This is a genomic window from Nonomuraea sp. NPDC050451 (assembly GCF_044458585.1).
In genome coordinates, this window is record NZ_JBITHZ010000001.1 from 1236537 (window position 1) to 1290098 (window position 53562).

Below are 53562 nucleotides of genomic sequence, written 5' to 3' on the forward strand. Positions count from 1 at the left end.
CCGGGGCCGTGCCCGGCGGCCGAGACCGGGTGCTCGCGGTCGTCTCGGGGGAGCCCGCCCAGATGACGGAGACGATCGACGCCCTGGCCACCGTGGCGCGCGTGGTCGCCGGGCAGCAGGCCGCGCCCGTGATCGATGCCTTCGCGGTGCGGGCGTTCCCCACGTTCAGCCTGGTCGAAGCCGGTACGGTGCTCGCCAGCGACAACGACCTCGCCCGCCTCCCGGCGCCGTCCAGGGCATGAGCCCGCGCCACTCCGCGATGCCGTCCGGCCTCGCCCAGGTGGTGTCACTGGTATGGCGCTCGGCCCCCGGCCACCTGCTGGGCCATCTCGCGCTGACGGCGGCCGGCGTCGCGATCCCGATCGCGACCGTGTGGCTGACCAAGCTGATCGTGGACGAGCTGGCGTCCCGTCCGTCCTGGGACCTGCTGTGGCCGCCGGCGGCCGGCCTGGCCCTGGCCGGTCTGCTGGGCGCGGGCATCCCGCTGGCCGGCCGGTATCTCGTGGCCGAGGCCGACCGCAGGACGGCGCTCAATGCCCAGGACGAGCTGTTCGCCGCCCTCGGCCGGCTGACGGGGCTGGCCCGGTTCGAAGACCCGCCGTTCCTGGACCGGCTGCGGCTCGCCCAGCAGAGCGCCGCTTCCCCGGTGCGCATCGTGGAATCGGTCCTCGGCCTGGGGCGCAGCGTCCTGACGGGGCTGGGCCTGCTCGGCTCGGTGACCGTGATCAGTCCGCTCGTCACGGTCGTCGTGCTGGTGTCGGGCCTGCCCATGCTCCTCGTGGAGCTGCGCCTGGCCCGGCAGCGGGCATCGATGATGCGCGACATCAGCCCGGCCCAGCGGCGGGAGATGTTCTACGGGGAACTGCTCGGGAGCGGGAACGCGGCCAAGGAGGTACGGCTGCTCGGCCTCGGCGGGTTCCTGCGCGGGCGGATGCGTGCCGAGCTGGAGCTGTCCAACACCGCACAGCGGGCCATGGACCGGCGCGAGTTCGCCATGCAGAGCGCCCTGGTGTCGCTGTCGGCGCTGGTCTCCGGATTCGGCCTGATCTGGGTGATCGTCCTGGTGACGAGCGGCCGGGGAACGGCCGGAGACGTGGCCCTGCTCATCGGCGCGCTGGGCGGCGTCCAAGGGGCGCTCGCGGGCGCGGTGGCCGCCACGGCCGGCGCGCACCACCAGCTCCTGACGTTCGGCCACTACCTGGCGGTGATCCACGCCGGACCGGACCTGCCCGAGCCCGCCACCCCGCGGCGCCTGACCGGCCTGCGGCGCGGCATCGAGCTGCGCGACGTGTGGTTCCGCTACAGCGACGAGCACCCGTGGATCCTGCGGGGCGTGAACCTGTCGATCCCGCACGGCGGCTCCGTGGCCCTGGTCGGGCTCAACGGATCAGGCAAGAGCACCCTGGTCAAGCTGCTGTGCCGCTTCTACGACCCCGTACGGGGAACCATCCTGTGGGACGGTTCCGACATCCGTGACGTTCCGCCCGAGGAGCTCCGGGCCCGGATCGGCGCGGTGTTCCAGGACTTCGTGAACTACGACTTCAGCGCCGCCGACAACATCGCCGTCGGCGACCTCACGGCCCGCGGCGACCTGCCCCGGATCGAGTCCGCCGGGCGCCAGGCAGGCGTGCACGACGCGCTGCGGAGCCTTCCCCGCGGTTACGGCACCCTGCTGACCAGGATGTATTTCGGCCTGGCCGACCGCGACGACGACAGCACCGGCGTGGTGTTGTCGGGCGGGCAGTGGCAGCGGATCGCCCTGGCGCGGGCGTTCCTGCGGGCCGATCGCGACCTGATGATCCTGGACGAGCCGAGCGCGGGGCTGGACGCCGAGGCCGAGCACGACGTGCACGCCAGGTTGCGGGAGATCCGGGCCGGCCGGACGAGCCTGCTCATCTCCCACCGGCTCGGCGCCGTTCGGGACGCGGATCTCATCGCGGTCCTCTCCGATGGCATGATCGTCGAACGCGGGCGGCACGCCGACCTGATGGCGGCCGGCGGGACCTATCGCCGCCTGTTCACCCTCCAGGCGTCCGGCTACGCGGCGGCTCAGTACAGCCAGCGGTAGGAGCGCACCACGTCCGCCGCGTCGCGGTCGGCCGCCCAGGCGGCGTCGGAGACGCGTACCGCCCGGAAGGCGTCGGCCAGCTCCTCGCCCAGCGCGGACCGGATGCGCTCGTTGGTCAGCAGCGCGCCGAGCTGCTCCTCGACGGTGGTGGGCAGCCGGCGGATGCCGCGTTCGGCCCGCCGCCCGTCGGTCCAGGTGCCGGGGTCCTCCTGCACCGGGTCGGGGGGCGTGAGACCGTCCTCGATGCCGGCGACGCCCGCGGCGATCACGGTGGCGAGCGCGAGATAGGGGTTGGCCGCGGCGTCCGACGGCTTGAGCTCGACGTTGGCGTGCCCGGCGCCGAGCAGGGGAGTGGCCGGTACGAGCCGCAGCGCCGCCTCCCGGTTCTCCACGCCCCAGAACGTGTACGCACCCGACCAGTAACCGGGCCGCAGCCGTTGCAGCGAGGACAGGCTGGGCGCGGTGACGGCCACGACGGCGGGCAGGTCGCGCAGCAGGCCGGCCAGGTAGGCGCCGCCCTCGGCGGTCATGCCCGCGGGACCGTCCCCGCCGGACAGCAGGTTCGTCCCGGCGCGGTACAGCGAGGTGTGCAGATGCCAGCCGTTGCCCACCTGCCCGAGGGTGACCAACGGGGCGAAGCTCGCCCGCAAGCCCCGCCCCGGCGGCGGCTGATCGCCGTGGATCGGCGTGCCGTCACGGTTGGCGGCACGCCGGTCATTCGGCGATGATGATCGCCGCAGCCCGCTGAAGGAGGCATTCTGCGCCCTGACATGAACCAGGTAGACGGGGACCGCGCGGGCGAAAGGGACTTCCGGCGCCTGTGGGCGGGCACGACCGTGAGCCAGCTGGGCTCGGCGGTGAGCATGGTCGCCCTGCCCGTGGTCGCCATCACCGTGCTGAACGCCACGGCTTTCCAGGTCGCCTTGTTGTCGGTGATTCAGGCGGTCACAATTGTCGTCGTCGCATTTCCCGCGGGGCGGTATATCGAATTCCGGGCCAAACGCCCGGTCATGATCTGGTCAGATATCGCCAGATGTTTTTTGATGTTCAGCATTCCGATCGCGGCGTTCTCCGGGCTGCTGACATTCGCTCACCTCTGTGTCGCCGCTCTGGGCAACGCCGCCGGCCAGATCGCCTCGTCCGGGGCGGCGCAGGCGCATCTGAAGGCTCTCGTCCCCGCCGAGAGGCTCATGAGCGCCAACAGCCGCCTGGAGTCGACGCGCTGGCTGAGCGTGCTGGTCGGCCCGTCCCTGGCCGGTCCGCTCATCGGCTTCCTGTCGGCGGTCGGCGCGCTGATCGTCGACGCCGTGTCGTTCGTGGTGAGCGCCTGGTCGATCCGGTCGCTGCGCACGCCCGAGCCGCCGCCGCCCGCGCGCGAGCCGAGCCCCTCCCGGCGCGAGGAGCTGTTCGCCGGGTGGAGCTTCGTACGGACGCATCCGGTCCTGCGGTGGATGTTCGCGAGCTGGCTCGTCTTCGCCGGCGCGAGCGCGATGGCGACGCCGCTGAGCTCGCTGTTCTACCTGCGCGACCTCGGGTTCACCCCCTGGCAGTACGGCCTGCTCATGGGGCTCCCTTCGCTCGGCGGCTTCCTCGGCGCGCGGCTCGCGCCGAGGCTGAGCAGGCGATTCGGCCTGGTCCGCGGCCTGTGGTGGGTGAGCCTCTGGCGCGGCCCCTGGTACGCGCTCGTCCCGCTGGCGTCACCCGGCACCGCGGGCCTGATCCTTTGCGGGTTCGGCTTCGCGGGCGTGCTGTTCTTCTCCGGCCTGGCGAACTCCACCATGACGACCTACCGCCAGCTCGGCACCCCGGACCACCTGCTGGCCAGGGTGTCGACGCTCTGGATCTTCGCCACGAACGTCACGCAGCCGGTCTTCATCGCCTTCGGCGGCCTGGTCGCGAGCACGCTCGGCACGCGGGCGGGCCTGTTCCTGGTCGCGGCCTTCATGTGCGTGTCCGCGCTGTTCCTGCCCTGGCGCTCGGAAGATCACGCCTGAGACCCCAGCCGGGCGCGCAGCCCGAGCAGGACGTCGATCACCAGGAACGCCGCCAGCGAGATGCCCATCAGCGGCAGGAAGATCCCGACGGCCACGGTCAGCAGGGCGAGCGGCGCCAGCAGGGCCCAGTGCACGTTCCGCCAGCCGCCCCGAGGGTACGGCTTGCCGAAGCCGCGGGTGGGCCGGCGGCGCCACCACATGCGGTAGCCGAGCACGATCAGCGTGATCAGGCCGATGGCCAGGAGCGCCAGGAGGATCTGGTTGGCCAGGCCGAACAGCAGGCCCATGTGCCCGTCGATGCCCCACCGGGCGAGCTTGGCGGCCAGCGAGTAGTCGGCGAAGCGCAGCTCGGCCGTCACCTGGCCGGTGGTGGCGTCGACGGCGACCTGGTCCAGGCGGGTGGGCGCGGTCTTGTCGATCTCCTTCACCAGGTAGGGCCCGCCGGCCTTGGCGGGCCAGGTGATCTCCAGCGGGCCGGACAGCCCCTTGGCGGCGGCCGCCTGGGCGACGCGGTCCACCCCGACGTCGGCTCCGCCGGCGTGGTGCCCTGCGGTTGCGGTGTGCGCGGCGTGGTCGCCGCCCGAGACGTCGATCGACGGAGTCGTCCAGTCGAGCGCCGCGCGCAGCTCGTCGACGTTCTCCCCGGCGTACTTCGACCAGGTCAGGCCGGTGGCGGACAGGAACAGCAGGCCGAGCACCGCCCACAGGCCGACCGAGCCGTGCCAGGACAGCGTGCGGCGCAGGCCGCCGGCGGCGCGGTCGGGGACGATGAGGTGGCGCCGGTTGCGGCGACGCCGGGCGACCCAGAGGATCAGACCGCCGAGCGCGACCACCCACAGCCAGCTGGCGGCCAGCTCGCTGTAGATCCGCCCGGGCTCGCCCAGGTGGAGCTGGCGGTGGAGGGTGGAGATCCAGGCGCGTACGGGCAGCGCTCCGGAGCTGCCGTAGCTTTCCAGCGTGCCGTGCACCTGGCCGGTGTGGGGATCGACGAACACCGCCAGCTGGGTGCTCTCGGCCAGCCCCGGCTGGTTGATCAGCACGCGGGTGGTCTGGCCCGGTTCGGCACCCGGCCGTACCGCGGTGACGGTGCCCTGGGGGTGGGCCGCGCGGGCGGCCGTGATCTGGGCGCTGAGGGGGAGGCTGGTCCTGCCCGCGGGCGCGGTGAGCTCGTGCTGGTAGACGACCTGCTCGATCTGGTACGAGGCGGCGTACAGCAGGCCGGTGCACGCGGCGACGAGCAGGAAGGGGGCGATGAGGACGCCCGCGTAGAAGTGCAGCCGCAGCACCAGCGGGCGCAGCGCGGCCCAGGCGGTGCGCTCACGGGACGGCGGGGGGACGTGATCGACGGTATCGCTGACGTCGGCGGTCGAGGTCATCAGGCGTTTCTCCACTCACAGGGCGACGCGCACACGGGTACGCGCGCTCTCGACAAGGGTTCGAGGTCCGCCAGGCCGTTCACAGGGCGTGGCGGAACACGGGCCGGCGGCCCGAAAGGGATCAGATGAGGGAGAGACGCACCGGCGGGCCCCGCCGGAAGTTCGCCGCCGCGAACAGGCGCTGGCGGAAGGCGTCGTGGTCGTCCCACGCCGCGGGCCGGCCGCCGTGCGGGCTGGGCTCGACCAGCCCGCCCGTCAGGACCGACAGGACGTTCCACCAGCGGCCGACGGACGCGACGGCGAGATGGAGCAGCGTGGCGAGAGCGGACTCGCCCCGCGCCAGCCACCATGCCGAAATGACCGCCGTCATGGCGTGCACCAGGAACATGCCCACGCCCGGGGCGTGCTCATGAGGCGGCGACACGTCGGCGCGGCCCGCGCCGAACAGGAGATGCATGCCGTACTGGGCGGCGAAGCACGCCGCGAGCAGGACCTCCATGCCGCGCTGGCGGCCACCGAGCACGAACGCGCCCGTCCACGTCAGCGCGAGCGCGCCGAGCAACGTGCCCGTGCGCACCGGATCGCCGCCGGCCAGTCCATGCAGGGCGGCCGAAACCAGCACGCAGACCGCCGCGAACATCGCGGCGCGTATTGCGCGCAAGAAGGGCTGACCGACATGCACCCGGTCATAGTGCCATGTGATCGTGAATTCGTATACACGAAAATCGGATCTTAAAAATTCGCTTGTCGCTTGAACCCGATGGCGGGAACCCGCGTATCTCTCCTAAAGGCGAGCCATGAGCGCGCCTGGTGGTTTTACGGGAAAGGTTCGCGCCAATGACCCTGTCCGTCGCGGTTAACGGAATGAGCTGTGGCTGCAGTGCCTCGACGATCCGGGCACAGGTCCTGCCACTGCGGGGCGTCGAGCGGGTGGAGGTGGACGTGCTGGGGGGCCGCGTCACCGTGAGCGGAGGCCCGCTGCTCGAGGAGTCGCAGGTGCGGGCGGCGATCGTCGAGGCGGGATACAAGGTGGCCTCCTGATCGTCCGCGGTGAGAGACGCCTGATCTGAAGACGGCGGCGCCGGTGTGCGAAGATCTGTCCGCGATGGGTCCGTTGTCGGTGATGCGGTGGGTGCGCGCGGCGAGCTTCGCCGCCACGTGCGCCGCCCTGGCCATGCTCGGGCACCTGGCGGGTGGGGGCTACTTCGACGCGGTGTCGACACTGGGCGGCTTCCTGCTCCTGCTGCCGGCCGCGCTGGCCTTGACCGGGCGTGAGCGCAGCCTGGGCGCCATCCTGCCCGCGACGGCCTTGTCGCAGGTCATCCTGCACGTCCTGCTGAGTCAGGGCGCCGCCCACCACGCGATGGCCTCCTTCGGGGCCGTCCCGGGCGTGGCGCAACTCCACCACGGAGGCTCCCCGAGCTTCGGGATGCTGGTCATGCACGCGCTGGGCGTGCTGGTGACCTCCGCCTGGCTGCGGTGGGTCGAGTCGGGCCTGTGCGCCCTGGTCCGGCAGGTGGCCGGACGGGTGCTGCGCCCGCTGCTGGTCCTGGTTTTCACGGTGGCCGGGTGCACGGCCGCCGGGCCGAGGGCGATCGCGTACGCGGGTGAGGACGAAACCCCGCCGATTCGCGCCTTCCTCCGATACGCCCTGATAGGTCGGGCACCTCCTGGAGCGCACGGAGGGACCGCCTGATCCGGTGCCGGCCATTCGCGCCGGTTCCCGGGGTTGTTCCCTCATGCCTTTCCCGACACCGGGCGTGCCGTAGAGCCGTCCGGGCGTCGCGCGTTGCCGCGATGCGCCGGTCACCGCTGTGACCGGCGCCGGTCTCGCGTGCCTCCAGACTCGATCTCGAAGAGAGCATCATCGATGAACCCTTGTCATGTGCGCCGCCCGCTGGCCGCCGCGCTGTGCGCGCTGGTGGCCCTGACCGCGGCCGGCTGCGGTGACCCCGGCCGCCCCGCGAGCGGAGCCGCCGCCGTCCCCACCACGTCCGGCTACCCCCTGACCTTCGACAACTGCGGCCTGCGCGTCACCTTCCGGAAGCCGCCCCAGCGCGTGCTGATCCTCAACGGCACCAGCGTGGCCGAGGTGGAGAGCTTCATCATGCTCGGCCTGGACAAGAGTGTCCTGGCCAACGCCCAGAGCTACGGCGTCTCCGACGACCCCGCGATGATCGGCAGGATCAAGGCGCTGCCGACCGGCGGGCTGACGATGAACAAGAACTTCGACGTCCCCGCCGAGCAGGTGCTCAAGCTCAAGCCGGATCTGGTGGTGTCCACCTGGTCCGGCGGGTTCGACGCCAAGAGGGGCTTCGCCACCCGCGAGCAGCTCGCCGCCGCTGGGATCACCTCGCTGGTCAACCCCGTCAACTGCGCGATGGGCAAGCCCGAGGCCACGGAGGAGGAGAAGCGCGCCTACCGCAACCAGTCGATCAACTCCTCGCTGGAGTTCCTCGCGCTGCTGGGGCGCGTCTTCAACGTTCAGGACCGTGCCGCCGACCTGATCGGCAAGCTGCGCGCCCGCGTCGAGACCGTACGGGCGCGGGTCGCGGGCCGGCCCGCCAAGAAGGTCCTCATCGCCTATCCCGGCATGGCCATGATGAACGCCAACGGGCTGCCTGCCGTGATGACCGGCGGCATCTACGACGACGTGATCAAGGCCGCCGGCGGCGTCAACGCCTTCGCCGGGCAGAGCTCGGACACGACCCGTACCCTCAACACCGAGCAGCTCGCCACCGCCCAGGTGGACGTGCTCGTGGTCGGGCAGTTCACGCCGGACGAGAAGCCCGAGGCGGAGGCGGCCAAGCTGTTCGCCGCCTACCCGCACTGGGCCGCGTCCAAGTCCAGGACGTACGCGGTGGTCTCCGACGGGGTGTATCTCGGCCCGCTCAACGCCGCGGCCGTGGAGAAGCTCTCCAAGGTGGTCCACCCCGGTGACTGACACCCTCACACCCGCACCGGCCACCAGGGCCGCGCCGTCGCGGCGCCCGCACCTCGTCTCCGGGCCCGCCATCGGGCTGCTGCTGGCCGCCCTGGTTGTCGCGCTGGTCGCGGCCCTGGTGGTGGGCATCTCCGTCGGCTCGGTCAACCTTCCGCTCGGCCAGGTCTGGGGCGTGGTCTGGGCCCACCTGACCGGGCGCGGCGCGCAGGCCGACCCGCTGCTCAGCCAGGTCGTCTGGGACCTGCGCACCCCTCGGGCGCTGCTGGCCGCGCTCGCCGGGGCCGGCCTGTCGGTGGCCGGGGTCGCGCTGCAGTCCCTGGTGCGCAACCCGCTCGCCGACCCGTACGTGCTGGGCGTGTCCTCGGCCGCCTCGCTCGGGGCCGTGCTGGTCCCCGCGCTGGGCAGCGCCGTGCTCGCCGGGACGCTCGGCGTCACCGGGGCCGCCTTCGCCGCCGCCCTGCTGTCGGCGCTGCTGGTGTACGTGCTGGCGCAGCGGGCGGGCCGGCTGCTGGACTCCTGGCTGGTGCTGACCGGGGTGGCCGTGGGTTACCTCTGTTCGGCGGCCACCACGTTCGTGCAGCTCCAGCTCAACCCGACCGAGCTGCAGGGCATGATGTTCTGGCTGATGGGCAGCGTCGCGGGGGCGTCCTGGGCCGACCTGGGCGTGCCCGCCCTGATCGTCGTCTGCTGCCTGGCCTGGCTGTCCCTGCAGGCCCGCGCGCTGAACGCGCTGCTGGCCGGGGAGGAGGCCGCCATCGCCGTCGGCGTGCCGGTGGCGGTGCTGCGGATCGGGCTGCTCGTGGCCGGCTCGCTGCTGACGGCCACCGTCGTCAGCGTCGTCGGCGGCATCGGCTTCATCGGGCTGATGGTCCCGCACATGGCCAGGTTCGTCGTCGGAGCCGACCACCGCCGCGTGCTGCCCGTGTCGCTGCTGGCCGGGGCGCTGTTCCTGGTGCTGGTGGACCTGGCGGCCCGCATCGCCGACCGGCCCAACGAGCTGCCGGTGGGCATCTTCACCACCGGGCTCGGCGTGCCGTTCTTCCTGTGGCTGCTGCGCCGCCGATCGAGTGGAGGCACCGATGCGGCTTGACCTGGCCGGCGTCAGCGCCCAGATCGACGCCCGTCCCATCGTCAGCGACGTCCATCTGACCGCCGGGCCGGGCGAGTTCGTCGCGCTCATCGGCCCGAACGGCAGCGGCAAGTCCACCCTGCTGCGGACCGTCTACCGGTCGCTGCGCCCGTCCGGCGGCGTGGTCCGGCTCGACGGGCAGGACCTGTGGCGGATGCGGCCCCGCCAGGCCGCCCGCCACCGGGCCGTGCTGCCCCAGCACAGTCAGGTCGCCGACGGGCTGTCCGCCGCCGACGTCGTCGGCACCGGCCGCCACAGCCACCAGCGGCTGCTCGACCGGGAGAACGCCGCCGACCGCGCGGCGGTCGCCACCGCGCTGGAACGGGTGGGCATGGCCTGGGCGGCCGACCGGCTGATGACGACGCTGTCGGGCGGGGAGCGGCAACGCGTGCTGCTCGCCCGCGCGCTGGCCCAGCAGGCGCCGCTGCTGGTGCTCGACGAACCCACCAACCATCTGGACGTCGGCTCCCAGCTCCTGCTGCTGGATCTGATCCGCTCCCTCGGCCTGACCCTGCTGGCCGCCCTGCACGACCTCGACCAGGCCGCCGCCTACGCCGACCAGGTCGTCGTCCTGCGCGACGGCCGGGTCGCCGGGCACGGCCCGCCCCTGGAGGTGCTGACACCGGCGTTCATCGAGGAGGTCTTCGGCGTGCGCGCGCACATCAGCCCGCACCCGATAACCGGCCGCCCGCACATCGCCGTGGCGTCACCCGCACTGTGAGAACGCGCCGGCCGGTCCCTGGGCCGGCCGGCGCCCAGCTCAGTGGCCCGCGTGCTGATGTGGCTTGGCCGCGACCCACTCCCTGGCCGCCTCGGCGCGATCGCGCAGTGTGGCGAGCAGCTCGGCCAGGTTCTCGTGGTCCATGTACGACGTCTTGCCGATGTCGTCGATGTGAGTGGTCACCTGGCCGGACAGGCCGGTCACCTCGCTGAGTGATGCGATGATTTCGCGTGTCTCCGCAGCGTTCAGATCGCACATGGCCTCACCGTACGCATCGCGGGGCCGGTCGCACATAGGCGGGCGAGCGAGGATTCCCGAGCCAACAGGCAAGAAAGGTGCACTTTCCCACGCGGTGCTTTATCGATAAAGTAGCCGCCGCCGCTTACCGAGAAAAGGTGTGAACCATGAGTGACGCTGTCGTGTCCGCCGTGCTCAACGTTGACGTCAAAGGCCCCGTGATCAGCAGGCATGTGTACGGCCACTTCGCCGAGCACCTGGGCCGGTGCATCTACGGCGGCTTCTACGTGGGCGAGGACAGCGACATCCCGAACGCCGGGGGCATCCGGCTGGACGTCGTCGAAGCCCTGCGCGCCTTGAACATCCCGAACCTTCGCTGGCCCGGCGGCTGCTTCGCCGACGAGTACCACTGGATGGACGGCATCGGCCCGAAGGAGCAGCGCCCGGCGATGGTGAACACCCACTGGGGCAACGTCGAGGAGAACAACCACTTCGGCACCCACGAGTTCATGGCCCTGTGCGAGCTGCTCGGCGCCGAGCCGTACATCAACGGCAACGTGGGCTCCGGCACGGTCAAGGAGATGAGCGACTGGGTCGAGTACCTCACCCGCGACGGCGACTCCCCGATGGTCCGCCTGCGCAAGGCCAACGGCCGTGACGAGCCCTGGCGGGTCCGCTTCTGGGGCCTCGGCAACGAGGCCTGGGGCTGCGGGGGCAACATGACCGCGCAGCACTACGCCGACGAGGCGCGCCGGTACGCCACGTTCTGCCGCGACCACGGCGACAACCGGCTGTACCGCATCGCCGCCGGCGCGAACTCCGACGACTACACCTGGACGGAGACCCTCATGAAGGCGCTCGGCCACCTCGGCTGCGCGCGCCGGCCCGCCGGGTTCTTCCAGGCCCTGTCGCTGCACTACTACACGATCGCGGGCACCTGGCAGGACAAGGGCGCCGCCACGGTGTTCGACACCGACGAGTACTACCGGACCATGGTCAAGGCCGCCCACACCGACGAGCTGCTCACCGGCCACTCCAACGTGATGGACTGCTACGACCCGCACAAGACCGTCGGCCTGATCATGGACGAGTGGGGCACGTGGTGGAACGTCGAGCCGGGCACCAACCCCGGCTTCCTCTACCAGCAGAACACGCTCCGGGACGCGCTGGTCGCGAGCCTGCACTTCGACATCTTCCACCGCCACGCCGACCGGCTGGTGATGGCCAACATCGCCCAGACGGTGAACGTGCTCCAGGCGATGATCCTGACCGACCCCGACTCGGGAGCGCTCGTGCTCACCCCGACGTACCACGTGTTCGAGATGAACAAGGGACACCAGGACGCCGCGTCGCTGCGGGTCGATCTCCTGTCGGACGTGCCCACCCGCGAGGTCGGGCCGGACACGCTGGCGACCGTCTCGCTGTCGGCGAGCCGCAAGGACGACAAGGTGCTCATCTCGCTGTCCAACCTGGACGCGGCCGACGCGGCCGACGTCGAGCTGGACCTGCGCGGGGGCACCGTCGGCGGGGTCGCCTCGCGGATCCTCACCGCCGGGGCGCCGCAGACCCACAACACGCCCGACGCGCCCGCCGCCGTCGCCCCGCGCTCCCACGAGCAGGTCACGGTCACCGGTACGCGTCTGCGGGTCCACCTGCCCGCCCACTCCTTCGTCACCGTGGAGGTCGACGTCGCCTGAAGGCGGCGCCCTTGTGGGGCGCAGTAAGCTCGAACGAGCGGCGGCCACAGTCGGAAGCGGCCGGATCGGATCCGGCCGCAGGGGCAGGACCTGAGGAGCGGCATGGTCACCATGGGCGACGTCGCCAAGTTGTCCGGGGTGTCGAAGATGACGGTCTCCAACGTCATCAACGACCGCGCCGGAGTCAGCGACGAGGTCCGCCGCCGCGTGCTCGAAGCGATCCGCCAGTCGGGCTACCGCGTCAACGTCTCCGCCCGTACCCTCAGGTCCGGGCGGACCGGCGTCATCGGGCTGGCCGTTCCCGAGATCGACCGGCCCTACTTCGGCCAGCTCGCCGCCCACGTGATCGACGAGGCGCGGAGGCACGGCTTCGACGTCGCGATCGAGCAGACCGGGGCGGCCGCGGCCGGGGAGATCGACGCGATCTCCCATTCGTGCACCCTGCAGTTCGACGGGCTGATCCTCAGCGCGGTCGGGATCGACCCCCAGGACTCGCGGCTGACCGGCGGCGACTACCCGATCGTGATGCTCGGCGAGCAGGACTTCGCCGCCCGGTTCGACCACGTCGCCATGCCCAACGAGGAAGGCGCGAAAGCGGCGACCACGCATCTGATCGACCGCGGATGCCGCCGGATCGCGATGGTCACCGGCGATTCCCTCGACGGCGTCAACGTGGTGACGCGCCGCTACCAGGGCTATCTGGCCGGGCTGGCTGAGCGGGGAATCGACCCCGATCCGGCGCTGCTGTTCGCCTTCAGCGGGATGACGCTCGAATCGGGTCGCGAGGCGGCCTACCGGCTCGTCGATTCCGGCGTCGAGGTCGACGGCGTGGTCGCGGTGAGCGACACCGTCGCCCAGGGAGTCTTCCGGGGCCTCGCCGACCGCGGCGTCCGGGTGCCCGACGACATCCGCCTCGTCGGGTACGACGACATCCCCGAGGCGGCGTACATGGTGCCCTCGCTGTCCACCGTGGCCCCCGACCACCGGTGGATGGCCGCGAAGGCGGTCGAACTGGTGACCGCCCGCATCCGGGACCCGTCCCGCCCGGCCGGCGAGTACACCGCGCCCTTCGAGCTGATGGTCCGCGAGTCCACCCGCTGACGTCCCCGGCCCGCGGTGACCAGGTGACCTCCCGCAGCTGCGCCCCTAACATTTGGACATTCCTGACAGAGAGGAAGTCCCCATGACCGATTCCCCGATCCCGCGCTTCCATCTGGCCATGCCGGTCGACGACCTGGCCGCCGCGCGCCGCTTCTACGGCGAGATGCTGGGCCTTGAGCAGGGCCGCAGTTCCGACTCCTGGGTGGACTGGAGCCTGCACGGCCACCAGTTCGTGACGCACCTGGCGCCGGCCCGCGCGCAGCGGATCCACAACCCGGTCGACGGCCACGACGTCCCCGTGCCGCATTTCGGCCTGATCCTGACGATCCCCGAGTTCCACCGGCTCGCCGACCGGCTGCGGGCGGCGGACGTCGCGTTCGTCATCGAGCCTTATGTGCGTTTCGAGGGGCAGGCGGGGGAGCAGTGGACGATGTTCCTGCTCGACCCCGCCGGGAACGCGCTGGAGTTCAAGGCGTTCGCCGACGACTCCCAGATCTTCGCCGTCTGATCGGCCCGGCACCGCCGCCGCTCGCCGGTTGACCTCAATTCCGGTTGAGGTTGCACGCTATGGGGGTCATGTCGAAAACAGGCGGGAGTGAGCGGTAATGCGGGTGGTTCGGGTGATCGGGTTCGGCGGGCCTGAGGTGCTGGTGCCCGGGGAGGCGCCGGATCCGGTGGCCGGGCCGGGGCAGGTCGTGGTCGAGGTGGCGGTGGCGGGCATGACGTTCGTCGAGACGCAGATCCGGCGCGGCACCGACAAGTGGCATGCCCGGCCGGAGTTGCCGTACGTGCCGGGCGGGCTGGTGGCCGGCCGGGTGAGCTCGGCCGGGGAAGAGGTGGATCCGGCGTGGGTGGGCCGGCGGGTCATCGCCGGGACGGGCGAGACCGGCGGTTTCGCCGAGCGGGCCGTGGCCGCGGTCGAGGACCTGTTTCCGGTGCCGGACGGCCTGGGGTTGCCGGAGGCCGTCGCCCTGCACAGCGACGGCAGCACCGCGCAGGGACTGATCGAGGGGGCCAAGGTCCGTCCCGGCGAGTGGGTGCTGGTCGAGGCGGCGGCCGGCGGCGTCGGCAGCCTGCTGGTGCAGCTGGCCCGTACGGCGGGCGCGCGCGTCGTCGGGGCCGCCCGCGGATCGCGGAAGCTCGACCTGATCCGGGAGCTGGGCGCCGAAGCCGCGGTCGACTACTCCGAACCGGGCTGGACCGAGCGGGTCCTGGAGGCGACCGGCGGGGCGGGGCCGGATGTGGTCTTCGACGGCGTCGGCGGGGAGATCGGGCGGGCCGCGTTCGAGGTGACGGCCCGGGGCGGACGCTTCTCGGTGCACGGCGCCTCCAGCGGCGAGGTCACCGTCATCGACGCCGCGCAGGCGCTCCGCAAGGACGTGGACGTGATCGGCATCGAGCAGCTCTTCGACTTCGGGCCGCACGTGGTGCGGTGGGCGGAGCAGATGATGGCGCAGGCGGCCGCGGGGCTCGTCCGGCCGGTCATCGGGCAGACCTTCCCCTTGGAGCGCGCCGCCGACGCACACGCCGCGATCGAATATCGCACGGCCCTGGGGAAGACCCTCCTGCTGATCTGACAGCGCCGGCTACGGGCCGCGGGCGCGGAGGTGGGCGATATCCATGTCCGTGCCGGTTATGGGCGGCGGGTGCGCAGGTAGGCGATGCCCATGTCCAGGGCGGCCTCCAGGTGCGTGACCTCGCCGGTGGACATCTGGATCAGCACGCCGCCCTGGATGCCGGCGAGCAGGGCGGTCGCCGCGTGGTCGGGGTCCAGGTCCGGGTCGACCTCGCCGGCCTCCTGCATGTGCCGTACGCCGGTGGCGATCTCGGCCTGCCAGCGGCGCATCAGCTCGATGACCACGGCCTGGGCGGCGGGCGTACGGCTGCCCAGCTGCGAGGTGACCGAGTTGAGCGGGCACAGGCGGCCCTGGCGACGGTAGTGGTCGACGACCGTGTCACGCCACCGCTGCCAGGCGGGCCACGAGGTCAGCTCGCCGAGCGCCGGCTGCTGGTTCTCCAGCACGCGATCGGCCTCGAGCCGGGCCACCGCCAGCAGCAGCTCCTCCCGCCCGCCGGGGAAATAGTGGAAGAGCTGGCTCTTGCTCGTGGCGGTCGTGGCCAGCACGTCGTCGAGGGTCGTGGTGGCAACGCCGAACTCGCGGATGTGCGCGGCGGCGCCCTCGAGGATGCGCTGCCGCGTCGCGGCGCCCTTGCTGGTGAGCGTGCGCATGGAGACCTCCCAGATTGGACTTGCTAGTCCATTTTAGCGTCGGCATCCTGGACCGCGAATCCTCAATTTCGCAAGGGAGAATTCCCATGTCCGCACGTCTTCAGGGGCGCACCGCCCTGGTCACGGGCTCCACCGACGGCATCGGCACGGCCATCGCCCGCGCCCTGGCGGCGGAGGGCGCCCACGTCATCGTCAGCGGCCGGGACACCGCCAAGGGCGAGAAGGTCGTCGCCTCCATCGCCGAGGAGGGCGGGCAGGCCTCGTTCGTCCGCGCCGACCTCGCCGGAGGGCTGCCTGCCGTCCGAGAGCTCGCCGAGGCCGCGCACCGGCTGGCCGGCGGCCCGCTGGACATCCTGGTCAACAACGCGGCGCTGCTGATCAACCCCGCCCCCACGGCCGAGGTGGCGGAGGAGCTCATCGACCAGGCCCTGGCCGTCAACGTCAAGGCCACCTTCCTCCTCACCGGCCTGATCGCCCCCGCCATGGCGGCCCGCGGCAGCGGCGCGATCATCAACCTCGGGTCCATCTCCGGGCTGTTCGGGACGAGCGGCTCCGCCCTCTACAACACCACGAAGGCCGCCGTCCACTCGCTGACCAAGTCCTGGGCGGACGAGTACGGCCCCTCCGGCGTGCGGGTCAACACCGTGGCCCCGGGACCGACGTTCACCGAGAAGGTCGCCGCGATGGCGGAGTACCTGGCACCGATGATCGCCACCATCCCCTCGCGCAGGCCCAGCACTCCGGAGGAGGTGGCCAAGGCGGTGGTGTTCCTGGCCGGTGACGACGCCGCCAACATCCACGGAGCCACCCTCTCGGTGGACGGCGGGCGCGCCGCGGTCTGAAGCCGCGGTCAGCGCGGAACGTCCCCGGTGGCCGCGAACGTCTGCCGGTAGTGCTCGGCCGCCTGGGCCATGTCGGTGCTGATGAGCTCGAAGAACCGGCTCGCGGTCGCCAGCCGGACGCCCGCCGGAGTGTCGGCGCCGAGGACGTCGACACCCTCCCGGACCGTCTCGGTCCACAGCATCATCGACCGCGTGCCCACCAGCCACGCCCGGTACCAGACCTCGGCGTCGATGATGTAGCGCTCGCGCCGGTTGTCACGCTCGCGCCTGACGAGCCCCACCTGTTCGAGCCAGCCGACCCCCTTGGAGATCGACGCGGGGCTGACCCGCAGCCGCTCGGTCAGCTCGGCGACGGTCAGGTTGCCGGTGTCGCTGGTGAACAGGCAGGCCATCACCCTGGCCGCCATCGTCGGCACACCCCCGAACGCCGAGGTGAGTCTCTCCTCGAACTCCCGTACGGCTTGGGGGTCACGCCTGCCGGAGTCGCCAGCGGCCGCCGGCGCGGCGGGCCGGCGGCGGGCGCGCCATCCGGTCGCCTGCTGCGCCCGGCCCGCGTGATAGCCGTGCGGGCCGCCGTTGCGCGCGATCTCGCGGCCGATGGTCGACCTCGGCCGCCCCAGGCGCCGGGCGATCTCCGCGTAGGTGAGCCCTTCCGCCAGCCCTTCCGAGATCCTGCGGCGGTCGTCGTACGTCAGGTGGCCTCCTGGCATGCGCCCTCCCGGCACGTCATCGTCACGCGCAAGTATGGCGTCCGGGCACACCTGATTGCGACAGGGCAGCAGAGATTGTTGCATTTGCCGACACCGTCGTTGCGCCAGTTACTCCGCTCTGACCTGCGGTGACGACGTGTGCAACTTGCCGAATCCGTGAACGCATTCGTAGCTTTTCCCCGTGCGTGAACGATCGCCGTTCACGCGGAGGGAAACCGACATGACCCAGTCACATCCCGCGCTGCCGACCGAGCGCGACGCGGAGTGCCCCTTAGATCCTCCTCCAGGGCTCGCGCGGCTCCGCGAGGAGGGCCCGCTGAGCCGGCTGAGCTACCCGGACGGACACGTGGGATGGGTGGTGACCGGACACGCTCTCGCCCGCCTCGTGCTCGCCGACCATCGCTTCAGCGGGCGCATCGAGCTGCATCACGTGCCGAACGCCGCCGCCCCCAGGTCCGACCAGCCCGCCAAGCCGGGGCTGTTCCCCCTGATGGACCCGCCCGAGCACACCCGCTACCGCCGCCTGCTCATCGGCCAGTTCACGGTGCGCCGCATGCACGTGCTCGCCGAGCGGGTCGAGGCCATCACCGCCGATCACCTGGACGCCATGGAAGAGGCGGGCTCCCCGGTGGACCTGGTGAAGACGTGGGCGCAGCCGATCCCCGCCCAGGTGATCTGCGAGCTGCTCGGCGTGCCCTACGCCTCCCGGGTGCTCTTCCAAGGACACGCGCTGGCCTTGGGCAGGCTGGACGCCACGCCCCAGGAGATCGCGGCGGCGGCCGCCGCGGTGCGCGGCTTCATCGGCGAGCTGGTGGCCGAGAAGCGCGCCCACCCCGCCGACGACCTGCTCAGCGGCCTGACCGCCGGCGACCTCACCGACGAGGAGCTGACCAACATCGGCCTCACGTTGCTGGGAGCCGGGCTCGACACCACCGCCAACATGCTCGCCATGGGCACCCTCGCCCTGCTGCGGCACCCCGATCAGCTGGCCGCCCTGCGGGCCGATCCCGGGATCGCCGAGCGCGCCGTCGAAGAACTGCTGCGCTATCTGAGCATCGCCCCCTTCACCCTCCGAACGGCCCTGGAGGACGTGGAGCTGGAGGGCCGGCTGATCAGGGCGGGCGAAACGGTGACCGTCTCCCTCGCGGCGGCCAATCGCGACCCGCTGCACTTCGACGACCCCGACACGCTCGACCTGCTCCGCTCGGCCGGCGGACACGTCGCGTTCGGCCACGGCATCCACCAGTGCCTCGGCCAGCAACTGGCCCGCATCGAGCTGCAGGTCGCGCTCCCCGCCCTGGTCCGGCGATTTCCGACCCTCCGCCTGGCCGTCCCGCTGGAGGACCTGGCGCTGCGCACCGACATGAGCGTTTACGGCGTCCACCGGCTCCCGGTCGCCTGGGACGCCTGAACGACATCACCATCGAATCCAAGGGGGACCCTGGCATGGTTGCCAAAGTATGCCTCGTGACCGGCGCCTCGTCCGGCATCGGCCACGCCACCGCGCTCGAGCTCCTGCACTCCGGCCACTTCGTGTACGGCGCGGCACGGCGGGTGGGCAGGATGGCGGCGCTGCGCGACGCGGGAGGCCGCACGCTGCCGATGGACGTGACCAAGGAAGAAGACCTCAAGCGGGTCGTGGACACCGTCCTGGACGAACACGGACGGATCGACGTCCTGGTCAACAACGCGGGAGCCGCCGTCCACGGCGCCGTCGAGGACACGCCGCTCGCGCTGGCCCGAGACCTGTTCGAGGTCAACGTGTTCGCCGCGGCCCGGCTGGCCCAGCTGGTCCTGCCGGGGATGCGGCAGCGGGGATCGGGCACGATCGTCAACGTCTCCTCGATCGGCGGCGAGCTCGCCTTCCCGCTGGGCGCCTGGTACTACGCCTCCAAGCATGCCCTGGAAGCCCTCTCCGACTCGCTGCGCATGGAGACCGCGCAGTTCGGCATCGATGTCGTCGTCATCCAGCCCGGCATCATCAAGACCGACTTCGAGGCCGGGACCGCGCGGCAACTGCGGGAGATCTCCGGGAACGGGCCCTACCGGCAGCTGGCCGAGGCCATGGCACGCGCCGCCGAGGCGCCGACGGGCCACCAGAACGACCAGGCCACCGACCCCGCCGTCGTCGCGACGACGATCCGGGAGGCCGTCGAGTCGGACCGGCCGGAGACCCGCTACGTCGTGGGCTGGCAGGCCGAAGCCCTCCTGCAGCTCAACAGATCCCTCCCGGACCGCGAGTTCGACGCGCGCATCACCGGCTCCCTCAGATGACTCCGGCTCCACGAGATTCCGCAATTCGGAGAAACCCATGACCCCTGCCATCGCCATTTCCGGGCTCGTCAAGGCCTACGGGCCGGCGCGCGCCCTCGACGGGCTCGACCTCACCGTGAACCCCGGAGAGGTGCACGGCTATCTCGGCCCGAACGGAGCGGGCAAGAGCACCACCATCCGCATCCTGCTGGGCCTGATCCGGGCCACTTCCGGCAGCGCCAGGCTGCTGGGCGGCGACCCCTGGGCCGACGCCGTCGCGCTCCACCGGCGGCTGGCGTACGTACCGGGCGACGTCGAGCTGTGGCCCAACCTCACCGGAGGCGAGGCCATCGACGTGCTCGGCCGGCTGCGCGGCGGGCTCGACGACCGGCGCAAGAACGAGCTGATCGAGCGGTTCGAGCTCGACCCGAAGAAGAAGGCGCGGACCTACTCCAAGGGCAACCGCCAGAAGGTCGCCCTCGTCGCCGCCCTCTCCGCGGACGTGGAGCTGCTGATCCTCGACGAGCCCACGAGCGGGCTGGACCCGCTGATGGAGGCGGTGTTCCAGCAGGTCGTCGCCGAGGCCAAGGCCGCCGGCCGGACCATCCTGCTGTCCAGCCACATCCTCGCGCAGGTCGAGACCCTCGCCGACCGGATCACCATCATCCGGGACGGAAAGGTCGTGGAGTCGGGGACGCTGGCGCAGCTGCGGCACCTGACCCGGACGACGGTCGTGGCCGAGACCGCCACCTCGGTCACCGGCCTCGACCGGCTGCCCGGCGTCCACAACGCGAAGATCGACGGTGCGAGGGTGCAGTTCGGCGTGGACGCCCAACACCTCGACGCCGCCATCCGGCACCTCACCACGTTCGGCATCGACTCGCTGGTCAGCCATCCGCCGACGCTCGAGGAGCTCATGCTCCGGCACTACGCGCACAAGGAGGCGGCATGACCACCACGGTTACGCGGGCGCGCGGCCGTACCGGATCGAGAGCGGCGAGCAGCCACCTGACCGGCACCGGCGCGATGGTACGGCTGGCGCTGCGCCGCGACCGGATCAAGCTCACCCTCTGGCTGGTCGCGATCACGGCCCTCGTCCCGCGCTTCTACTACGCCGCCGTCAACGCGGTCGTCCCGACGCCCGAGGCCCTGGCCGAGGCCTCGCAGATGATCCGCGTCTCCTTCATGAGGGTGCTCGGGGGGCCGCTGTTCGGCGAGGTCACCACGCAGAGCTACTTCCTGGCCGCCTACTGGGTCGAGTTCCTGCTGGCCGCCGCGATCATGAACATGATGCTCGTGACCCGGCACACCCGGGCGGAGGAGCAGACGGGCCGGGCCGAGCTCATCCGGGCGGCCGTCGTGGGCCGGCACGCCCAGCTCACCGCGGCGCTGATCGTCGCCGTGATCAGCAATGCCGCGCTCGCGGTCCTCACCACCGCCGCGACGATCAGCATCGGGTTCCCGGCCGGCAGCGCCCTGCTGTTCGGCGCCTCCCTCGCCGCGACCGGGCTGCTGTTCGCCGGGGTCACCGCGGTCACCGCCCAGGTCACCGAGCACCCCCGAGGCGCGAACGGGCTGGCGGGCATCGTGCTCTTCACCGCATGGCTGCTGCGCGGCGCGGGGGCGCTGCAGAGCCAGGAGGGCGGCCCGCTGTTCTGGCTGTCGCCGATCGGCTGGTCACAGCAGACCCGGGTGCTGGGCGACGAGCGCTGGTGGCCGCTCGGCCTGTCGGTCGTTCTCGCCGGGCTGCTGGTCGCGGGCGCCTACTCGCTGGCGGGCCACAGGGATCTCGGCGCCTCCTTGGTGGCCCCGCGTCCCGGCCGGGCGTCGGCGCCATCCTGGCTGCGCTCGCCGTTCACGCTCGCGCTGCGGCTCCAGCAGGCGGCCATTGTCGCGTGGGGAGCCGCGTTCCTCGCCGTCGGCCTCGTCCTGGGCGCCATGACCGGGGGCATGGCGGGCACCGACCTCCCCATCTTCTCCGGCGCGGACTTCGGGCGGGCCTGGATCAGCCTCATGGTGTTCACCGGGTCCCTCTACACCGGCGTCTTCGCGGTCCTGTCGGTCATCCGGCTGCGGGCGGAGGAGGTGCGCGGCCGGATCGCTCCCGTGCTGGCCGGGCCGACCGGCCGATCGACGTGGTACTGGTCGTCCCTGCTGGTCACCGCGCTCGCCGTGGTCGTCCTGCCGGTGGTGTACGGCGCCGCGCTCGGCGTCGGCGCCGCCCTGTCGACCGGCGAGTCCGGCCTCGTGGGAGAGGTCACCTGGGCGAGCCTGATCCGCGCCCCCGAGGTGCTGGTGCTGCTCGCCGTCCCCGCCGCACTGCTCGGGCTCGCCCCGCGGGCCGTGAACGCGGCCTGGGCGGTGCTCGTCTACAGCGGGTTCATGCAGGTACTGGGGTCCTACATGAACCTGCCGGGGTGGCTGGTGAACACGTCGGTGCTGTCCCATCTCCCCTGGCACCCGCTGGGGTCCTTCGCCCCAGTGGCCACGGTGGTGCTCACCGTGCTCGCCGCGGCGCTGGCGATCCTCGGCCTGTACGGCCTGCGCCGCCGCGACCTCGCCGCAGGCTGACGGGGGACGGATCGGCCGGCATCATTACCTAATTGCGCAGGATGACCTTTCCGACGGTACGGCGGGCAGCCAGGTCCGCCAGTGCCTGCCCGGCCTGCGCGAGCTCGTACTCGCCGCCCGTCAGCGGGCGCAGCCGGCCGGCGGCGGTGAGCTCGATCAGCTCGGCCAGCTGCGCGGCGGCGGTGCTGCCCGGCCGGCGCAGGTGGGCGCCGAGCCAGTAGCCGCCCACCGAGATGTTGCGCTCGCTGAGCGAGCCGGGGTCGATCGGCTTCGGCGCCTCGCCGCTCGAGCTCCCGTACGTGATCAGACGTCCGAACGGGGCCAGTGCCAGGGGCGCCGCGTCGAACACCGGCCCGCCCACGGCATCCAGCACCACATCCACCGGGGCGCCGCCGTTGGCCTCGATCACCCGCTCGGCGTAGCCGTCCGCGGCGCCGTCGATCGCGGCGTCCGCGCCGAACCCCAGCACCAGCTCGCGCTTCTTACCGGTGGACGCCGTGCCGATCACCCGCCCGGCCCCGAACTCCTTGGCGAGCTGCACCGTCAGATGGCCCACCCCGCCGGCCGCCGAGTTGACCACGACGCTCTCGCCGGGTGTGATCCGCGCCGCCGTACGCAGGAGATGCCATGCGGTCAGCCCCTGCACCAGCAGCGCCAGCGCGGCGCCCGCGGGCAGCTCCTCGGGGATCTCCACCGGCGCCCCGGCCAGCGCCTTCGTCGCGAAGGCGCGTTCGGTGAGGGCGAGCACCCGGCGGCCGTCCGCGGTGCGGCCCACGACCTCGCTGCCCGGCACGAAAGGGAGCTCGGGCGGCAGGTAGGAACCGTCGAGCCGCTTGACGTCGGCGAAATTGAGCCCGGCGGCCTCGACGTCCACCAGGATCTCGCCGGGGCCGGGCACCGGGTCGGGCACCTCGGCCAGGGTCAGCACCTCGGGACCGCCACGCCGTTCAGCACGCATCACTTTCATGCGCCCGACGCTACGGGGGGCGCGTAAGGCCGGCCAGCGGGTGGTGTTTCTGGATCGCGTGGAATGTATGAAGGTCTTTCATACGTTGTGCCCGCCGTGAACGATCTGACCGCGGCCGAACTACGCGTGCTCGTCGCCGTGGACGGCGCGGGCAGCGTGTCGGCGGCGGGGGCGCGGCTCGGGCTGACCCAGTCGGCCGTCTCGCACGCCCTGCGCGCCGCCGAGCGGAAGATGGGGGCCGTGCTGTTCCACCGCGGGCGCGGCGGAGCCCAGGCCACCGCGGCGGGGGAGGCGGCGGTCGGCCACGCGCGGCAGATCCTGCGGCTCATGGAGGTCATGAAGACCGACACGCACACCGCCGCCCGCGGCGAGGCCGGCGGCACCATCCGGCTGGCCGCCTTCCGCAGCGCCGCCTTCCACCTGCTGCCGAGGGTGCTGGTGCGGTTCGGGCAGCGCCATCCCCGGGTCACCGTGGACGTGCGCATCGTGCCCGACCTGGGCCGGGGCATCGCCGGCGAGGTGGCCGACGGGCGCGCCGACGTGGGTGTCGTCTCGCTGCCGGTGTACGTGGAGGGCCTGGTCAGCAAGGAGCTGTACGCCGAGCCGTACGTGCTGGCCCATCCGGCCGGACACCCGGATCCGCGCTCGCTGCCCATGATCGACTGGCACGAGAACTGCTCGGGGGAGACCCGGCGCTGGCTGGCCAGGCAGGAGTGGATCCCGCCCGGCGACATCACGGTCGAGGATGACGGCGTGGTCATGTCGATGGTCGGCCACGGGCTCGGCGCGGCGATCGTGCCGCGGCTGTCGACCGTGGGAGCGCCGCCCAAGGTGGCCACGACCGAGCTCGGCGACGGCGCCCCGCTGCGCCGCGTGGGCTACGTGACCACCAGGGAGCTGGCCGGGTCGGCGCTGATCCGCGACCTGCTCGGCGAACTGCGCACCCTCCGGACGCCCGCGCCCGCCTGACCGCCCCCGGCAAAGCCCCGCGACCGCGTGATCCGCCGCAAAGCCCGCGACCGCGTGATCGCCGCCGCGCGGCCCTTGCCGCGTGGGCCTGCCACAGGCGCGGCCCCTGTGTAATTCTGTAAGCATGACCGAGCCCCCCATCGTCATCGAGCACCGCGAGCACGTGTGGTACCTGCTCGTCCAGGCCTCGCAGCTCGAGCACATGATCATGTGCCAGTACCTCTTCGCCGAGTTCAGCCTCAAGACCGAGGGCCTCACCGGCGAGCAGCAGGCCGCGGTCGATCGCTGGCGCCAGGAGCTCCACGGCATCGCCGTACAGGAGATGCTCCATCTCGCCCTGGTGGCCAACCTCATGTCGGCCATCGGCGCCGCGCCCACCTTCGGCAGGCCGAACTTCCCGCAGTCCTGCGGCGCGTTCCCGCCCACGATCCAGATGCGGCTGCTGCCCTTCGGCGAGGCCGCCCTGGCCCACTTCCTCTACCTCGAACGGCCCGAGGGCATGGAGCGGCACGACGCCGCCGAATTCATCTCTTGCGATCCGCCGCCCGAGCCCATCGCGTCCGGCGAGATCTTCCCCCGCGCGCAGGAGTTCGCCACGGTCGGCCACCTCTACCGCGGCATCAAGGACGGCCTGACCGCGCTGGTCGCCAAGTACGGCGAGGAACAGGTGTTCTGCGGCTCGCCCCGGGCCCAGGCCACGCCGGAGCTGTTCCGCTGGCCCGAGATGGTCGCGGTGACCGACCTCGCGTCGGCGTGCGCCGCCATCGAGGAGATCATCGAGCAGGGCGAAGGAGCGCAGGGCGCCTGGCAGGACGCCCACTACGGCCGCTTCCTGAAGATCTGGGAGGAGTACCACGCGCTGCGGGCCGCCGACCCGGCCTTCGAACCCGCCCACCCCGCGCTCGGCGCCTTCACCCGCCAGCCCTTCGACGTGCGTGAACCGCAGCCGCTGATCGGCGACCCGCGGACCTTGGCGCTGGCCGAGCTGTGCAACCTCGCCTACGAGGCGATCCTGTGGCTGCTCACCCGCTTCTTCACGCACACCGACGAGAGCGAGGAAGAGCTCGACGTGCTGATCGGCGCGGCGATCACGACGATGGCCGCCGTGCTGCGGCCGCTCGGCACCGAGCTGAGCCGTCGGCCCGCCGGCCCCGCCCATCCGGGACGCACGGCCGGGCCGGCCTTCGAGATGTACTACCTGATGGACAACGTGGTCCCCTGGCGCGAGGCCGCCTGGACGGTGCTGGTCGAACGGCTGCGCCAGATCGCCGAGCGCTGCACGTCCCACGCCGCCACCGACCCGGTGATCGCGGCCGCCACGGAGCAGATCACGGCGGTGGCCGACTCGCTCGACGCCGCCCGCGCCAAGGCGGCCCCCGGGATCACGACCCCCGGCGGGTCAGCGTGACCCGCAGCGCGCAGGCCGTCCCGACCACGAGCAGGGCGGCGACGGCGGCGACGACCCGCACGAGACCCTCGGCCGAGGAGGGGGCCGCGAAGTAGACGGTGCCGAGCCCGGCGACCGCCGTCACCCCGGTCAGCGTCGGGCCGGTGGAGTTGAGCGCCGAGATCGCCGAGGCGAGCCGCGGCTCCACCAGGTACGTGATCCGCGCGATCAGCGGGCTGTAGCCGGCGGCGTGCCCGACCCCCGCGAGCAGCAGCAGCGGCACGGTGCCGTACGGATGCCACTGGTCGCGATGGAGGAGCACCAGCAGGCCCGCCCCGGCCGCGAACGCGATCGGCCCGGCCACCGGCAGCGCGTTCCGCAGCCACCGCGGGTAGCGGTTCCAGGTCAGGCTGAGCGCGCCGAAGCCGACGGCGTACGGGACGAACGCGAGCCCCGCCTGGAGCGGCGAGAAGCGCAGCGCGGACTGCAGGTGCAGGGTCAGAGTGAGCAGGAAGACGGTGTAGCAGCCCATGACGATCCAGCAGGCCACCAGCCCCGGCTTCACCCCGTGCGGCCGCAGCGCCGCCAGGTCCAGGAGCGGGTGCCGCGCCCGGGTCTCATAGCGGACGAACGCCACCAGCAGGGCGGCTCCGCAGACGAGCGAGACCCACGCCCAGGCGGGCCAGCCCTGGTCCCGGCCGAAGATGAGCGGCATCGTGAAAGCGCTCATGGCGACGGTCAGGAGAGCGGTCCCGGCCGGGTCGAGGCGTACCCGCTCGTCCGGGCGGGAGCCCAGCAGGACGCGCGGGCCGACCGCCAGCAGCACCGCGCCGATCGGGACGTTGATCAGGAACACCGGGCGCCAGGAGAGGCCGAACAGGTCGGCGCCCGAGACCAGCCCCCCGATGACCTGCCCCAGCGCGACTCCCAGGGCGAGCACCAGGCTGTAGAGGCCGATCGCCCGGCGGCGGGCCGGTCCGTCCCAGTGCCGCTGGATGAGCGAGAAGACCTGCGGCATCAGCAGCGCCGCCCCCGCGGCCTGGGCGACGCGGGTCACCACCAGCAGGGGCGCGTTCGGGGCCAGCCCGCACAGCAGCGACGCCACGGTGAACCAGCCCAGCCCGACGAGGAACGCGCGCCGATGCCCGACGATGTCGCCGATCCGCGCGCAGGTGACCAGGAGCACCCCGGTGGTCAGCAGGTAGCCCGACACGACCAGCTGGATCGCGGTGCTGCCGGCGTGCAGCCCGTCACGGATGGTCTGCGCCGCCACCGACACGATCGATCCGTCCATGGACGCCATGGCCTGGCCGGTGAGCAGCACGGCCAGCATCGGGCCGCGGCGGGCGACGGCCACGGGAGGAGGAGCGAGGGCGATCATGCGGCCGAGTATCGGCCGAGCGCCTCCCGCCGGTCTTGAAGATATTTGCGGCCCAGACGCCGCGCGGTCCGATCAGCCGCGGGCCTCCGGGATCCAGACGCGCATGGCCGAAGGTCCGCGGCGGGCCCACGAGCGGTACGGGATCAGGGGCACGGCGCGGTCCTCGCCGGTCCGGTGGTGGCGGGCGGTGGCCACGACGGATCCGTGCTCCGCGGCGACGGTGTCCGGCAGCAGCGTCGCGTCCTCCAGCGCCCATGACGGCGGCAGGTCGACCGACTCCAGGGCGAGCACCTCCGGCCCCCGCCGGACGGCCACGCATCCGCGGACGGCGTCGACGCGGTGGTCCGGGCGGACGACCCGGGGCCGCAGGTCGAGGGTCAGCTCCAGCCGGTCGCCCACCTGCCAGGTCCTGGTCAGCGTCATGGGTGCGGGCTCGCCGTTGAGGCTGAGCCGGGTGGCCGCGGACCACTCCGGGTCGCGCAGGGTGACGGACGCCGGCCGGGCGGGCGCCTGCCGTACGGTGATCGTCACCGCGCCGTCGCGTGGGTAGTCCGTCGTGACGTCCAGCTCGAACGGCCCGCCGGCCACGACGGCGTCGATGGTGGACGACGCGTACTGGTGGATCTGGATGCCGTCAGAGGTGGTCGTGGCGAGATACCCGCCCAGACTGGCGAGGGTGCGGGCCAGGTTGGGCGGGCAGCAGGAGACCTCGTACCAGGCCTGGCGCCGGCCGGACCCGCCGCGGATGCACACGCCGTCGTCGTTGAGCGGGACGTCGTCGCTCGGGTGGCGCTGGTGCAGGGTGTTGGCGTAGAAGAACGAGCGGCCGTCCTCGCCGAGCGAGGTCGCGACGATGTTGTGGAGGGTGCGCTCGATCAGATCGGCGTAGCGCGGCTCGCCGGTGGCCAGCAGCAGCCGCCAGCTGAACATGATGGACGCGACGCCCGCGCAGGTCTCGCAGTAGGAGCGGTCCGGCGGCAGCACGTGGTCCTCGCCGAAGGCCTCGTCCATGTGGTGCGAGCCCATCCCGCCGGTGATGTACGTCCGGCGCGCGACGGTGTTGTCCCACTGGGTCCTCAACGCGTCCAGCAGCTCCCGGTCGCCGGTCTCCACCGCGACGTCGACCGCCCCGGCGGCCAGGTAGAGCGCGCGTACGGCGTGCCCGCGCAGCACGTCGGCCTCGCGGACGGGGAGGTCGTCCTGCGCGAAGGCCCGCCCGAACTCGATCAACGGCAACGTACCCGTGCCGCGCCGCTCGATGAACAGCGCGGCCTGGTCGAGGTGGCGACGCTCCCCGGTGGTGCGGAACAGCTCCACGAGCGCGACCTCGATCTCGGCGTGCCCGCACACCCGGTTCAGCCCGCCCGGCCCGAACATGACGCAGACGTGGTCGGCGAGCCGGACCGCGACGTCGAGCAGCGACCTGGTGCCGTACGCCCGGTGGTGCGCGACCGCCGCCTGGATCAGGTGGCCGAAACAGTACAGCTCATGCCCCCAGGTGAAGTCGCTGTAGCGGGGGGCCTGCCAGGGGCGGCCGAAGAGCGTGTGCAGGTAGCCGTCGGGCTCCTGCGCCGCGGCGACCCGCCGGATCAGGTCGTCGGCGATCGTGTCGAGCGCGCTCGGGCCCGAGTGCGCGCGCTCCCAGGAGATCGCCTCGATGATCTTGTAGATCTCCGAGTCGGCGAACTCGCGGCCGCGGTGCTCGTACCGGGTGCCGCTCGCGGCCCCGTCGAAGTTGGCCACCCACCCGAGGCGCTCCATCCACTCCACCGCGTGCGGGATGACCGCCGAGCGGCTGACGGTCTGGAGCCGTCCCCAGAACCCCTCCTCCAGCCGGGCCCGGTCGAGGGGCAGCGGCTGGAGCAGGGCGTGCGAGGGCTGGACGGGTGGCGCTGACATGGCACTCCTGGCTGGTTCTTCAGAGGTGGGGGCGGGCGGAGGACTCGCGGACGACGAGCGCGGGCCTGACGACGAGATCCGGCGGGTGCGACTGCCCGTCGCGCAGGTGCAGCAACTGCCGGAAAGCCAGCCAGCCCAGGCGCTGGAAGTCCTGCTCCACCGTGGTCAGGGCGGGGGAGAGGAACCGGCTGAAGGGCTGGTCGTCGAACCCCGCCACCGACTTGCCTTCGGGAAGCGGCACGCCGGCGTCGCGGAAGGCGCGCAGCACGGCGGCGGCGACGACGTCGGTCGCGCAGAAGACGGCGGTGACGTCGTCGCGGTGCGCCAGCTCCAGCCCGATCTCGTAACCGCTCTGCGGGTCGAAGGTCGCCGTCCAGGTCGGCGGCGGCTCGATCCCGCGGGCCTCCAGGGCCGCGCGCCAGCCCGCAGTACGGCCGGACGGCCGGCCGAACGGCGGCTCGGTGACGTGGTGCACCGTGCCGTGCCCCAGGTCGAGCAGGTGCTCGGTGACCAGGCGCCCGCCGGAGTGCTCGTCCATCACCGCGTACGGCACGTGCCCCGGGCGGCCGTCGAACCCGGTGACGCCGATCGTCGGCACCGAGCTCGGCATGCGGCCGATGACCCGCTCGCCCTGGGCGTCGAAGTCGATCACGATGACCCCCGCGATCTCCTGGCTGAGCGCGCGCCGGATCGCCCCTTCCACTTCGCTGCCTGTGGACTCGATCACGCAGACGGTGACCGCGTAGCCGTTGTCGCGTGCCGCCTGCTCGATGCCGGCCAGCACCTCCGCGTACCCGTAGCGGTTGAGGTGGGACGCCATTACGGCGATCATCGACCGCGACCCCGAGATCAGCGTCCTGGCCACGCCCTTGGGCCGGTAGTCCAGCTCTTTGACGGCGCGCATGACGCGCGCCACGGTCTCCGGCCGCACCCCGGAGGAGCCGTTGAGCACCCGCGACACGGTCGGGACGGAGACCTCGGCCAGCCGCGCGACATCGGCGATCCTCACTCCTCGTGACATGTCGCAAATATATACATGAGTCATGAAAAAATCATCAAAGGCGGGGTCGTGACTGACCGCCGCCCGGATACAGCCTGCTTTCAGGCGGGCGCGGGGCCGACCGACTGGCCCGGCACCAGCGTGCAGGGGATGAGGATGTTCGGAGGGGCGTCCTGGACCCCTTCGAGCTGGTCGATCAGCGCGTTCACGCCGAGGCGGCCGAGCTGCGTGGCCGGCGCCGTCATGACGGTCAGGGACGGCTCGATCATCTCGCCGAGCTCGGCGGTGGTGGCCGCGGAGATGATCGACAGGTCGTCCGGCACGCTACGGCCGAGTGCCCGCGACTCCTTGACCAGCCCCGCCGAGGCGCCCTCGTTCACCACGACGACGCCCGTCACCTGCGGGAAGTCCTCGCTGAGCCGGCGTGCCGCCTTCCGCCCCCCGGCCGACGTGCCCTCCACGGTGATGACGGTGCTGGGCTCGCCGGCAGCCTCCATCGCGTCGAGGTACGCGGACTTCACCCGCATGATCCAGCCGGGCTCGTTACCGGTCGAGGCCCTCATGTGCAGGGTGACGAGCGCGATGCGCCGGTGACCGAAGGAACGCAGGTGCTCGACGGCCTGGTTGATCGTGGTGGTGAAGTCCATGTCGACGAACGGCAGGTCTTCGTCCTCGGTCCGGCCGATCAGCGCGAAGGGGAGCCCGGACGCGATCAGCCGGTCGACGCGGGGGTCGTGGAGCTGGACCTCCATGAGCAGCGCGCCGTCGACGAGACCGCCGGCGAGTAGGTGGGACATCTGCTCGTCGTCGTTCACGGGCCACAGCACGAGGTCGTAGCCCCGCTCGCGAGCGCCGTGGGCGGCACTCATGAGGAACTGGTTGGCCGTGGCGATCGGCCGGGCCTCGAGGTAGGGGTGCAACAGCGCGAGGATGCGCGTGCGCGAGCTGGCCAGCGCGCGGGCCACGACGTTGCGCCGGTAGTCGAGCTCCCGGATGGCCGCCTCGATGCGGGCCCGGGTCTCCGGAGCGACCCGCTTGGTGCCGTTGATGACGAAGGAGACCGTGGCGATGGAGACGTTGGCTCGCTCGGCGACATCGCGCATCGTGACCATGGATTGCCTGCCTCCCGCCTCGTTAGGACGCGCGAGCAACTCTATCGCGGCTCCCTCGGTAAATCGCTTAACTAGTTATTGACATTACAGTGCGATCGGCGCAACATACTTCACAAGCAAGCGCGGTTAAGCGCTTTACCGACAGTTGTCCACGTCTCGAGAGCGATGCGTCCCGCATCCCCGGCTCTCTCCGTGACTCATCCGCCAGTGGCCTACGAAGAACCACCCCCCTATGCCGCCAAGGAGTAGCTCACATGAAGACAGCGCGAAAGTGCCCCGGAAAGGCGCCCAAAGTAGCTGTCGCGGCAGCGGCCCTTCTCCCTCTCTCCCTGACCGCCTGCGGCGGATCGGCCTCCTCCGACACCGGATCGCTGACCGTCCAGGATTACTACGAACCCTCGCACGACGCGATCTACAAAGCCTGCGCGAAGAGCGTCGGCGTCGAGATCAAGATCAACCACATCCCGGGTGCCGGGCTGATCTCCAAAGTCCTCCAGCAGAGCTCCTCGCGCACGCTTCCTGACGTGCTGATGCTCGACAACCCCGACGTGCAGCAGATCGCCGCCTCCGGCGCGCTCTCGCCGCTGACCGACTACGGGCTGAACGGCGACGGCATGGTGGAGGCCGTCGTGAAGGCCGGCACCTACCAGGGCAAGCTGTACGGGCTCGCGCCGGCCGTCAACACCCTCACCATCTTCTACAACAAGGACATGTTCGCGGCCGCGGGCATCTCGGCGCCGCCCAAGACCTGGGACGAACTGCGCGCTGCCGCGAAGAAGCTGACCCAGCAGGACCGCTACGGCTTCGCGATGAGCAACATCAACACCTACGAGGGCTCGTGGCAGTTCCTGCCGTTCATGTGGGGCAACGGCGGCTCGGAGCAGAACATCGCCACCCCCGAGACCGCGCAGGCGCTGCAGCTCCTCGTCGACCTGCAGAACGACGGGTCGATCTCCAAGAGCTCCATCAACTGGGGCCAGGGCGACGTGGTCAACCAGTTCGTCGCCGGCAAGGCCGCCATGGCGGTCAACGGTCCATGGGTGATCCCCCAGCTGGAGAAGGAGAAGAGCCTGAAGTGGGGGGCGTTCACGATCCCCACGCGGCTGGCGTCGCAGACCACGGTCGCGCCGCTCGGCGGTGAGGTCTACACGGTGCCGCGGACCGGCGACAAGACCAAGATGGGCAAGGCCGGAGAGTTCGTGAAGTGCCTCATCTCGCCGGAGAAGCAGCTCGAGTCGGCGAAGATCGAGCAGACCATTCCGTCGACGCTGAGCGTCGGCGCGGAATTCGGCAAGACCAGCGAGGTGATCGCGCCGTTCGTCACGGCGGTGAAGACCGCACGCGCGCGCACCGCGATTCTCGGGCCGGACTGGCCGAAGGCGGCGACGAAGATCTACACCGCCGTCCAGGCCGCCCTGACGGGCAAGGCCGCTCCCGCGGAAGCGCTGCAGCAGGCGCAGAACCAGCAGTAGGGGCGGCTCGTGATCTCGGCCAACCTTCGTCTTGCCGCAACCGGAAAGTCGCTCGAAAGGGAGAACCGTAGAACGGCCCGCCTGATCCGGAGCGGCGCGCAGTGGCTTTTCTCGCTGCCGGCCGTCGTCTTCGTGGCGGTGTTCTTCGGGTACCCCATCGTGCAGAACCTCGTCATGAGTTTCCAGGAGTACACGACCTCGACCTTCTACACGGGAGAGGCTCCATGGGTCGGCCTGGCCAACTATGCGAAGTCCCTGTCGAGCAGCCTGTTCACGACCACCGTCGTGAACACGGCCCTGTTCACGGTCGGGTCGATCTCCTTCCAATTCGCGATCGGGCTCGCCCTGGCGCTGTTCTTCAAACGCAATTTCCCGCTGAGCGGTTTCCTGCGCTCGCTGCTCCTGCTTCCGTGGCTGCTGCCGCTGATCGCCTCCAGCGCGGTCTGGAAATGGATCCTCGACCAGGAGAGCGGCGCCCTGAACCAGTTTCTCGGCCTGTTCGGCGTCGACCCGATCCCGTGGCTGGTCAGCCCCGGCCTCGCGCTCGTCGGCGTCATCGGCGTGAACATCTGGCTCGGGATCCCGTTCAACGTCGCGATCCTCTACAGCGGCCTGCAGGGAGTCCCGCGGGAGCTCTACGAGGCGGGCTCGCTGGACGGCGCGGTCGGCTGGAAGGCGTTCCGGCACATCACCTGGCCGAGCATCCGGCCCGTGGTCAGCGTCGTCCTCGTGCTCGGCGTCGTCTACACGCTCAAGGTCGTCGACATCATCCTCGGCCTGACCGGCGGCGGCCCGGCCAACTCCACCCAGACGCTGGCCACGAACGCCTACAACAAGTCGTTCGTCGAGTTCGACTTCGGGCAGGGCGCCGCGCTCAGCAACATCCTCATCGTGGTGTCGCTCGTCTTCGCCATGGTCTACCTCTACCTCTCACGCCGGGAGCCCGACGAGTGAACACCTCATCGACCGTGCGCCGGCTGCCCATGACCGTGCTCGGCGTCGTCTTCCTGGCGGTGATGATCTTCCCGGTCTACTGGATGGTCAACAGCAGCCTCCAGGCCAGCTCCGGAGCCGCCACCACGGACTTCTTCCCCATCCACCTGACGTTCTCCGGGTACGCGACGGCGATCTCCGAGCAGGGCCCGAACTTCGTCACGAGCCTGACCATCGCCCTGGGGACGGTGGTGCTGACGCTGCTCGTCGCCGCCCCCGCCGCCTACGGCCTGTCCCGCTTCCGGAGCCGCGGCGCCAACGCGTTCGTGCTGGTGCTGCTGATGATCCCCGCCATGGTCATCGCGAACGCGCTCTATCCCCTGTTCAACTCGCTCAACCTGCTCAACAACGTGTTCGGCCTGATCCTCGCCAACACCGCCGGCGACATCCCGTTCGCGGTGCTGCTCATCCGCGCGTTCATGGGGTCCATCCCCAGGGCGCTCGTGGAGGCCGCGCTGGTGGACGGCGCGGGCAACTTCCGGGCCTTCGTCTCCATCGTCGTGCCGATCAGCAAGAACGCTCTCGTGACCGCCGCGCTCTTCACCTTCCTGAGGGCGTGGAGCGACTTCCTCTTCGCGCTCACCCTGACCAGCACCCCCGAAGTCCGGCCCATCACGCTCGGCATCTACGACTACATCAACGCCAACAGCGAGGACTGGGCGGCCGTGATGGCCACCGCGGTGCTCGCCTCCGTCCCGGCGGGCCTGCTGCTGATCTTCGCCCAGCGCTACATCGCGTCCGGCGCCATCAGCGGCGCCATCAAATGAGAAAGGAACATGTGTGAAGACACACGTCACGGTATGGGGTGAGAACCGCCACGAGCAGCTCGAACCCCGGGTCGCCGAGATCTACCCGGACGGCATGCACAACGCCATCCGCCGGGGGATCGAAGGCTGGCTGGGTGACAAGGCGACCGTCGCCACGGCCACGCTGGACGATCCCGAGCACGGCCTGACCGAAGAGGTGCTCGCGAACACCGACGTGCTCATCTGGTGGGGCCACGCCGCCCACGCCGAGGTGGCCGACGAGGTGGTCGAGCGGGTGCACCGGCACGTCCTGTCGGGCATGGGGCTGGTGGTGCTGCACTCCGGCCACTGGTCGAAGATCTTCACCAAGCTCATGGGCACCACGTGCACGCTGCGCTGGCGCAGCGAGAACGACCGCGAGCTGGTCTGGACGGTGAACCCGACGCACCCCATCGCCCGCGGCATCCCGCACCCGATCGAGATCCCCGCTCAGGAGATGTACGGCGAGCAGTTCGACATCCCCACGCCCGACGAGCTGATCTTCATCAGCTCCTTCAGCGGCGGCGAGGTCTTCCGCAGCGGCTGCACCTTCCGGCGCGGCAACGGCAAGATCTTCTACTTCAGCCCCGGCGACCAGGACTATCCGGTCTACCACCACCCGGACGTGCTGCACGTCATCGCCAACGGCGCCGAGTGGGCGGCCGGCGACCGGTCGCGGCGCGAGCTGCCGATCCTGCTCCGCTACGAGACGGGCGACTTCTTCAACGGGCACGGCTACCGCGGCGCCCTCCACAACAAGGAGCACGCCGAGTGAGCAGTTTCGGCGCGCGCCCGCTCCGCGTCGTGCAGGTCGGCGCGGGCGCGATGGGCGTCGCCTGGATGCGGACCCTGGCCGCGTCCGGCGATGTCGAGCTGGTCGGGGTGGCCGACCTCGACGAGGATCGGGCGGCCCAGGCCGTGCGGTCCGTCGGTGTGGACGCCGCGGTCGGTGCCTCGCTCGGCGAGCTCCTGGCGACCGAGCCGGACGCCGTCGTGAACGTCACGATCCCGGAGGCCCATACCGCGGTGAACGTCGAGGCGCTGTTCGCCGGGCTGCCGGTGCTGTGCGAGAAGCCGGCCGCGCCGACCCTCGCCGAGGCGCTCGTCCAGGCCGCCGCCGCCGAGGCGACCGGGCGGTTACTGATGATCAGCCAGTCGCGCCGGTACTTCGCCGCTCTGGAGGCGTACCGGAGCCGGATCGCCGAGCTCGGCCCGATCGGGCTGCTCACCACCGGGTTCTTCCGCGCCCCGCGCTTCGGCGGCTTCCGCGACGAGATGGCGCAGCCGCTGCTGGTCGACATGGCCATCCACGCCTTCGACGCCGCCCGCCACCTGCTCGGCGCGGAGCCGGTCTCGGTCGGCTGCGAGAGCTGGAACCCGCCCTGGAGCTGGTACCGGGGCGACGCGGCGGCGACGGCGACCTTCCTGTTCGAGGAGGGCACCCGCTACGTGTTCACCGGCAGCTGGTGCGCGGAGGGGGCGGAGACGTCCTGGAACGGGGAGTGGCTGGCCAGCGGCGCCAAGGGCACCGCCACCTGGGACGGCGAGGACCGCGTCACGTCCAGCGCCGGCGGCGCCGTGGACGTGCCGCGAGGCGCCCGCGAGCAGATCGACGGGGCGCTCGCGGAGTTCGTGGCGGCGCTGCGCGCGGGGGTGGAGCCGCCCGGGGCCATCGCGGGCAACGTCCGCAGCCTCGCGATGGTCGAGGCGGCGGTCCGCTCCGCGGAGTCCGGTCAACGCGTCGAGATCGACGCGCTGCTGGACCGGGCCTACCACGAAGCGCTGTCCCACCCCGTACGCGAGGAGATCCGGACGCGGCTCGAGTCCTGGGGAACGGCGACGGCGGCGCTGCCGAGACAGCGGGCCGTCACGAGCTGACGAGCTCCTCCAGCGCGGCGGCAGCGGCGGTGAGGCCCGCGCGGATCGTCTCCGCGCGCGGCATCAGGTCGGGCTGCCGGCCGAGGAGCGCGACGGAGGCGCAGATCCGGCCGCCGCCGTCGCGCACGGGGACGGCGTACTCGGTGATGCCGTGCTCGAACTCGCCGTGGGCGGCCACCATGCCGTCCGGCCGGTCGCGGTCGTTGGCCGCGACCAGCTCCTCGGCCGAGTGGGCGGCGTTCGGGCCGCCCACCCCGATCAGCTCGTAGTCGGCGAGCAGGGCCGCGATCTCGTCGCGCGTGTGGTCCAGGAGCAGGGCGCGCCCGGCGCCGGTGCACCAGCAGGGGGTGACCAGGCTGGTCCGGGCGGGCCACTGCTCGGGCGCCGACTCCGCGCGCAGCAGCCGGACGAGCACGCCGTCGCGCACGGACAGGCGGGCGCTCGCGCCGTGCTCGATCGCCAGCCGGCGCAGGATCGGGCGGCTGCCGCCGAGCAGCCCGTGGTCGAGGGCGCGGGCCAGGGCGAAGAACTCGGCCGCGACGCGCAACGTGGCATCCTCGCGGCGTTCGAGCAGGCCCCGGTCGCACAGCTCCTGGGTGATCCGGGAGGCCTTGCTGGGGTCGATGCCGACCTCGTGGGCGAGCCTGGCGACGTTGAACCCGGACCGGCCGGAGGTCTCCCGTTCCAGGACCGTGTTGACGATGCGCAGGGCCGTGCGCAGCGAGGAGGCCGAGGCGGTCTGCGGCGGGTTCGCTGTCACATCCGCACTATAGCGAGGTGATCGCGGGCCGGCCGCAGGACAACCGCCCGCGGGGCGGTGCGGATCGGCAGCATCGGCGGTCATTTCGGCATGGTCGCGGTGACGCCCGCGCGGGCGAGGCTGGGCGCGGTCACAACGCGAAGGAGAAGCCGATGACCCGATACGACCTCGCCCTGATCGGATTCGGTGGCGTCAACCGGGCGCTCGCCCAACTGATCGCCGGACGCGGCGACGAGCTGGCCGCGGAGCTGGGATTCGCCCTGCGGGTGGTCGCCATCAGCGATCTGCGGGCCGGCTCGCTGGTGCGCGCCGACGGCATCGACCTGGCCCCGCTGCTCGCCGGCGAGCCGGCCTTCGCCGGGCTGCCCGGCGGCAGCGCCGATCCGCGTACCGAGCAGGTGATCCGCGGCGTGCCGTGCGACATCGTCGCCGAGGCCACGTTCACCAACCCCGCCGACGGCGAGCCGGCGCTCTCCCACGTGCGCTGGGCGCTGGAGGCCGGCAAGCACGTGTGCACCACCAACAAGGGCCCGGTGGCGCTGCACGGGCGCGCCCTGCGGCGGCTCGCCGCCGAGCACGGCGTCAGCTTCGAGTGCGAGGGCTCGGTGCTCAGCGGGACCCCGGTCCTGCGCACGGCGCGGCGGCTGCTCGCGGGCCTGCGGATCAGCGGCGTCGAGGGCATCATGAACGGCACCTCGAACTACATCCTGGGCCGGCTGGAAGACGGCGTGGACTTCCCCGAGGCCGTCAAGGAAGCCCAGGCCCTGGGCTACGCCGAGGCCGACCCCACCGCCGACGTCGAGGGCTTCGACGTCCAGCTCAAGGTCATGATCCTCGCGAACGAGGTCCTGGGCGCCGGCCTGCGCCGCGACGACGTCTCCGTGCGGGGCATCGCGCGGCTCACCCCGGCGGACATGCGCGATGCCGCCGCGCGGGGCCTGCGCTGGAAGCTGGTGGGCTCGGCCGCCCTGCGCGAGGACGGCACCGTCGACGCGCGGGTGGCGCCGGTCGCGCTGCCGGTGGAACATCCGCTGGCCTCGGTCAGCGGCCCGGCGAACGCGGTGTCCTTCCACACCGACCTGCTCGGCGCCGTCACCGTCTCCGGACCCGGCGCCGGGCGCGTGGAGACCGCCTACGCGCTGCTGTCCGACATCATCGCCATCCACCAGCGTCACGCCGTTCTCGAGGAGTCCCTCCATGGCTGACAGCATCCTCACCGCTCCCCGTGCCGGCACCGGCTTCATCGCCGTGCGCGACCCGTACACGGGGGAGATCATCGGATCGGTCCGCAACACTCCCGCGGACGCCGTCGGCGAGGTCATGGCCCGCGCCCGCCGCGGGCGCGTCACCGCCCAGGCCATGTCGCGGGCAGCACGCGCCGCCGTGCTGGACGGCGCGGCCCGCCTGGTCGCCGAGCGGAGCGAGTCCTTCGCCCGGCTGATCGTGGCCGAGGCGGGCAAGACCGTCAGGCAGGCCAGGAAGGAGACCGCCCGCGCGGTGAACACCCTGGCCCTGTCGGCCGCCGAGGCCCGCCGCAACGCCGGGGAGGTGCTGCCCTTCGACTCCTTCGAGGGGTCCGAGGGCCGCCAGGGCTGGTTCACCCGCGAGCCCCTGGGCATCATCGCCGCGATCACCCCGTACAACGACCCCCTCAACCTCGTCGCGCACAAGCTCGGCCCCGCCGTCGCCGGGGGCAACGCGGTCGTGCTCAAACCGTCCGAGCTGACGCCGCTGTCCGCGCTGCGGCTGGCCGACACCCTCGTCGAGGCGGGCCTGCCCGAGGAGGCGGTCACCGTCGTCAACGGCGACGCCGCCCTCGGCGCCGCGATCGTCGCCTCCCCTGAGGTGCGCATGGTCTCCTTCACCGGCGGTTTCGCCACCGGCGAGGCCATCGCGCGCTCGGCCGGGCTGAAGAAGCTCGCCATGGACCTCGGTGGCAACGCACCCGTCCTGGTCCTGGCCGACGCCGACCTCCCGCGCGCGGTGGACGCCTGCGTCTCCGGCGCGTTCTGGGCCGCGGGCCAGAACTGCGTCGGCACCCAGCGCGTCCTGGTCGCCCGCGAGGTGTACGCGGAGTTCCGCGCCGCGTTCGTCGCCAGGGCCGAGCGGCTGATCACGGGCGACCCCGGCGACGAGCGCACGGACGTCGGCCCCATGATCACTCCTGCCGCGGCGCTGGCCGCCAGGAGCAAGGCCGAGGAGGCCGTCGCGCGGGGCGCGGTGCTGCTGTGCGGCAACGGGCTCGACGGCGGACTCTACAGCCCGACGGTGCTGGAGAACGTCCCGGCCGGCAGCGCGCTCTGGCAGCAGGAGGCGTTCGCGCCGCTCGTGGTGCTGCAGCCGTTCGACACCTTCGAGGAGGCGCTGGCGCGCGCCAACGAGATCGACTACAGCCTCCACGCCGGGGTCTTCACCGCCAGCCTCGATCACGCCATGACGGCGGCCCGGCTGCTGGAAGCGGGCGGGGTCATGGTCAACGACTCCTCCGACTACCGGCTCGACGCCATGCCGTTCGGCGGGTTCAAGTACGGCAGCATGGGCCGCGAGGGCGTGCGCTTCGCGTTCGAGGAGATGACGCAGCCGAAGGTCGTGTGCATCAACGGCGGTTGACCACCTGCGACAGGGTGAGCGCCGTCACGGTGTCGCGTACGCCGGGCATCTGGGCGATCTGTTCCCAGATGCCCTTGACGCGTTCCAGCGTGGCGGCTTCGACGCGCACCATGAGGTCGAACTCCCCGCTGAGGACGTCGCAGATGACGACCTCCGGGATGCGCCTGAGCGCGGCCAGCACGTCGCCGCCGCGCATCCGGTCCTGCCGGTAGACCAGGACGAGCGCCGAGGCGACGTCCTCGTTGCCGTCGTCCCCGCGTACGAGCGTGTATCCGCGGATGTGTCCCCGGCGTTCCAGCCGGTCGATCCGCTGCCGTACGGCGTTGCGCGACAGCAGGACCCGCTGCCCGAGCTCCGCGTGGGAGAGGCGGGCGTTGCGGGTGAGCTCGGCGATGATCTTCTCGTCGATCGCGTCGAGGGGGCCTGGCCGATCCATTGCGGCATCCGTTTCCCACGTCGTGAAAGCCCCGGCGGGCAGGCGTCCGCCGGGGCTGCCACGCGCGCTCTCAGTCGGTCGGGCACAGGGCGAACACGCGGGCCGGGAACCCGGATCCGCCCTGGGGCTTGGGCCAGGTCGCCACGATCAGCGCGCCCGTCTCGGGCACCTGGTCGAGGCCGGCCATCAGCTCGATCTGCCACCGGTCCCGCGCCAGGACGTACAGCTCCAGGCTGAAGTCGCCCGCGGACGTGGCCGATCCCGGATCGGTGTCGGTCTGCTCATGGCCGATCGCGGTGACTCCGGCCTGCTCGAACAGGTACCGCAGCACCTCGGCCGACCAGCCGGGGGTGTGGCTGACCCCCGCCGCGTCCTTGTTGGCCATCGCGTCCCGGTCCGGCCAGCGCCGGCCCCAACCGGTCCGCAGCGCCACGAACGCCCCCGCGGGGATCTTCCCGTTGCGCCGCTCCCACGCCGCGACGTCCTCCATCGTCGGGGTGGCGTCCGGGTCGGTCTCCACCCGCGCGGTGATGTCGAGCACCACCAGCGGCAGGATCATCTCCTCCACCGGGATCTCGTCGACGGTCCGCGCGCCGGCCACGAAGTGCACGGGCGGGTCGACGTGCGTGCCCCACTGCCCGACGTGCGTGTACAGGTGGACGTTGAAGCCGTCCCCGCGATCCATGTCGAAGACCTTCTCGCGGCGCTCGTCCGGGAACGCGGCGAAGTGCGGCTGCCCGGCGTGGAAGGCGTGGGTGAGGTCCACGCAGGTCGCCTTCGCGGTGAGCTCGCGGTAGGCCGACCACAGAGGGGGTTCGACGGTGCTGTCCATGAGCTCAGTTCTCCTTCGTCTGGGCGGGGGCGGGACGCGTACGGCGGCCGTGTCGCAGGTGGTAATACAAGTAGCAGATCGCCACGAATGGGACGCCGAAGTACAAGGCGGCGACCTGGGCCGGGTCCAGTGCCACGCCGACCAGCGAGACCGCGCACAACCCGAACGCCAGGACCGGCACGACCGGGTAGAAGGGCGTGCGGTAGGCCAGGGTCCTCACGTCCCCGCCGGCCTTGAGGAACTTGCGCCGGTGGAAGAACTGCGAGGCCGCGATGGACATCCACACGCCCACCACGGCGAAGCCCGCGATCGACACCAGCGCGAGGTAGACGGTCTGGGCCGCGATCACGCTGGTGAGCAGGGAGGCGATGCCGCCCAGCATGCTGACCGCGAGCGCGGCCATGGGGATCCCGCGCTTGTTCAGGCGGCGCAGCGCCCGAGGGGCCTGGCCCTCCTCGGCGAGCGAGAACAGCATGCGGGCGCAGGAGTACAGCCCGCTGTTCCCGGCCGACAGCAGCGCCGTGATGATCACGAAGTTCATGACGTCGGGCGCGTAGGGGATGCCGATGGCGGAGAAGACGGTGACGAAGGGGCTCTGGTCGAGCCCGACCTGGTCGTACGGGATCATCGCGGCGATCACGGTGATCGAGCCGACGAAGAAGACCAGCAGCCGGAAGACCGTCACCCGCAGCGCCTTGGGGATCGCGGTCGCCGGGTCGTCGGTCTCGCCGGCGGCGACCCCGATGAGCTCGCAGCCGGAGAAGGCGTAGAAGGCGGCGAGGATGGTGACCAGGATGCCGGAGGCGGCGTGGGGGAACAGGCCCTGCGGCGTGTCGAAGTTCTGCAGCAGGGACGGGAACGCCTGGGAGCCGTCCGCGAGCGGGTGGAACCCGGCCAGGGCGGCTCCGCCGAGCACGATGAGCGCGACCACCGCGATGATCTTGATGAGAGAGAACCAGTACTCGGTCTCGCCGAAGACGCGGGCGGAGACGGCGTTGACGGCGAAGACGACCGCGGCGAAGACGGCGCACCACACCCAGACGCTGACCGAGGGGAACCAGCGCTGCATCAGCAGCCCGCAGGCGGTGAACTCCGAGCCCAGGGCGACCGCCCACGTCAGCCAGTACAGCCAGGCGGTGGTGAAACCGGTCGCCGGGTTGATCGCGCGGGAGGCGTAGACGTGGAAGGCGCCCGAGACGGGGTGGGCGACGGCGAGCTCGCCCAGGCAGGTCATGACGAGGTAGACGACGAAGGCGCCGACCAGGTACGCGAGCACCGCGCCGAGCGGGCCGGCCTGCGAGACGGTGTAGCCGGAGCTGAGGAACAGGCCGGAGCCGATGACGCCGCCCATCGCGATCATCACGAGGTGGCGGGTGGTCATCGAACGGCGCAGCGAGCCCTGGGGCGGGTGATCGGCCGTGGGCTCCGAGGTGGGTGGTGATATGGCCATGACAGTGTCCTCAAGGTCCTCATGAAGGGAAGGGGGCGAGCCGCTGATCAGGCCCGGAGGACGAGATCCAGGGGTGCGGAGAGCTCGATGACCGGGACCTCCCAGGGATGGGCGTCCATGATGCGGGACAGGACCCACGACACCTCGTCGTCTGTGGCGGAGGCGTCGATGTAGGTGGTGAAGGTGAGCGTGGGGGACAGGGAGCGGGCTCCGATCGCGCCCAGGGTCGGCGTGGCGCCGTGGACCGCGGTGAACCCCTCGGCGCCGATGCCCACCTCGAACACGTCGGTGTAGAGCCCGAAGTCCCCGACCTCCGGCGAGGTCTCCAGGACGTGGAGCAGTTCGCCCAGGGACGGGTCCGCCTCCAGGGCGGCGACGTCTCCGGCGGCCATGGCTGCCAGCGTCTGACGCGAGACGGGCCAGTACACCTTGATCGCCCGGACCGGACGGCGCCGGGCCGCCGCGCAGGCCTGCTCGTGGGGTGTGGAGGTCATCGTCGTGGACATGGCTTTCGCCGTCCCTTCTCGCGGTGGAGCCGTTGGAGAGATGCTAGACGTGCATATAGTGCATGGGAAGATGTAAATGCTGCACAATTTATGAAGAGTGCAGACGCAGTAAGGTGTCAGCGGGCGTGCGACGTGGCTGAGGGGTTCATGGAATCGAGCGTGGGCAAGGGCCTTGACGTTCTGACGGCGCTCGCGCGCCGGACCGCGGAAGGGCGCGGCCGGACCTCGATCAGTGACCTGGCCCGCGACATGGGCCGCGACCGCAGCCAGCTGTCCCGGGGGCTGGCCGCCATGGGTGACGAGGAGTTCGTCCTGCGCAACGGGTCGCGGGCACTGGCCCTGCACTGGCGGCTCTACGCCGGAGCCCAGGAGCTCACCGCGCACCGCCTGCGCACCGACGGGCAGACCGCCCTGGAAGGCATGACCGCCGAGACCGGCGAGAGCTGCTATCTCGGCATCCTCGTCGGCGACACGACCGTGACGATCGCCGAACGCGTCCCCCAGGGGAGCAAGCAGGTCGGCTCCTGGATCGGCCGTCCCTACCCGGCGTACTGCAGCGACTGCGGGCAGGTCCTGCTCAGCGACGCCGACGACGAGGAGGTCGCCGCGGTCTTCGCGCGCACCGACTTCGTCCGCCACGGGCCGAACACGCCCGCCGGCGTCGACGACTTCCTGCGGCGGCTCGCCGTCACCCGCGAGCGCGGCTACTCGATCGTCGACGAGGAGGCCGAACCCGGCCTGTACTCGGTCGCCGCCCCGGTCCGCGACTTCCGCGGCGAGGTGGCGGCGGCGGTCCAGGTCGTCGGGCCGCGGGTCCGCCTGTCCCCCCGGACGGCCGAGCTCGCGGCCACCGCGCTGCGCTGGGCCGGCCGGCTCGAGAACGCCCTGCGGGGAACCCCGGACCGGCGCTCTTGAGCCCTCCGCTCAGCCCGTGCCGGCCAGATCGGTGAGCGGGGCGGGCAGCCCCGCCCGGTCGGGGACCACGCCCGTGCCGTCGAAGAACGCCGTCCACGCGGCGGCCACGTCGGCCAGCGGATCGGCGTCGTGCACGACGTACGTCGCCGCCGAGCGCCCCGCGATCTCCGTCACCTCGGCCGGCCGGAGCTCTCCCCGTGGGATCGCCCGCACGTTGTGCAGTCTGTCGAGGCCCGCGACCAGCTCCGCGGCGCCGTCCCCCGCCACCACGACCACCGTACTGCTCAATCGCCGCATGGCGGGCAGTTTACTGCCGGCCCCTCCAACCGGGCGGGGAGCCCTCAGCGCGTACAGTCCTGCAGGTGGGAGGTGTGGCGATGCCCGAATGGCTGGAAGCGGGGATGTGGGGGCTGGTGGCCGGCGGGGCCCTGGTCCTGGGGGCCGTGATCGCCTGGTCGGTGCGAGTCCCGGCGCGCTGGATCGCCATGATCATGGCCTTCGGGGCCGGTGTCCTGATCTCGGCGCTGTCGTTCGAGCTGATGGACGAGGCCGAGCGCGCCGGCGGGTTCTTACCGGCTGCGGCCGGCTTCCTCGCCGGCGCCTGCGCCTACGTGGCGGCCAACGCGCTGCTGGCCCGGTACGGCGCGCGGCACCGCAAGCGTTCGGGCGATCAGCAGCCGAGCGAGGCCGACGTGCAGGGGAGCGGCGCGGCGATCGCCATCGGCGCCCTGCTCGACGGCGTGCCCGAGTCCGTGGTGCTCGGCCTGTCCCTCGTGGGCGGAGGGAAGATCGGGCTCGCCGTGCTCGCCGCGGTGTTCATCTCGAACGTGCCCGAAGGGCTCTCCAGCGCCGCCGGGATGAAACGCGCGGGCCGCGGCGCCCGCTACGTGTTCGGCATCTGGGGAGGGATCGCGCTGGCCAGCGGCCTGGCGGCGCTGCTCGGCAATCTGACCATGCAGTCCGCATCGCCCGCGTTCACCGCGGTGATCATGGGGGTGGCGGCGGGCGCGATCCTCGCCATGGTGGCCGACACGATGATCCCGGAGGCCTTCGAGCGCGCGCACACCCTCACGGGGCTCATCACGACGATCGGGTTCCTGGCGGCGTTCGCCATCGAGCGCTTGGTCGAGTGAGTCCTCACCGGCCGAGCCACCGGCGCGGAGCGCGAATCCGCACCCGGCCGTAGGGGAGCGTCCCGGTGACCAGGACATGCGGAGCGCCGGGACGCGGCCGGCCCGGCGCCTCGCAGGTCACCCTGCCCCATTCGGTGCGCACCCCGTCGGCGTTCGCGGTCGCGCCGCGCGGCAGGACGATCGTGGCGGACCCGCAAGCGAGCCGGAGGTCGATCTCGATCTCGGCATGCACGATGACGGCCCTGGACAGATCCAGCCGTACCTGGCCGTACTCGGACTCGATCCGCAAGCGGCGCGGGACCTGCCAGTCGCCCTCCCGCCTGATGCGGCCACCGGTGGAGCTCAGCTCCACCGTCTCGTCCGGGAGCTCCGGCAGGTCGGCGGTCGCCGCCACCAGGTCGCCGTGGGAGGTGGCGGTGAGCGCGAGTTCGAGCCGCTCCTCCATCTCGGCGGAGCCGAGCCGGCCGTCGGCGAAGGCCTGCTGAAGCCGTTGGACGACCATGTCACGGTCGCCGTCGGAGACTCGCGTCCGGAGTTCCATGGTTGCCTTCCTGCTCGGTCGGGGTGGCCTGCTCGCCGGTCAGAGGTCGAGGTCCTCGACGACCGGGCGTTCGGCGATCCTGGCGATGCGGTCGTGGAACTCGCCGGGGATCTTGCCGCGCAGCTCCTCGATCGTGCCGACGACCTCCACGGTGGCATCGCCCGGCACGAAGCTCCAGCTCGTCTCGCCCAGGCCGAGGTAGCCGAGCCAGGTGGTCACCCCGTCGTCGGACTCCGAGCCGCTCAGCCAGTCGGGCGACCGATCGACGTGCAGGACGAACGTGCCCTCGCCGGAGCGGTACACCCGGAACGTCTCCACCCGCCCGCTGCGGCTGGTGCGGCCCCACTCGCCGAGCAGCAGCCCCGAAAATCGCCGCTCGTCCCCGGCGACCTGGATGACGATCTCGTCGTAGCCCTGCCGGCGGCCCTCCTCCGTCTCGACGTAGCGCCGCAGCGCCTCGCTGATCGCCGCCGCCGGCGTGCCGCCGGCCAGGTCCTGCGCCCGCTCCAGCAGCGGCAGGTCCTCGTCCGGGATCTCGATCGTCGTGTTGCGCACCATGATCGCCCTCCTCTGTCTATACGTATAAGCCTACGTATAAGGTGGCCTGGTGGCAACCGGTTGCGCGGGTCAGAAGAGGCCTGGCTGCTCGCTCGGCCGGTGTGGTGGTCGTTTGGGCGCGAGGCCGCCGATGGCGTCGAGGTCGTACAGGGACCGCCAGCGCGTGCGGCCTCCCTCGGCCAGCAGGCGCCGCAGCAGCCGCACCGTCACCTCGGCGTCCGGCAGGGCCCGGTGGCGGCCGGCCGGGCGGGGGATGCCCAGGTGCGCGAGCAGGGTGTCCAGGCTGTGGGAGGGCAACCGTGGATACAGGTGGCGGGCCAGCCGTACGGTGTCGAGCAGCGGGACGGCGGCCAGCCGCGGGCACCACGCCCGCAGCCCGCCGATCAGCGCCGCCTCGGTCGCGGCATGATGGGCGACGAGCCGGTACGGCGGCGCCGTCAGGCGGTCGTCGAGGGCGGCGATGACCTGCTCGGCCGGTGGCGCGGTGGCGAGCATCGCCTCGGTGATGCCGGTCTGCCGCACGTCCCACGGGGTGACGGGCACGCCGGCCGGTGGCGCCATCAACGACTCGAACCGCCACACCTCGGCCAGGTCGCCGCCGCTCGCCTTGACGGCGCACACACCCACCTCGACCGGCACCAGGGGGCGTCCTTGTGGCGTCAGCCCCTCGAAGTCGATGACGACCAGGGTGTGGCGGGTGAAAACGGCGTCGCCGTACAGCGCTCCCCGTTCCTCCATCAGCTGTTCCCCGCCTGAGCGAATCCGCCGGCGCGGACGTGCCGCAGCCACCGGTTGAACGCCTGCCGGTAGCGCTCGCCGAGGTCGGCGGCCACCGCCACGCCGTTGTTCGGCACCGGCTCGGGCCCGTCGCCGGGTCGCCAGAGCGGCCCGCGCGGTTCGTAGGCGGGCACCGTGTCGCTCAGCCCGTCCCATTCGGCCACGGTGAGCCCGGCGGCCGCCAGCGCGGGGTCGTGGGTGGCGTCCACCAGCGTCCACCGGCCACCGATGCGGACCTCGCAGGCCGAGTGCACGTCCTCCCGGGAGATCAGCAGCCGAACCTCCTCCGGCCGGTCCGGCAGGTGGTACGGCCACCGGACCCGCCGGGCCTGGTGGCCGAGCGCGCGGAAACCCTCGATGAGGTAGGCGGATTTGGCCAGGCAGTCGCCGCGCCCGACCGTCATCAGCGTTTCGGCGTCATGGGCACCGTCGGTGGCGTACGGGACATTCCGTACGGCGAGGAACAAGGCGATCCGTGCAGCGGGCGCGTCCACGCGGTGACGGTACCCCGTCGCCCGTCCGCACATCCACGCAGAGAACCCACTGCGCAGCGGGCCGGGCGGTTCCGGAGCCGCGGGTTCAGAAGGTGAGGAGGGAATGGCAGTGGTGGGCCACGAACGAGGCCAGGCCGGGCACCAGCGCCACCGCCGCCGGCCCGCTCAGCAGCAGGGCCACGCTCGCCACTCCGGTCAGGCGCTCCACGCGCTTGAGCGGGGAGGCGGGGTTGAGCATGCGGCGTACGCGCAGGAGTGCGGTGTCGCCGCCGGCGCCGAGCGCGAACGCGGGCGCCCGGCCGGTGGCCAGGCCGACGAGCGCGGCGGCGATCTGCACCCGGGGATGGCGCCGCGCCGCGACATCGTCGGCCAGGAGCTCGATCAACCGGACGATCTCCGCCTTGGCCGCCTCGAACACGGGCACCCTCGGGAACGCCCTGGCCAGAGTGTGTGCCGCGGCGAGCGCCAGGTGGTGTCTGCCGCGCAGGTGGGCGCGCTCGTGCGCCAGGACGGCGGCGACCTGCTCGGGAGTGAGGCTGCGCAGGGCGCCGGTGGTGATGACGGTCTGGGCGTGCCTGCCCGGCAGGCAGTACGCCAGCCGCTCGTCGTGGTCGAGCACGATCGCGTCGAGGTCGCGGTCGCGCCGGCCGAGCAGGCCGAGCATCGCCGCGTGCGTACGTCGTTCCATGCCCGCCCTGGCCAGGACGGCGGCGCCGCACGAGAGCAGGCGTGCCAGCACCGCGCCCGCGGCCAGGAGCGCGCCCGCGCCGGCCACGGTCAGACCGTCTCCGTCCGACAACATCGCCGCGCACACCTCGAACAACCCGGCCAGCCCGTGCCCCACGACGTCGGCGGGCACGGCGAAGGCGAACGCGGTCAGGACGGCGGAGGCGACCACGGAGGCGCCGGCCGCCTGCCACATCGCGATCGCCAGCCGGGGCGCCCGGTCGGCCCAGCGCGCGGTCCGCATCAGCCGCGGCAGCCAGATCGCGGCGACCACCGTGTAGAGCGCCAGGACGGCGGCTGCGATCACGCCGACCCGCCCTTGGGCGGGAACACCTGCAGCGCCGCCTCCAGGGCGGTCGCCTCCTCGGGGGTGAGCCGTTCGAGGAAGTGCACCAGCGTGGCGGCCTGGTTGCCGCTGCCGGCCAGCGCGGCCCGCATCAGGTCGGCCGTGTAGGCCTCCTTGGAGGCGACCGGCTCGTAGATGTAGGCGCGGCGGACCGGCTCGCGCTTGAGCAGGCCCTTGGTGTGCAGCTTGTCCATCACCGTCATGACCGTCGTGTAGGCGATGGTGCGCTCCTGCTGCAGTTCTTCCAGCACGTCCCGGACGGAGGCAGGCTGCCGCCGGGCCCACATCCGCTCCATGATGGTGGACTCGAGCTCTCCTAGGCCGCGCATCATGCCCCGAATGCTATCCACGGTCGTAGTGCCGAGGATATGCCATACGGCGGAGGGGTATAGTCGGCCGTGTAAGCCGTACATAGGTGTACGAGTTAGAGAGGTCTTGGATGCCATCCATACAGGTGCGGTTGTCGGTGAACGGCCGCCGGCACGAGCTGGAGCTCGACACCCGCGTCAGCCTGCTCGACTGTCTGCGCGAACACCTCGCCCTGACCGGGACGAAGAAGGGGTGCGACCAGGGGGCCTGCGGCGCCTGCACGGTGCTGGTGGACGGCGAGCGGGTCAACTCCTGCCTCGTGCTGGCCGCCCAGTGCCAGGACGCGGAGATCACGACCATCGAGGGGCTCGGCGAGCCGGGGCGGGCGATGCGGGAGGCGTTCGTGCGTCACGACGGCCTGCAGTGCGGCTACTGCACGCCGGGGCAGATCTGCTCGGCGGTCGCCATGCTCGCCGAGTACGACGCGGGGGTGCCGAGCGCCGTGGCGGCGGCGAGCCTGACGGACGCCGAGATCAGGGAGCGGCTGGCCGGGAACCTGTGCCGGTGTGGCGCGTACAACGGGATCCTCGCCGCCGTGAGAGAGGCCGGCCGATGAACCCGTTCTCCTACGTCACCGCCACCGACCCGGCGTCGGCTCGCGCCCTCGCCGCCGAAGGGGCGAAATACCTGGCGGGCGGCACCAACCTCGTCGACCTGATGCGCGCGGGCGTCGAGACGCCGGAACGGCTGGTGGACATCGGCCGGCTGCCGCTGGCCGGAATCGAGGACCTGCCCGGCGGCGGGCTGCGGATCGGCGCCCTGACCCGCAACACGCGCGTGGCCGCCGACCGGCGGGTCCGCGACCGCTATCCGCTGCTGTCCCAGGCCATCCTGAACGGCGCCTCGCCCCAGCTGCGCAACCGGGCGACGGTGGGCGGCAACCTCCTGCAGCGCACCCGCTGCGGCTACTTCTACGACCCCCACTCGGCCTGCAACAAGCGCGAGCCGGGCGCCGGCTGCGACGCCCTCGACGGCTTCAACCGCATGCACGCCGTCCTCGGCGCGGACGAGAGCTGCATCGCCGTGCACCCGTCGGACATGTGCGTGGCCCTGGCCGCCCTCGACGCCGTGGTCAACATCGCCGGCCGCGACCCCGTGCCGCTGGTGGACTTCCACCTCCTCCCCGGGGACACCCCGCACGTCGAGACGGTGCTCCAGCCGGGCGAGCTGGTCACGTCGATCGACCTGCCACCCGTCCCTCCCAGCCGCTCGGTCTATCTGAAGGTCCGCGATCGGGCCAGTTACGCCTTCGCGCTGGTGAGCGTGGCCGTGTTCACCCACCTGGAGAACGGGCGGGCGAGCCGGGTGCGCATCGCGCTGGGCGGGGTCGCGCCCAAGCCGTGGCGCGCGTACGAGGCCGAACGGCTCCTGACCGGCACCTCGCTCGACGACCACCTCATCGACCAGGCCGCCGAGCTGGCCCTGGCGGACGCGCGGCCGCGCGAGCACAACGCGTTCAAGCCGGAGCTGGCCAGGCGTCTGATCCGGCGGGCCCTGAAGGGAGCCCTCTCGTGACCCTCGCATCCCGCGGCTTCACCCTCGCGAGCAAGGCGATGACCAGGCTGGCCAGGCTCCTCCCCGACGGGAAGCCCGACCTCCTGGCTCACCAGCGCGCCGAACTGGGCCGCCCCGCCGACAGGCTGGACGGCCACGCCAAGGCCGCGGGCGCCGTCCGCTACACGGCCGAACACCGGCTCCCCGGCCTCGTCCACGCCGTCGTGGTGGGCAGCACCATCGCCAGAGGCCGCGTCACCACCGTCCACATCCCTCCGGCGCCCGGCGTGCTGCTCGTGATGACCCACCACAACGCGCCCGCGATGAAGCGCACCGGCGCCTACGCCACCCTCCGTGGCCCGCTGGGCGCCGCCGCGATGAGCCTGCCCGTGCTCAACACCGACGAGATCTTCTGGTACGGCCAGCCCATCGCGGTGGTCGTCGCCGAGTCCCCGGAGCAGGCCAGGCACGCGGCCTCCCTGATCCACGCCGACTACGAGCGCTGGCCCGCCGCCCTGTCGATGACCGGGCAGAAGCCCTTCACGCCCGCGCACGCCGTACTGGAAGAACCGGTGACCAGGATCGGCGACCCTCGCACTGCCCGGGCCGCGGTCGCCGTCGAGGCCGAGTACGCCACGCCGCTCGAATACCACAACGCGATGGAGCCGCACGCCACCGTGGCCCACTGGGAGGGCGACCGGCTCACCGTCCACGACACCTCGCAATACCCCTACGGGGTAAAAGAGATGCTGGCCAGGAAGTTCTCGCTGCCCGAGGAGAACGTCCGCGTGCTCGCGCCGTTCATCGGCGGCGGCTTCGGCGGCAAGAGCGTGGCCTGGCCGCACGTCTGGCTCGCCGTGGCAGCGGCCAGGCTCTCCGGCCGCCCCGTCAGGCTCGTCCTGTCGCGCGCCGACATGTTCGCCATGACCGGTGGCCGGGCCCCGACCCGCAGCCGCGTCTCGCTCGGCGCCGACGCCTCCGGGCGGCTCACCGCGCTGGAACACCACGCCCTGTCGTCGTGCAGCGCCGACGAGTTCGCCGAGGCCGCGGTCATCGCCTCCCGGCATCTGTACGCCTGCCCCAACCTCCACAGCGCCCAGCAGGTGGTACGCCTGGACCGCATCCAGAACGCCTTCTTCCGCGGCCCCGGCGTCGCGCCCGGCTCCTTCGCCCTGGAGTCGGCCATGGACGAGCTGGCCTGCAAGCTCGGCCTCGATCCGCTCGAACTCCGCCTGCGCAACGAGCCCGACCTCGACCCGACCACCGGCAACCGCTTCACCAGCCGCCACCTGCGCGAGGCATACACCCTCGGCGCCGACGCGTTCGGCTGGTCGCGGCGCCCGCCCGCACCCCGCGCGATGCGCGACGGCCGCTGGCTCATCGGGTACGGCATGGCCGCCGCGATCAACCCGGATGCCGTGCTCATCGCCGGAGTCAAGCTCCGATTGTCCGCCGACGGCACGGTCACCGTCCGCAGCAGCACCAACGAACTGGGCGCCGGCACCTCGACCGCGCAGAGCCAGGCCACCGCCGACCGGCTCGGCCTGCCCCTCGACCGGGTCCGCTTCGAACAGGGCGACTCCGACGTGGCCAGGACCCGGATCCCCGGCGCCTCGGCCGCCACCACGACGCTCGCCTCCGCCATCTGGTCGGCCCGCGACCACCTCGTCCGCGAGCTGCTGAAACTGGCGCGCGGCACCGGTTCGCCCCTGGCCGGACTGTCGCCCGGGGAGGTGGAGACCCGCGACGGCGGCCTGTTCGGCCCCCGGGGAGGCGAGACCTATGGGCGCATCCTGGCCAGGGCCGGGCTGGACGCGGTGGAGGTGGAGGGAAAGTCGGCGCTCCCGTACCAGACGATCAAGCGCGGCACCTACTCCTACGGCGCGCACTTCTGTGAGGTGCGGGTGGACGAGGACACCGGCGAGACGCGCGTCACGCGCTGGGCCGGGGCGTTCGACGGCGGCCGGATCGTCAACCCCAAGCAGGCCGCCGGCCAGATGCGCGGCGGGATCATCATGGGCATCGGCATGGCGCTGACCGAGGAGGCGCTGCTCGACGAGCGTACGGGCCTGATCGTCAACCACAGCCTGGCCGACTATCACGTGCCCACGCACGCCGACGTGCCCGACATCGACATCCGCTTCGTCGACCGGCCGGACCCGCAGACCCCGCTGGGCGCCAAGGGCATCGGCGAGCTCGGCATCGTGGGCGTGGCGGCCGCCGTCGCCAACGCCGTCCACCACGCGACCGGCAAACGCGTCCGATCCCTGCCCATCACCCCGGACAAACTCATGGTTTGAATACGGTAGGGGGGTATGGTACGTTGCAGGAGTCGGAAAGGGGGAGACATGGTCGGATACAGCGACAACAAGCAGGACCAGCTGCGCCGGCTGCGCCGGATCGAGGGTCAGGTGCGGGGGCTGCAGCGGATGGTCGAGGACGACAAGTACTGCATCGACATCCTCACGCAGGTGTCGGCGGCGACCAGTGCCCTGCAGTCGGTCGCGATCTCCTTGCTGGAGGATCATCTGGCCCACTGTGTCGCCGATGCCGCCGCCCAGGGCGGGCCGGAGGCTCAGGCGAAGGTCAAAGAGGCTTCCGACGCGATCGCGCGGCTCGTTCGTTCTTGATGGACATCACTGGAGAGGGTTGATCGTTATGGCTACCGCTATCTACACCGTCAAGGGCATGACCTGCGGTCACTGTGTGAGTTCGGTGGAGGAGGAGGTCGGTGGGGTGTCCGGGGTCACCTCGGTGGAGGTGGACCTGGCCAGTGGCCTGCTGACCGTGAACAGTGACGGCCCGGTGGACGCGGCGGAGATCGTTGCGGCCGTGGAGGAAGCGGGCTATGAGGTGGCGAGTCCGGTATGAACGCGGCAACCAGGCTGGGTGCTTACGTCGTGGGGTTGGCCGTCGTCTTCGGCGGCGCCCTGGGGGTCGGGAACGCGGTGGGGGAGGTCGGCCCCGCCCCGGCTCCGGCTTCGGAACACGGGACGACCCATTCGACTCCCGCCGCCGCCGACAGTCATGGCGGTCATGCGGAGCCCACCGCGGCAGCGCAGGACAATACCCCCGGGGGGCTTCAGGTGTCGCAGAGTGGCTACACCCTGACCCCGTTGACCACCGTCAAGGCCGGTGAGCCGACGGATTTCCGTTTCACGGTGACGGGTCCTGACGGCAGGCCGGTGACCGATTATCAGGTCGAGCATGACAAGAAGCTGCATTTCATCGTGGTGTCGCGGGACTTGGGGTCATTCCAGCATGTGCATCCGGAGATGGCCGCTGATGGTGTGTGGTCGGTGAAGCTGACGCTGGATGATCCGGGCGCTTATCGGGCTTTCGCCGATTTCGTTCCTGCCGGGGGGAGTGGTCTGACGTTGGGTGCGGATCTGCTGGTCGCGGGCGACTACACGCCGCAGCCTCTTGCCCGGGTGGCTCGTACGGCTGAGGTGGACGGCTACACGGTGTCCCTGCAGGGTGATCTCGTGCCGGGGCAGGCGAGCAGGCTGACGCTGAGCGTGAGCAAGGACGGCAAGCCGGTGACCGATCTGCAGCGGTATCTGGGGGCGTACGGGCATCTGGTGGCGTTGCGGGCCGGTGATCTGGCCTACCTGCACGTGCATCCGGAGGACAGTGTCAAGGCGGGGCCGGAGATCACCTTCTACGCGGAGGTGCCCAGCGGCGGTGACTACCGGCTGTTTTTGGACTTCCAGCATGACGGCAAGGTCCGCACCGCGGACTTCACCGCCCGGGCGACCGGTGCCGGACCGGCCCACCCGAGCACCAGCGCCCACACGCACTGATTCAGGAAAAGGAGGGGTGATGACTTCCCTGGCCCAGGACAGATCCGTCGAGCTGTCGATCGGTGGCATGACCTGCGCGTCCTGCGCGAACCGGAT

The 53562-nt window shown here is 71.7% G+C and carries 57 protein-coding genes (1 of these 57 cut by a window edge); 34 read left to right on the forward strand and 23 right to left on the reverse strand.

Annotated elements, in window-relative coordinates; translation table 11 throughout:
• Both ACIBI9_RS05755 and ACIBI9_RS05760 read left to right on the forward strand, forming a co-directional pair.
• Positions 1–242: the final stretch of a hypothetical protein gene (locus tag ACIBI9_RS05755; protein ID WP_397220753.1), read on the forward strand. 304 nt of this gene lie to the left of the window's left edge; 242 of the gene's 546 nt are visible here — the last part of the coding sequence; the start codon falls outside the window, past its left edge; it ends in the stop codon at positions 240–242.
• Positions 239–2068 (forward strand): ABC transporter ATP-binding protein, encoded by a 1830-nt coding sequence (locus ACIBI9_RS05760; protein ID WP_397220754.1) that lies wholly within the window; start codon positions 239–241, stop codon positions 2066–2068. The genes ACIBI9_RS05755 and ACIBI9_RS05760 overlap by 4 nt, the downstream gene beginning before the upstream one ends.
• On the opposite strand, the gene ACIBI9_RS05765 is transcribed toward ACIBI9_RS05760, so the two are convergent.
• Complete coding sequence (locus ACIBI9_RS05765; RefSeq protein ID WP_397220755.1) at positions 2050–2718, reverse strand: hypothetical protein; 669 nt, start codon at positions 2716–2718, stop codon at positions 2050–2052. The two genes, ACIBI9_RS05760 and ACIBI9_RS05765, sit on opposite strands and share 19 nt — an antisense overlap.
• Positions 2719–2838: 120 nt before the next feature.
• Between ACIBI9_RS05765 and ACIBI9_RS05770 the strand changes: the two genes are divergently transcribed.
• Positions 2839–4062: an MFS transporter gene (locus tag ACIBI9_RS05770; RefSeq protein ID WP_397220756.1), complete on the forward strand. Its 1224-nt coding sequence runs from the start codon at positions 2839–2841 to the stop codon at positions 4060–4062.
• Here the strand turns inward: ACIBI9_RS05770 and ACIBI9_RS05775 are convergent.
• Both ACIBI9_RS05775 and ACIBI9_RS05780 read right to left on the reverse strand, forming a co-directional pair.
• Complete coding sequence (locus ACIBI9_RS05775) at positions 4053–5438, reverse strand: PepSY-associated TM helix domain-containing protein (RefSeq protein WP_397220757.1); 1386 nt, start codon at positions 5436–5438, stop codon at positions 4053–4055. The two genes, ACIBI9_RS05770 and ACIBI9_RS05775, sit on opposite strands and share 10 nt — an antisense overlap.
• A gap of 121 nt (positions 5439–5559) precedes the next feature.
• Positions 5560–6099, reverse strand: coding sequence for a hypothetical protein (locus ACIBI9_RS05780; protein WP_397220758.1), 540 nt, complete (start codon positions 6097–6099; stop codon positions 5560–5562).
• A gap of 176 nt (positions 6100–6275) precedes the next feature.
• On the opposite strand from ACIBI9_RS05780, the gene ACIBI9_RS05785 reads away from it, so the two are divergent.
• The 5 genes from ACIBI9_RS05785 to ACIBI9_RS05805 all read left to right on the forward strand — a co-directional run bounded on the left by ACIBI9_RS05785 (position 6276) and on the right by ACIBI9_RS05805 (position 10232).
• Positions 6276–6479: a heavy-metal-associated domain-containing protein gene (locus tag ACIBI9_RS05785; protein ID WP_387559112.1), complete on the forward strand. Its 204-nt coding sequence runs from the start codon at positions 6276–6278 to the stop codon at positions 6477–6479.
• Between the two features lie 64 nt (positions 6480–6543).
• Entirely contained in the window at positions 6544–7134 is a 591-nt protein-coding gene (locus tag ACIBI9_RS05790; RefSeq protein ID WP_397220759.1) for a hypothetical protein, read from the forward strand.
• A gap of 189 nt (positions 7135–7323) precedes the next feature.
• Positions 7324–8382, forward strand: coding sequence for an ABC transporter substrate-binding protein (locus ACIBI9_RS05795; RefSeq protein ID WP_397220760.1), 1059 nt, complete (start codon positions 7324–7326; stop codon positions 8380–8382).
• Positions 8375–9472 (forward strand): FecCD family ABC transporter permease, encoded by a 1098-nt coding sequence (locus ACIBI9_RS05800; protein ID WP_397220761.1) that lies wholly within the window; start codon positions 8375–8377, stop codon positions 9470–9472. The genes ACIBI9_RS05795 and ACIBI9_RS05800 overlap by 8 nt, the downstream gene beginning before the upstream one ends.
• The gene (locus ACIBI9_RS05805; RefSeq protein ID WP_397220762.1) at positions 9462–10232 is read left to right on the forward strand and encodes an ABC transporter ATP-binding protein; all 771 of its coding nucleotides are present in this window, start codon (positions 9462–9464) and stop codon (positions 10230–10232) included. Before ACIBI9_RS05800 ends, ACIBI9_RS05805 begins: the two co-directional genes overlap by 11 nt.
• A gap of 39 nt (positions 10233–10271) precedes the next feature.
• On the opposite strand, the gene ACIBI9_RS05810 is transcribed toward ACIBI9_RS05805, so the two are convergent.
• Complete coding sequence (locus ACIBI9_RS05810; RefSeq protein WP_397220763.1) at positions 10272–10490, reverse strand: hypothetical protein; 219 nt, start codon at positions 10488–10490, stop codon at positions 10272–10274.
• 146 nt (positions 10491–10636) lie between these two features.
• On the opposite strand from ACIBI9_RS05810, the gene ACIBI9_RS05815 reads away from it, so the two are divergent.
• The 4 genes from ACIBI9_RS05815 (at position 10637) to ACIBI9_RS05830 (ending at position 14844) form a co-directional block, all read left to right on the forward strand.
• Entirely contained in the window at positions 10637–12166 is a 1530-nt protein-coding gene (locus ACIBI9_RS05815) for an alpha-N-arabinofuranosidase (protein ID WP_397220764.1), read from the forward strand.
• Positions 12167–12268: 102 nt separating this feature from the next.
• Complete coding sequence (locus ACIBI9_RS05820; RefSeq protein ID WP_397220765.1) at positions 12269–13267, forward strand: LacI family DNA-binding transcriptional regulator; 999 nt, start codon at positions 12269–12271, stop codon at positions 13265–13267.
• A gap of 82 nt (positions 13268–13349) precedes the next feature.
• Positions 13350–13775: a VOC family protein gene (locus tag ACIBI9_RS05825; RefSeq protein WP_397220766.1), complete on the forward strand. Its 426-nt coding sequence runs from the start codon at positions 13350–13352 to the stop codon at positions 13773–13775.
• A 97-nt stretch (positions 13776–13872) separates the two neighbouring features.
• On the forward strand, positions 13873–14844 hold the full coding sequence (locus ACIBI9_RS05830; RefSeq protein ID WP_397220767.1) for a zinc-binding dehydrogenase: 972 nt from the start codon (positions 13873–13875) through the stop codon (positions 14842–14844).
• A gap of 56 nt (positions 14845–14900) precedes the next feature.
• Here ACIBI9_RS05830 and ACIBI9_RS05835 read toward each other — a convergent pair whose 3' ends face one another.
• Positions 14901–15497 carry a TetR/AcrR family transcriptional regulator gene (locus ACIBI9_RS05835; RefSeq protein WP_397220768.1) on the reverse strand — a complete coding sequence of 199 codons (597 nt, stop codon included), beginning with the start codon at positions 15495–15497 and terminating at the stop codon, positions 14901–14903.
• An 86-nt stretch (positions 15498–15583) separates the two neighbouring features.
• On the opposite strand from ACIBI9_RS05835, the gene ACIBI9_RS05840 reads away from it, so the two are divergent.
• A complete protein-coding gene (locus ACIBI9_RS05840) occupies positions 15584–16339 on the forward strand; it encodes an SDR family NAD(P)-dependent oxidoreductase (RefSeq protein WP_397220769.1) in 756 nt (251 codons plus the stop codon).
• Between the two features lie 8 nt (positions 16340–16347).
• Here ACIBI9_RS05840 and ACIBI9_RS05845 read toward each other — a convergent pair whose 3' ends face one another.
• Positions 16348–17049, reverse strand: a complete 702-nt coding sequence (locus tag ACIBI9_RS05845) for a helix-turn-helix domain-containing protein (protein WP_397220770.1) — start codon at positions 17047–17049, stop codon at positions 16348–16350.
• 220 nt (positions 17050–17269) lie between these two features.
• Here ACIBI9_RS05845 and ACIBI9_RS05850 point away from each other — a divergent pair, with 220 nt between their 5' ends.
• Genes ACIBI9_RS05850 through ACIBI9_RS05865 form a run of 4 tightly spaced genes read left to right on the forward strand, consistent with a single transcriptional unit; the run spans position 17270 to position 21873 of the window.
• On the forward strand, positions 17270–18460 hold the full coding sequence (locus tag ACIBI9_RS05850) for a cytochrome P450 (RefSeq protein ID WP_397220771.1): 1191 nt from the start codon (positions 17270–17272) through the stop codon (positions 18458–18460).
• Positions 18461–18495: 35 nt separating this feature from the next.
• Entirely contained in the window at positions 18496–19323 is an 828-nt protein-coding gene (locus ACIBI9_RS05855) for an oxidoreductase (protein WP_397220772.1), read from the forward strand.
• Between the two features lie 37 nt (positions 19324–19360).
• Positions 19361–20254 (forward strand): ATP-binding cassette domain-containing protein, encoded by an 894-nt coding sequence (locus tag ACIBI9_RS05860; RefSeq protein ID WP_397220773.1) that lies wholly within the window; start codon positions 19361–19363, stop codon positions 20252–20254.
• Positions 20251–21873, forward strand: a complete 1623-nt coding sequence (locus tag ACIBI9_RS05865; protein ID WP_397220774.1) for an ABC transporter permease — start codon at positions 20251–20253, stop codon at positions 21871–21873. The genes ACIBI9_RS05860 and ACIBI9_RS05865 overlap by 4 nt, the downstream gene beginning before the upstream one ends.
• A 28-nt stretch (positions 21874–21901) precedes the next feature.
• Here the strand turns inward: ACIBI9_RS05865 and ACIBI9_RS05870 are convergent, their stop codons facing one another.
• Positions 21902–22840: a zinc-binding alcohol dehydrogenase family protein gene (locus ACIBI9_RS05870; RefSeq protein WP_397220775.1), complete on the reverse strand. Its 939-nt coding sequence runs from the start codon at positions 22838–22840 to the stop codon at positions 21902–21904.
• A 96-nt stretch (positions 22841–22936) separates the two neighbouring features.
• Here ACIBI9_RS05870 and ACIBI9_RS05875 point away from each other — a divergent pair, with 96 nt between their 5' ends.
• Positions 22937–23809, forward strand: a complete 873-nt coding sequence (locus ACIBI9_RS05875; RefSeq protein WP_397220776.1) for a LysR family transcriptional regulator — start codon at positions 22937–22939, stop codon at positions 23807–23809.
• Between the two features lie 124 nt (positions 23810–23933).
• Positions 23934–25217, forward strand: a complete 1284-nt coding sequence (locus ACIBI9_RS05880) for a ferritin-like protein (protein ID WP_397220777.1) — start codon at positions 23934–23936, stop codon at positions 25215–25217.
• Here the strand turns inward: ACIBI9_RS05880 and ACIBI9_RS05885 are convergent.
• The 4 genes from ACIBI9_RS05885 to ACIBI9_RS05900 all read right to left on the reverse strand — a co-directional run bounded on the left by ACIBI9_RS05885 (position 25192) and on the right by ACIBI9_RS05900 (position 30588).
• Positions 25192–26577: an MFS transporter gene (locus tag ACIBI9_RS05885; RefSeq protein WP_397220778.1), complete on the reverse strand. Its 1386-nt coding sequence runs from the start codon at positions 26575–26577 to the stop codon at positions 25192–25194. The two genes, ACIBI9_RS05880 and ACIBI9_RS05885, sit on opposite strands and share 26 nt — an antisense overlap.
• Before the next feature lie 72 nt (positions 26578–26649).
• Complete coding sequence (locus tag ACIBI9_RS05890; RefSeq protein WP_397220779.1) at positions 26650–28476, reverse strand: glycoside hydrolase family 127 protein; 1827 nt, start codon at positions 28474–28476, stop codon at positions 26650–26652.
• Between the two features lie 19 nt (positions 28477–28495).
• Positions 28496–29497, reverse strand: coding sequence for a LacI family DNA-binding transcriptional regulator (locus ACIBI9_RS05895; protein WP_397220780.1), 1002 nt, complete (start codon positions 29495–29497; stop codon positions 28496–28498).
• An 80-nt stretch (positions 29498–29577) separates the two neighbouring features.
• Positions 29578–30588, reverse strand: a complete 1011-nt coding sequence (locus tag ACIBI9_RS05900) for a LacI family DNA-binding transcriptional regulator (protein ID WP_397220781.1) — start codon at positions 30586–30588, stop codon at positions 29578–29580.
• Between the two features lie 254 nt (positions 30589–30842).
• Between ACIBI9_RS05900 and ACIBI9_RS05905 the strand changes: the two genes are divergently transcribed.
• From ACIBI9_RS05905 to ACIBI9_RS05925, 5 genes are read left to right on the forward strand one after another with little or no spacing between them, the layout of a single operon-like run.
• Positions 30843–32060 (forward strand): extracellular solute-binding protein, encoded by a 1218-nt coding sequence (locus ACIBI9_RS05905; RefSeq protein WP_397220782.1) that lies wholly within the window; start codon positions 30843–30845, stop codon positions 32058–32060.
• A gap of 9 nt (positions 32061–32069) precedes the next feature.
• A complete protein-coding gene (locus tag ACIBI9_RS05910; RefSeq protein WP_397220783.1) occupies positions 32070–33014 on the forward strand; it encodes a carbohydrate ABC transporter permease in 945 nt (314 codons plus the stop codon).
• On the forward strand, positions 33011–33820 hold the full coding sequence (locus tag ACIBI9_RS05915) for a carbohydrate ABC transporter permease (protein ID WP_397220784.1): 810 nt from the start codon (positions 33011–33013) through the stop codon (positions 33818–33820). The genes ACIBI9_RS05910 and ACIBI9_RS05915 overlap by 4 nt, the downstream gene beginning before the upstream one ends.
• A gap of 13 nt (positions 33821–33833) precedes the next feature.
• A complete protein-coding gene (locus ACIBI9_RS05920; RefSeq protein ID WP_394492744.1) occupies positions 33834–34613 on the forward strand; it encodes a ThuA domain-containing protein in 780 nt (259 codons plus the stop codon).
• Positions 34610–35716: a Gfo/Idh/MocA family protein gene (locus tag ACIBI9_RS05925; RefSeq protein WP_397220785.1), complete on the forward strand. Its 1107-nt coding sequence runs from the start codon at positions 34610–34612 to the stop codon at positions 35714–35716. Before ACIBI9_RS05920 ends, ACIBI9_RS05925 begins: the two co-directional genes overlap by 4 nt.
• Here ACIBI9_RS05925 and ACIBI9_RS05930 read toward each other — a convergent pair.
• On the reverse strand, positions 35706–36476 hold the full coding sequence (locus ACIBI9_RS05930; protein WP_397220786.1) for an IclR family transcriptional regulator C-terminal domain-containing protein: 771 nt from the start codon (positions 36474–36476) through the stop codon (positions 35706–35708). The two genes, ACIBI9_RS05925 and ACIBI9_RS05930, sit on opposite strands and share 11 nt — an antisense overlap.
• 152 nt (positions 36477–36628) lie before the next feature.
• On the opposite strand from ACIBI9_RS05930, the gene ACIBI9_RS05935 reads away from it, so the two are divergent.
• Together ACIBI9_RS05935 and ACIBI9_RS05940 are read left to right on the forward strand one after the other, a co-directional pair.
• A complete protein-coding gene (locus ACIBI9_RS05935; protein WP_397220787.1) occupies positions 36629–37681 on the forward strand; it encodes a homoserine dehydrogenase in 1053 nt (350 codons plus the stop codon).
• Positions 37674–39086, forward strand: coding sequence for an aldehyde dehydrogenase family protein (locus ACIBI9_RS05940; protein ID WP_397220788.1), 1413 nt, complete (start codon positions 37674–37676; stop codon positions 39084–39086). Before ACIBI9_RS05935 ends, ACIBI9_RS05940 begins: the two co-directional genes overlap by 8 nt.
• On the opposite strand, the gene ACIBI9_RS05945 is transcribed toward ACIBI9_RS05940, so the two are convergent.
• The 4 genes from ACIBI9_RS05945 to ACIBI9_RS05960 all read right to left on the reverse strand — a co-directional run bounded on the left by ACIBI9_RS05945 (position 39073) and on the right by ACIBI9_RS05960 (position 42310).
• Positions 39073–39522 (reverse strand): Lrp/AsnC family transcriptional regulator, encoded by a 450-nt coding sequence (locus ACIBI9_RS05945; RefSeq protein WP_397220789.1) that lies wholly within the window; start codon positions 39520–39522, stop codon positions 39073–39075. The two genes, ACIBI9_RS05940 and ACIBI9_RS05945, sit on opposite strands and share 14 nt — an antisense overlap.
• 70 nt (positions 39523–39592) lie before the next feature.
• On the reverse strand, positions 39593–40354 hold the full coding sequence (locus ACIBI9_RS05950; protein WP_397220790.1) for a cyclase family protein: 762 nt from the start codon (positions 40352–40354) through the stop codon (positions 39593–39595).
• Between the two features lie 4 nt (positions 40355–40358).
• Positions 40359–41804, reverse strand: coding sequence for an amino acid permease (locus ACIBI9_RS05955; protein ID WP_397220791.1), 1446 nt, complete (start codon positions 41802–41804; stop codon positions 40359–40361).
• A gap of 47 nt (positions 41805–41851) precedes the next feature.
• A complete protein-coding gene (locus ACIBI9_RS05960; protein ID WP_397220792.1) occupies positions 41852–42310 on the reverse strand; it encodes a hypothetical protein in 459 nt (152 codons plus the stop codon).
• A 147-nt stretch (positions 42311–42457) separates the two neighbouring features.
• Here ACIBI9_RS05960 and ACIBI9_RS05965 point away from each other — a divergent pair, with 147 nt between their 5' ends.
• Positions 42458–43225 carry an IclR family transcriptional regulator gene (locus tag ACIBI9_RS05965; RefSeq protein ID WP_397220793.1) on the forward strand — a complete coding sequence of 256 codons (768 nt, stop codon included), beginning with the start codon at positions 42458–42460 and terminating at the stop codon, positions 43223–43225.
• A gap of 9 nt (positions 43226–43234) precedes the next feature.
• On the opposite strand, the gene ACIBI9_RS05970 is transcribed toward ACIBI9_RS05965, so the two are convergent.
• Positions 43235–43522 (reverse strand): hypothetical protein, encoded by a 288-nt coding sequence (locus ACIBI9_RS05970; RefSeq protein ID WP_397220794.1) that lies wholly within the window; start codon positions 43520–43522, stop codon positions 43235–43237.
• A gap of 80 nt (positions 43523–43602) precedes the next feature.
• On the opposite strand from ACIBI9_RS05970, the gene ACIBI9_RS05975 reads away from it, so the two are divergent.
• Positions 43603–44358, forward strand: coding sequence for a ZIP family metal transporter (locus ACIBI9_RS05975; RefSeq protein WP_397220795.1), 756 nt, complete (start codon positions 43603–43605; stop codon positions 44356–44358).
• 4 nt (positions 44359–44362) lie between these two features.
• On the opposite strand, the gene ACIBI9_RS05980 is transcribed toward ACIBI9_RS05975, so the two are convergent.
• The 6 genes from ACIBI9_RS05980 to ACIBI9_RS06005 all read right to left on the reverse strand — a co-directional run bounded on the left by ACIBI9_RS05980 (position 44363) and on the right by ACIBI9_RS06005 (position 48132).
• A complete protein-coding gene (locus tag ACIBI9_RS05980) occupies positions 44363–44899 on the reverse strand; it encodes a DUF1707 domain-containing protein (RefSeq protein WP_397220796.1) in 537 nt (178 codons plus the stop codon).
• A gap of 39 nt (positions 44900–44938) precedes the next feature.
• Positions 44939–45457: an EXLDI protein gene (locus ACIBI9_RS05985; RefSeq protein ID WP_397220797.1), complete on the reverse strand. Its 519-nt coding sequence runs from the start codon at positions 45455–45457 to the stop codon at positions 44939–44941.
• 69 nt (positions 45458–45526) lie between these two features.
• Complete coding sequence (locus ACIBI9_RS05990) at positions 45527–46195, reverse strand: PolC-type DNA polymerase III (RefSeq protein ID WP_397220798.1); 669 nt, start codon at positions 46193–46195, stop codon at positions 45527–45529.
• Entirely contained in the window at positions 46195–46728 is a 534-nt protein-coding gene (locus tag ACIBI9_RS05995) for a transglutaminase domain-containing protein (RefSeq protein ID WP_397220799.1), read from the reverse strand. The genes ACIBI9_RS05990 and ACIBI9_RS05995 overlap by 1 nt, the downstream gene beginning before the upstream one ends.
• Positions 46729–46813: 85 nt before the next feature.
• Positions 46814–47761 (reverse strand): M56 family metallopeptidase, encoded by a 948-nt coding sequence (locus ACIBI9_RS06000; protein WP_397220800.1) that lies wholly within the window; start codon positions 47759–47761, stop codon positions 46814–46816.
• The gene (locus ACIBI9_RS06005) at positions 47758–48132 is read right to left on the reverse strand and encodes a BlaI/MecI/CopY family transcriptional regulator (RefSeq protein WP_387559214.1); all 375 of its coding nucleotides are present in this window, start codon (positions 48130–48132) and stop codon (positions 47758–47760) included. Before ACIBI9_RS06005 ends, ACIBI9_RS06000 begins: the two co-directional genes overlap by 4 nt.
• A 107-nt stretch (positions 48133–48239) precedes the next feature.
• Between ACIBI9_RS06005 and ACIBI9_RS06010 the strand changes: the two genes are divergently transcribed.
• Genes ACIBI9_RS06010 through ACIBI9_RS06035 form a run of 6 tightly spaced genes read left to right on the forward strand, consistent with a single transcriptional unit; the run spans position 48240 to position 53466 of the window.
• The gene (locus ACIBI9_RS06010) at positions 48240–48725 is read left to right on the forward strand and encodes a 2Fe-2S iron-sulfur cluster-binding protein (protein ID WP_397220801.1); all 486 of its coding nucleotides are present in this window, start codon (positions 48240–48242) and stop codon (positions 48723–48725) included.
• On the forward strand, positions 48722–49684 hold the full coding sequence (locus tag ACIBI9_RS06015) for an FAD binding domain-containing protein (protein ID WP_397220802.1): 963 nt from the start codon (positions 48722–48724) through the stop codon (positions 49682–49684). The genes ACIBI9_RS06010 and ACIBI9_RS06015 overlap by 4 nt, the downstream gene beginning before the upstream one ends.
• Positions 49681–51963, forward strand: a complete 2283-nt coding sequence (locus tag ACIBI9_RS06020; RefSeq protein ID WP_397220803.1) for a xanthine dehydrogenase family protein molybdopterin-binding subunit — start codon at positions 49681–49683, stop codon at positions 51961–51963. Before ACIBI9_RS06015 ends, ACIBI9_RS06020 begins: the two co-directional genes overlap by 4 nt.
• 48 nt (positions 51964–52011) lie before the next feature.
• On the forward strand, positions 52012–52293 hold the full coding sequence (locus tag ACIBI9_RS06025; RefSeq protein ID WP_397220804.1) for a metal-sensitive transcriptional regulator: 282 nt from the start codon (positions 52012–52014) through the stop codon (positions 52291–52293).
• Between the two features lie 28 nt (positions 52294–52321).
• Positions 52322–52534, forward strand: coding sequence for a heavy-metal-associated domain-containing protein (locus tag ACIBI9_RS06030; protein ID WP_397220805.1), 213 nt, complete (start codon positions 52322–52324; stop codon positions 52532–52534).
• Positions 52531–53466, forward strand: a complete 936-nt coding sequence (locus ACIBI9_RS06035; RefSeq protein WP_397220806.1) for a hypothetical protein — start codon at positions 52531–52533, stop codon at positions 53464–53466. Before ACIBI9_RS06030 ends, ACIBI9_RS06035 begins: the two co-directional genes overlap by 4 nt.
• Positions 53467–53562 lie beyond the last annotated feature (96 nt).

Bases quoted from the DNA above. Each gene is read 5' to 3' on its own strand.
- ACIBI9_RS05760 (WP_397220754.1), top strand. From the start codon at position 239: ATGAGCCCGCGCCACTCCGCGATGCCGTCCGGCCTCGCCCAGGTGGTG.
- ACIBI9_RS05770 (WP_397220756.1), top strand. From the start codon at position 2,839: ATGAACCAGGTAGACGGGGACCGCGCGGGCGAAAGGGACTTCCGGCGC.
- ACIBI9_RS05775 (WP_397220757.1), bottom strand. From the start codon at position 5,438: ATGACCTCGACCGCCGACGTCAGCGATACCGTCGATCACGTCCCCCCG.
- ACIBI9_RS05785 (WP_387559112.1), top strand. From the start codon at position 6,276: ATGACCCTGTCCGTCGCGGTTAACGGAATGAGCTGTGGCTGCAGTGCC.
- ACIBI9_RS05790 (WP_397220759.1), top strand. From the start codon at position 6,544: ATGGGTCCGTTGTCGGTGATGCGGTGGGTGCGCGCGGCGAGCTTCGCC.
- ACIBI9_RS05805 (WP_397220762.1), top strand. From the start codon at position 9,462: ATGCGGCTTGACCTGGCCGGCGTCAGCGCCCAGATCGACGCCCGTCCC.
- ACIBI9_RS05810 (WP_397220763.1), bottom strand. From the start codon at position 10,490: ATGTGCGATCTGAACGCTGCGGAGACACGCGAAATCATCGCATCACTC.
- ACIBI9_RS05815 (WP_397220764.1), top strand. From the start codon at position 10,637: ATGAGTGACGCTGTCGTGTCCGCCGTGCTCAACGTTGACGTCAAAGGC.
- ACIBI9_RS05820 (WP_397220765.1), top strand. From the start codon at position 12,269: ATGGTCACCATGGGCGACGTCGCCAAGTTGTCCGGGGTGTCGAAGATG.
- ACIBI9_RS05825 (WP_397220766.1), top strand. From the start codon at position 13,350: ATGACCGATTCCCCGATCCCGCGCTTCCATCTGGCCATGCCGGTCGAC.
- ACIBI9_RS05830 (WP_397220767.1), top strand. From the start codon at position 13,873: ATGCGGGTGGTTCGGGTGATCGGGTTCGGCGGGCCTGAGGTGCTGGTG.
- ACIBI9_RS05835 (WP_397220768.1), bottom strand. From the start codon at position 15,497: ATGCGCACGCTCACCAGCAAGGGCGCCGCGACGCGGCAGCGCATCCTC.
- ACIBI9_RS05840 (WP_397220769.1), top strand. From the start codon at position 15,584: ATGTCCGCACGTCTTCAGGGGCGCACCGCCCTGGTCACGGGCTCCACC.
- ACIBI9_RS05845 (WP_397220770.1), bottom strand. From the start codon at position 17,049: ATGCCAGGAGGCCACCTGACGTACGACGACCGCCGCAGGATCTCGGAA.
- ACIBI9_RS05850 (WP_397220771.1), top strand. From the start codon at position 17,270: ATGACCCAGTCACATCCCGCGCTGCCGACCGAGCGCGACGCGGAGTGC.
- ACIBI9_RS05855 (WP_397220772.1), top strand. From the start codon at position 18,496: ATGGTTGCCAAAGTATGCCTCGTGACCGGCGCCTCGTCCGGCATCGGC.
- ACIBI9_RS05860 (WP_397220773.1), top strand. From the start codon at position 19,361: ATGACCCCTGCCATCGCCATTTCCGGGCTCGTCAAGGCCTACGGGCCG.
- ACIBI9_RS05865 (WP_397220774.1), top strand. From the start codon at position 20,251: ATGACCACCACGGTTACGCGGGCGCGCGGCCGTACCGGATCGAGAGCG.
- ACIBI9_RS05870 (WP_397220775.1), bottom strand. From the start codon at position 22,840: ATGAAAGTGATGCGTGCTGAACGGCGTGGCGGTCCCGAGGTGCTGACC.
- ACIBI9_RS05880 (WP_397220777.1), top strand. From the start codon at position 23,934: ATGACCGAGCCCCCCATCGTCATCGAGCACCGCGAGCACGTGTGGTAC.
- ACIBI9_RS05885 (WP_397220778.1), bottom strand. From the start codon at position 26,577: ATGATCGCCCTCGCTCCTCCTCCCGTGGCCGTCGCCCGCCGCGGCCCG.
- ACIBI9_RS05890 (WP_397220779.1), bottom strand. From the start codon at position 28,476: ATGTCAGCGCCACCCGTCCAGCCCTCGCACGCCCTGCTCCAGCCGCTG.
- ACIBI9_RS05895 (WP_397220780.1), bottom strand. From the start codon at position 29,497: ATGTCACGAGGAGTGAGGATCGCCGATGTCGCGCGGCTGGCCGAGGTC.
- ACIBI9_RS05900 (WP_397220781.1), bottom strand. From the start codon at position 30,588: ATGGTCACGATGCGCGATGTCGCCGAGCGAGCCAACGTCTCCATCGCC.
- ACIBI9_RS05905 (WP_397220782.1), top strand. From the start codon at position 30,843: ATGAAGACAGCGCGAAAGTGCCCCGGAAAGGCGCCCAAAGTAGCTGTC.
- ACIBI9_RS05935 (WP_397220787.1), top strand. From the start codon at position 36,629: ATGACCCGATACGACCTCGCCCTGATCGGATTCGGTGGCGTCAACCGG.
- ACIBI9_RS05940 (WP_397220788.1), top strand. From the start codon at position 37,674: ATGGCTGACAGCATCCTCACCGCTCCCCGTGCCGGCACCGGCTTCATC.
- ACIBI9_RS05945 (WP_397220789.1), bottom strand. From the start codon at position 39,522: ATGGATCGGCCAGGCCCCCTCGACGCGATCGACGAGAAGATCATCGCC.
- ACIBI9_RS05950 (WP_397220790.1), bottom strand. From the start codon at position 40,354: ATGGACAGCACCGTCGAACCCCCTCTGTGGTCGGCCTACCGCGAGCTC.
- ACIBI9_RS05955 (WP_397220791.1), bottom strand. From the start codon at position 41,804: ATGGCCATATCACCACCCACCTCGGAGCCCACGGCCGATCACCCGCCC.
- ACIBI9_RS05960 (WP_397220792.1), bottom strand. From the start codon at position 42,310: ATGTCCACGACGATGACCTCCACACCCCACGAGCAGGCCTGCGCGGCG.
- ACIBI9_RS05965 (WP_397220793.1), top strand. From the start codon at position 42,458: ATGGAATCGAGCGTGGGCAAGGGCCTTGACGTTCTGACGGCGCTCGCG.
- ACIBI9_RS05970 (WP_397220794.1), bottom strand. From the start codon at position 43,522: ATGCGGCGATTGAGCAGTACGGTGGTCGTGGTGGCGGGGGACGGCGCC.
- ACIBI9_RS05975 (WP_397220795.1), top strand. From the start codon at position 43,603: ATGCCCGAATGGCTGGAAGCGGGGATGTGGGGGCTGGTGGCCGGCGGG.
- ACIBI9_RS05980 (WP_397220796.1), bottom strand. From the start codon at position 44,899: ATGGAACTCCGGACGCGAGTCTCCGACGGCGACCGTGACATGGTCGTC.
- ACIBI9_RS05985 (WP_397220797.1), bottom strand. From the start codon at position 45,457: ATGGTGCGCAACACGACGATCGAGATCCCGGACGAGGACCTGCCGCTG.
- ACIBI9_RS05990 (WP_397220798.1), bottom strand. From the start codon at position 46,195: ATGGAGGAACGGGGAGCGCTGTACGGCGACGCCGTTTTCACCCGCCAC.
- ACIBI9_RS06005 (WP_387559214.1), bottom strand. From the start codon at position 48,132: ATGATGCGCGGCCTAGGAGAGCTCGAGTCCACCATCATGGAGCGGATG.
- ACIBI9_RS06010 (WP_397220801.1), top strand. From the start codon at position 48,240: ATGCCATCCATACAGGTGCGGTTGTCGGTGAACGGCCGCCGGCACGAG.
- ACIBI9_RS06015 (WP_397220802.1), top strand. From the start codon at position 48,722: ATGAACCCGTTCTCCTACGTCACCGCCACCGACCCGGCGTCGGCTCGC.
- ACIBI9_RS06025 (WP_397220804.1), top strand. From the start codon at position 52,012: ATGGTCGGATACAGCGACAACAAGCAGGACCAGCTGCGCCGGCTGCGC.
- ACIBI9_RS06030 (WP_397220805.1), top strand. From the start codon at position 52,322: ATGGCTACCGCTATCTACACCGTCAAGGGCATGACCTGCGGTCACTGT.
- ACIBI9_RS06035 (WP_397220806.1), top strand. From the start codon at position 52,531: ATGAACGCGGCAACCAGGCTGGGTGCTTACGTCGTGGGGTTGGCCGTC.